The organism is Escherichia sp. E10V10 (genome assembly GCF_004211985.1).
In the GTDB taxonomy this organism is placed as follows: domain Bacteria; phylum Pseudomonadota; class Gammaproteobacteria; order Enterobacterales; family Enterobacteriaceae; genus Escherichia.
In genome coordinates this window covers 403,450-460,021 of record NZ_RHJO01000003.1, presented here as the reverse complement: position 1 = coordinate 460,021, position 56,572 = coordinate 403,450, and the positions used below count along the sequence as shown (strand labels likewise).

Here is a 56,572-nt window from a genome sequence, read left to right as displayed (position 1 = left end):
GCTGATCCCGGCGATTATCGGCGGATCGATGGTCAAACTGCTGGCGATGATCCTCGAGATGAGCGGCGTGCTGACAAAAGGATCGCCGACCTTAACCATTCTGAATGTGATTGGTGACGGTGCTTTCTTCTTCCTGCCGCTAATGGTCGCGGCATCTGCCGCCATCAAATTTAAAACCAATATGTCGCTGGCGATTGCCATCGCGGGTGTGCTGGTACATCCGAGTTTTATTGAACTGATGGCGAAAGCGGCCCAAGGGGAACATGTCGAATTTGCCCTGATCCCGGTCACCGCGGTGAAATACAGCTACACGGTGATCCCGGCGCTGGTGATGACCTGGTGCCTGTCATATATCGAACGCTGGGTGGATCGCATTACACCGGCGGTGACCAAAAACTTCCTCAAGCCAATGCTGATTGTGTTGATTGCCGCACCGCTGGCAATCCTGCTGATTGGCCCGATTGGTATCTGGATCGGTAGCGCCATTTCGGCGCTGGTTTACACCATTCATGGTTATCTGGGCTGGCTTTCAGTCGCCATTATGGGCGCGCTGTGGCCTCTGCTGGTAATGACCGGGATGCACCGCGTCTTTACGCCAACCATCATTCAGACCATTGCCGAAACCGGCAAAGAAGGGATGGTCATGCCGTCAGAGATCGGCGCTAACCTGTCGCTGGGCGGTTCATCACTGGCGGTGGCGTGGAAAACGAAAAACCCGGAACTGCGCCAGACGGCTCTGGCTGCGGCGGCATCAGCCATTATGGCGGGGATTTCCGAACCGGCGTTATACGGCGTGGCTCTTCGCCTGAAACGTCCGCTTATCGCCAGTCTTATCAGCGGTTTTATTTGCGGCGCGGTTGCCGGTATGGCGGGGCTTGCCAGCCACTCAATGGCAGCGCCGGGGTTATTTACCAGCGTGCAGTTCTTCGATCCGGCGAATCCAATGAGCATCGTCTGGGTGTTCGCCGTCATGGCGCTGGCGGTCGTGCTGTCGTTTATCCTCACACTGTTGCTCGGCTTTGAGGATATTCCTGTTGAGGAAGCGGCTGCCGAGGCGCGAAAGCATCAGAGCGCACAAACGACCGTCGCCAAAGAAGTAAGTCTTAATTGAGGATGAAAATGTCAGTATTTCCAGAAGGTTTTTTATGGGGCGGCGCGCTTGCCGCCAACCAGTCTGAAGGTGCGTACCGTGAAGGTGGCAAAGGGCTGACCACGGTCGATATGATCCCACATGGCGAGCATCGAATGGCGGTGAAACTGGGGCTGGAAAAACGTTTTCAGTTGCGCGATGACGAGTTTTATCCCAGCCATGAGGCGACGGATTTTTATCATCGTTATAAAGAAGATATCGCTCTGATGGCAGAGATGGGATTCAAGGTTTTCCGTACTTCGATTGCCTGGAGCCGCCTCTTTCCGCAGGGCGATGAACTGACGCCCAACCAGCAGGGCATTGCTTTTTATCGTTCGGTCTTTGAAGAGTGTAAAAAGTACGGCATCGAACCGCTGGTCACGTTGTGCCACTTCGATGTGCCGATGCATCTGGTCACCGAATATGGCTCCTGGCGTAACCGCAAGCTGGTGGAGTTTTTCAGCCGCTACGCCAGAACCTGCTTTGAAGCATTTGATGGTCTGGTGAAATACTGGCTTACCTTCAATGAAATCAACATTATGTTGCATAGCCCGTTCTCCGGCGCGGGTCTGGTGTTTGAAGAAGGGGAAAATCAGGATCAGGTGAAATATCAGGCTGCGCATCACCAGCTGGTTGCCAGTGCGCTAGCCACCAAAATCGCCCATGAGGTTAACCCGCAAAATCAGGTGGGCTGTATGCTGGCGGGCGGTAACTTCTACCCTTACAGTTGCAAGCCGGAAGATGTCTGGGCGGCGCTGGAGAAAGATCGGGAAAACCTGTTTTTTATCGATGTGCAGGCGCGGGGCGCGTATCCGGCTTACTCTGCCCGCGTATTCCGCGAAAAAGGGGTAACCATCGACAAAGCACCGGGCGATGATGAAATCCTGAAAAACACCGTCGATTTTGTCTCTTTCAGCTATTACGCCTCGCGCTGCGCCTCGGCGGAGATGAACGCCAATAACAGCAGTGCGGCGAACGTGGTGAAATCGCTGCGTAACCCGTATCTACAGGTAAGCGACTGGGGCTGGGGAATTGATCCGCTCGGTCTGCGCATCACCATGAACATGATGTACGACCGTTATCAGAAGCCGCTGTTTCTGGTGGAAAACGGCCTGGGCGCAAAAGATGAATTTGCTGCTAATGGTGAGATTAACGATGACTATCGCATCAGCTATTTACGCGAACATATCCGCGCAATGGGCGAAGCGATTGCAGACGGCATTCCTCTGATGGGCTACACCACCTGGGGCTGTATTGATTTGGTTTCCGCCTCAACGGGTGAAATGAGCAAACGCTACGGTTTTGTCTTTGTTGACCGTGACGACGCAGGAAACGGTACGCTGACGCGCACGCGTAAGAAATCGTTCTGGTGGTATAAAAAAGTGATTGCCAGTAACGGTGAAGATTTAGAGTAAGCAACAGTGCCGGATGCGGCGTGAACGCCTTATCCGGCTTACGTGTCGCACGAACCAGGAAGGCCCGATAAGCGCAGCGCATCGGGCAATCTGGCGTTTGCTATCAGTTCTGATTCCCTCATCAAGAACATCCCTGTCCTGATTCCTTACTGAAAAACTACTCTTCTTCCACCGCTAACTGCGCGAAACCGCCGTTCCCTTCCCAGCCTTCCAGACGTTGATAAACGGTTTCAACCGCATCTTTAATCGGCTGGGTCATCGGGTAGTAAAAGCCGACGATATCCGGCTGGATGCCGAGGAAAATCACTTCGCCAATGTCTTCTTTCAACTGGTCGATAAGATAGTTCAGAGGCATGTTATGGGTAGTCATCATAAACATCTCGGCGATATCATCCGGGTCGATGATGCGGATCTCGCCGGGGTTTAACCCCATATCCGTGGCGTCGACAATCAGTAACCGCGTAGGGCGCAGTTCACGGATGGCGACGATGTCGTTTTCCGGTGCGCTACCGCCGTCAATCACCACCCAGTTACCTTTCGGCGCGGCGGCGCACTTTTCCGTCAGCAGCGGACCTGCGCCATCATCGCCCATCATGCTATTGCCAACACAGAGTAAAACGTCAGTCACGCAATCTCCTCACCATCAAATAGATGGCGTTTTCCTGATGAATATCATGCAGCATACTTAACAGCATTGTACTCCATTCCTGCTGCTGCGAAGTTTGCGCTGCCCGGGCTTTATCGAATGCATTGGCCAGCATCGGCACATGGTTAATGTCGATGACGATCTCACCGTACTTCGGCACGCCCTCCATTTTGCGGCGGGCTTCGCTGCCCGCCTCCAGAGTGGCAATCCATGCCAGATATTCATCCCACGGGCAGGTGAGCGCCGCTTCCAGGCAATCGATAACCCCAAGGTGGTGACCAATCGCCAGGCTGTAATAGACTACCTGCTGCGCCTCGGCGGGCGTGGCATCGTTCTCATCAATAAATTTACGGCTCAGTTGACTGAACACCACCTTTTCACTCATCGGATACGCGCCTCTTCTACAACATGATTCAGATGGCTGACAATCTCGTTCAGACGCGGATCGTTTTCCGCTTCCAGCCAGCGTGCAACCTGCTCTTCACCCTGCCCTAACTGTGTCAGGAAATCATCGGCAATCTGACGACCGTAGCGGTAACCCGCCAGGCGGCGTGCTTCGCGATCCACTTTCACGCGCAGCGGCTGCACCATATCGCCATGCAGGATCTCCGCCGGTTGTTCATCCTGCTCACCCGGCCCACGGGCGTGAATTTTCTGCTCCAGCAGGCCGAGCGCCATTGCAAAGCCGTACAGCGTGGCGGCTGGCGTTGGCGGGCAGCCAGGGATGTAGACATCTACCGGAACGATTTTATCCGTACCGCCCCACACGCAGTAGAGATCGTGGAAGATCCCGCCGCTGTTACCGCAGGCACCGTAGGAGATACAGATTTTCGGGTCCGGCGCGGACTGCCACGCACGCAGCGCAGGGGATCGCATTGCACGGGTGACCGCGCCGGTAAACAGTAAAATATCCGCATGACGCGGTGAAGGAACGACTTTAATGCCGAAGCGTTCTGCATCAAACAGCGGCGAAAGCGTGGCGAAAATTTCGATTTCGCAGCCGTTGCAGCCGCCGCAGTCCACGCGGTAAACATAGGCAGAACGTTTGATTTTTTTCAGTAACGACGCCTTCATGCTGGCGATGGATTCATCCACCGTCATCGGGACCGGAATGCCGTTGGCGTCACGGGGGCCTAATAAATTGCTCATCAGATGGCCTCTTTCATATGGCGAGTCAGTTCAATACGGTCGGACGGCACCAGGCATTTCTGGCGCTTACATTCCGGGCAAGTCTCAAAGCTTTCGCGGTGGTTTTCCGCGCGGCTGTCGCCGTTGTGCTTAAGCAGCGCAATGGCGTAGTCGATCTCATTCTGGACAGCGAAAGGACGATTGCAGACGCGGCAGTTGCACAGCGCAAAGCGGGACTGTTGCAGGAAATCTTCTTTCTTCCACACCGCCAGTTCGTACTCTTGCGACAGTTTGATCGCCGCCGTCGGGCAGACTTCTTCGCAGCGTCCACAGAAGATGCAGCGGCCAAGATTGAACTCCCAGGCCAGCTCACCGGTGGCGAGGTCAGTTTCAACCGTTAAGGCGTTTGACGGGCAGGCATTGACGCAGGCCGCGCAGCCGATGCACTGCTGCGGGTTCTGCTCTGGCTTACCACGGAAGTTTTTATCAACCGCAATCGGCTCCAGCGGATAAGACGAGGTCGCCGTGCCGGTTTTGATGACTTTTTTGATAAAGGTAAACATGGCGATTCCTTATTTCAGCGGCGAGTTTTTACGCTCAATGCTGTAGCGCTCGAGTTCTTTGTACGGCACCACTTTGCTCTTCTTCTTACGCACATCGACCACGGTCATGCGGTCGGTACAGGAGTAGCAAGGGTCCAGGCTACCGATAATCAGCGGCGCATCGGAAACAGTGTTGCCGCGCAGCATGTAACGCAGGGTCGGCCAGTTCGCGTAGGTCGCGGCACGGCAGCGCCAGCGGTACAGCTTCTGGTTGTCGCCGGTCATGCTCCAGTGGATATCGTCGCCGCGCGGCGCTTCGGCAAAGCCCAGCGCGAAACGGTGCGGAATGTAGGTAAAGCCTTCCACCATCAGCGGACCGCCCGGCAGGTTATCCAGACCGTAGTCGATCATGTTCAGCGCGGTATAGACTTCGTTGATACGCACTTTCAGACGGGAAATCACGTCGCAGCCCTGCTCGCTGTGGACTTCCATTGGCAGCAGGCCATAACCAACAAACGGGTGATCGGCACGGGTATCACGGGCGTGACCGCTGGCACGGACCATCGGGCCAACGTTACTGAAGTCGCGAGCGATTTCCGGGTCCAGACGACCAATGCCGACGGTGCGTTGTTCCATGTTCGGTGTGCTCAGCAGCACATCCACCAGCTCCTGCACTTCACGACGCATTTGTTGCGCCAGCTGGCGGGTCTGGATCATGTCGTCTTTCAGCAGATCGCGACGAATCCCGCCGATCAGGTTCAGGCCGTAGGTTTTACGCGCACCGGTAAGGATCTCTGCCATTTTCATGGAGGTTTCACGCACGCGGAAGAACTGCATAAAGCCGGAGTCGAAGCCGGTAAAGTGACAGGCGAGGCCGAGGTTGAGCAGATGCGAGTGCAGGCGCTCCACCTCCAGCAGAATGGCGCGGATCATCTGCGCGCGTTCTGGCACCTGAATACCCATCGCGTTTTCCACCGACGTGGTGTAGGCGGTGCTGTGGGCAAAGCCGCAGATCCCGCACACACGGTCAGAGAGGAACGTCACTTCGTTGTAACCCATGCGGGTTTCCGCCAGTTTTTCCATGCCGCGATGGACGTAGAACAGGCGGTAGTCGGCGTCGATAATGTTTTCGCCATCGACGAACAGACGGAAGTGGCCCGGTTCGTCAGAAGTGACGTGCAGCGGACCAATCGGCACGACGTTGTTTTTCTTGTCGCCCAGTTCGTTGATGAACTCGTAGGTTTCAGCATCGGTGGTCGGCGCCGGACGCTGACGATAATCCATGCTGTCTTTACGCAGCGGATAAAGTTCATCCGGCCAGTCATCTGGCAGCACCAGACGACGTTCATCCGGTAAACCAACCGGAATCAAACCGTACATATCGCGCACTTCGCGCTCGCCCCACACCGCCGCCGGAACGCGCGGCGTCACGGACGGATACTCCGGTTTGTTGGCGTCAACTTCGACGCGAACCGTGATCCAGCACTTAGTCCCCTTCTCCATCGACAGCACGTAGTAAACGGCGTAATGACCGTTCAGTTTGCGTTCGTCGTTACCAAACAGCACCGACAGCCAGCCGCCCTGTTTGTAGTAGAGGAACTCCACCACTTCCGGCAGATAGTTCACCTTCACGGTGACAGTCAGCTGATCTTTGGTCTGCCAGGCGTGGTCCAGCACGACGCCCGGAAATGCCTCATTCAGCGCGGCGAGATAATGTTGACCTAATTTTTCTTCAGACATGCTCAAACTCTCTTTAATCACGCCGCCAGCAAGGAGACGAACGCTAAAAATGCAAAGCCAAACCCAGCCCAGGTAATGCGCGGAGTAATATCAAGACGCAGACGGGCCATGCTGTTTTCGAACAGCGCGATAACCAGGACGCCGACCACCAGTTTGACGATGGCAATCACCAGCGCCAGCAGCAGCCCACCGACGGTAAAGGTTTCCATTTGTCCCCACGGAATAAACACCCCGACGAACATCTGCAACACCACCAGCTGTTTCAGGCTGATACCCCATTTCATGACGCCAAAGCCGCTGCCGCTATACTCAGAGAGCGGACCTTCCTGCAACTCCTGCTCGGCTTCCGCCAGGTCGAACGGCAGTTTGCCCATTTCGATAAAAGTGGCGAACGCACAGGCACAAAGCGCCAGCACCAGCGGAATGCTTTGGCTCAGCGGCCAGTGATAAACGGTGTCGGTGATGTTGCTGATGTTGGTGGAACCGGCAACCTGTGCGGCAACCCACAGACCAAGCAGCAGCATCGGTTCGACCAGCACGCCAAGCATCGCTTCACGACTCGCGCCGATAGCGGTAAACGGGCTACCGGTATCCAGACCGGAAATGGCAAAGAAGAAACGCGCGATGGCAAAGAGATACAGTAAAGTGATCAAATCGCCCAGTTGCGGCAGCGGAGAACCGACGGTCACCACCGGCAGCGCAGTAGCGATAGTCAGCATGACGCCCACCATCACATACGGCGTCAGGCGGAACACCCAGCCGGAGGCATCCGGGCCAACGCTCTGACGCCCCAGCAGTTTGATAATGTCGCGATACTCCTGCAACACGCCCGGCCCGCGACGGTTATGTAAGCGGGCGCGCGCCACGCGGGTTATACCGGAGAGCAGCGGCGCAACGGCAAATAACACCAGCGCCTGAATTAACGGATATAAAACACTCATTCTCAGGCTCCTCGTGAAACAATAATCACCACCAGTACCGCCAGTTCAACCAGCGCCATCCGGCGGAACAGCAACGCACTGCCTTCGCACTGCCAGCCCGGCACCAGCGACACCGGATTCAGCCATTTGCGCAGTTTCAGCACTGGCGCAAACGCCTGTTTAACCGGCATGGCAAAACCGTGAGCGGTAATCACCATTGATTTTTCGTGGTCGTAGCCGCACACCCAGGCCGCACCGCGGGAACGTGACGGCAAACGGTCGCCTTTGCAAATCGCCATAATGATGAATGGCAGCAGCGGGCAGGCAATCAGCAGCAACGTGATCATTGGTTGAGAAACGGTGGTGTTAGCAGGCTCCAGCGGCAGAGGTACAGCAGCAGACAGCATCGGCAGCAGCCACGGCGCAGCAACACCGCCAATTACGCAGCAAATCGCCAGTGCCACTACGCTTACGCTCATCAGGAGCGGCGCACAGGTGGCGTTTTCGGCCTCTTTGGTACGCGGCGCGCCGAGGAAAGTAACGCCATAAACTTTCGCCATACACATCACCGCCAGCGCACCGGTAATTGCCAGACCCACAGCGAGCAGCGGCCCCAGCAGACGGGCAACAAACGCGCCACTATTGCTCAATTTGAAGAAGGATTGATAGATAACCCATTCCCCGGCAAAACCGTTCAGCGGCGGCAGCGCAGCCATTGCCATCAGCCCGACTAACATGGCGATGGAGATAACCGGCATTTTCTTGCCAATACCACCGAGTTTTTCGATATCGCGATGACCGGTACGGAACCAGACGCTCCCCGCCCCGAGGAACAGTACGCTTTTGAACAGGCTATGGTTAAGCAGATGATACAGACCACCGACCAGGCCAAGAGCAATCAGCGCCGGTTGTTCGAGCGCGATACCCGTTACGCCAGCGCCCAGCCCCAGCAGGATAATGCCGATATTCTCCAGGGTGTGGTAAGCCAGCAGACGTTGGATATTGTGTTCCATCAACGCATACAGACCGCCGACGAACGCGGTGATCATGCCGAGCACCAGCAGCGCGATCCCCCACCACAGCGGCGCGTTACCACCCAGCAGCGACAGGGTTAAAATGCCCAGCAGGCCAATTTTCATAACGACCGTGGAAAACAGCGCCGCAGCTGGCGCAGAGGCGTTAGCATGTGCCTGTGGCACCCAGCCGTGCAGCGGGATAATCCCGGCCAGCAGGCCAAAGCCAATCACGCCGAGCAGCCAGATATCGGAACCGAGCGGCAGTTGCTGCACGCGCATATCCAGCAGGCGCAGATCCAGCGTGCCGTAACGCTGCCACAGTAGCCAGCAAGCAATCGCCAGCAGCAGAGTGCCAAGACGTCCCAGCGCAAACCACAGTTTGCCCTCTTTGCTGTTGCTGGTGAGGAACACCGCGCACAGGGCCATGATTTCGGCCATTACCACGAACATGCCGATGTTACTGGCGATGACGGCGCAGACGGCGGCAGCCATCAACATATTGATCTGCAAGCCGTTGCACTTCACCTGTGCGTGGCGATGCCAGTCAATGTTGTAGAGGCTGACAAACAGGCCGCACAGGCCGAGCGTAATCAGCCAAATCGCATTAAGCGGAGAGATTTGCACATCGTAGCTTACCAGCGACAGCGCACCGCTCACGCCGACCGCGCCAGTCAGCACAGTGAAGCCCGCTGCTGCCGTGTACAGGCTACCGACTGCGCCACCAATTCCGGCAATCCAGCCGCTTAGTGCCTTATGAAAAGAAAAGAGAAATGCCAGAACAGCGGCGGCGGCAAACCACGCCACGCCGCTATTGATCAGGGAAATTGCGCTCATTTAGCCTCTCCACTTTGAGCCTGCTGAAACAAGGTGAGATCGCCAAAGTCCGTGTTAAAGGTCAGCTCACGCTTACGTTTGCTAACGCGGGCGATATCGGTGTTATCCACCAGATGCAGGGCTTTAGTCGGGCACATCCGCACGCAGGCCGGACCTTGTTCATCAAAACTGCAAAGGTCACATTTGACGGCGATCGCGCGAATACCCGGCACCCAGTCAAGCAATGTGCTGACACGCGCCGGAGCAGGCGGTGCCGGTGGCGCTTTCGGGGTATTGGCATTTGCAGGAATATCCAGCGGACGGCTGCCGGAAAATTCGATTGCGCCGAACGGACAGGCGATGCCGCACAGTTTGCAGCTTACGCACAGGCTTTCATTCAGCTGCACGGCCCCATCAACACGAGTGATAGCATTAACCGGGCAGACCACCGCACAGGGCGCATCTTCACAGTGGTGACAGAGCTGCGGCGCAGATTCTTTTTCATTTAGCATCACTCTCAGGCGCGGCATAGACTGAAGGCCGTGCTGGCGATGCGTCTCTGAACAGGCGGCCTCACAGGTGTGGCAGCCGATACAGAGCGTGGAGTCAGCAATTACAAAACGATTCACCGGGCATTCCTCAGGTGATTGTCATTTTTGACGAAAACATGCCGATGAAATGTCATTTTCGACACTCATCGACACGCCCATCCCCAAACAGGCATGATGCCTGCAAACCGGACAAAGCCTCAGCTCATGCTGCTGAGCTTTGTCCCTTTACCAGTTGGCTTAAATTCACCGGCGTGTTGTTCTCAATGGCGGTGTATAAGTTGTCGTAAACACCAGCGATTTTTTCGAGATAGTGTTCCAGAACCTGTTCGCGATTGCGGATGTTGACCTTGCCATCAATCATGCCGTCAATGCTTAACTGAGCCTGTGCAATCAGCTGCTTGTCTTCGCCGTCTTTCGTTTCGACGTAGTACTCGATGGTGTGGCTGTTAAAACCATCCGCCAGGGTGACGTAGATGCGAAAATGTTCAAAAAGTACGAAACAGAGTTCTTTATCTGGCGCGCAACTCATGGCGTGGTGCAGACGCGCTTTTGATAACGTGATCCCCTGAACCAGCGAATTGCAGTAGATATGCCACTGGTCCTGTAGGCGACGATGCCGCTGTGCGATGTAATCGGCTTTCTCGCTTATTTCCCAAATAGTCATTGTCAGGTTACCCGTTTAACAGAGATGCCAGCCTTAAGCATTTTTTGTGCCAATTTTTATCTCATTGTTATTTATATACTTTTAATAAGGCAGCCGACTTTCGACGCCATGACGACGTGTCATTTCGACATCATCGACATTGTTCACATCAGGGATAATCAACACTGGCATAATTATTGCTTATCACGGGCAACAGTTAATGGGAGGCGATATGCACGAAATAACCCTCTGCCAGCGGGCACTGGAATTGATCGAACAGCAGGCCATACAGCACGGCGCAAAACGCGTAACTGCGGTCTGGCTCAAAATTGGCGCATTTTCTTGTGTCGAAACCAGCTCTCTTGCCTTTTGTTTTGATCTGGTTTGCCGCGGCAGCGTGGCAGAAGGTTGTAAACTGCACCTCGAAGAACAAGAGGCCGAGTGCTGGTGTGAAACATGCCAGCAGTATGTAACGCTACTGACCCAGCGCGTCCGCCGCTGTCCACAGTGTCATGGCGACATGCTGCGCATTGTGGCAGACGACGGTTTACAGATTCGGCGGATAGAAATAGACCAGGAGTGAGCGATGTGTACAACATGCGGTTGCGGTGAAGGCAACCTGTATATCGAGGGTGATGAACATAACCCTCATTCCGCGTTTCGTAGCGCGCCATTTGCCCCGGCGGCACGGCCGAAGATGAAAATCACCGGCATTAAAGCGCCTGAATTTATCCCGAGCCAGACCGAAGAAGGCGACCTGCATTATGGTCACGGCGAAGCTGGCACTCATGCGCCGGGCATGAGCCAGCGTCGAATGCTGGAAGTCGAAATTGATGTGCTGGACAAAAACAACCGTCTGGCTGAACGCAACCGCGCGCGCTTTGCTGCCCGCAATCAGTTGGTACTCAACCTGGTTTCCAGCCCTGGTTCCGGTAAAACCACCCTGCTGACGGAAACTTTAATGCGCCTGAAAGATAGCGTTCCGTGTGCGGTGATTGAAGGCGACCAGCAAACCGTGAACGATGCCGCCCGCATTCGCGCTACCGGCACACCAGCTATTCAGGTGAATACCGGTAAAGGCTGCCATCTCGATGCCCAGATGATCGCTGATGCCTCACCGCGCCTGCCACTGGCCGATAACGGTATTCTGTTTATCGAAAACGTTGGCAACCTGGTATGCCCGGCCAGCTTCGATCTCGGTGAAAAACACAAAGTGGCGGTGCTTTCCGTTACCGAAGGTGAAGACAAACCGCTGAAATATCCGCATATGTTTGCCGCCGCCTCGCTGATGCTGCTCAACAAAGTTGACTTGCTGCCGTATCTCAATTTCGACGTTGAGAAGTGCATCGCCTGCGCCCGCGAAGTCAATCCAGAAATTGAAATCATCCTTATTTCCGCCACCAGCGGCGAAGGGATGGACCAGTGGCTGAACTGGCTGGAGGCACAGCGATGTGCATAGGCGTTCCTGGCCAGATTCGCACCATTGACGGCAACCTGGCGAAAGTCGACGTCTGCGGCATTCAGCGCGATGTCGATTTAACGCTAGTCGGCAGCTGCGATGAAAACGGTCAGCCACGCGTGGGCCAGTGGGTACTGGTTCACGTTGGCTTTGCCATGAGCGTAATTAATGAAGCCGAAGCGCGCGACACCCTCGACGCCTTACAAAATATGTTTGATGTTGAGCCGGATGTCGGTGCGCTGTTGTATGGCGAGGAAAAATAATGCGTTTTGTTGATGAATACCGCGCGCCGGAACAGGTGATGCAGTTAATTGAGCATCTGCGCGAACGTGCTTCACATCTTTCATACACCGCCGAACGCCCTCTGCGGATTATGGAAGTGTGCGGCGGTCATACCCACGCCATCTTTAAATTCGGCCTCGACCAGTTACTGCCGGAAAACGTTGAGTTTATCCACGGACCTGGTTGTCCGGTGTGCGTTCTGCCGATGGGCAGAATCGACACCTGCGTGGAGATTGCCAGCCATCCGGAAGTCATCTTCTGTACCTTTGGCGACGCCATGCGCGTACCGGGGAAACAGGGGTCGTTGTTGCAGGCAAAAGCACGCGGTGCTGATGTGCGCATCGTCTACTCGCCAATGGATGCGTTGAAACTGGCGCAGGAGAACCCAACTCGTAAAGTGGTGTTTTTCGGCTTAGGGTTTGAAACCACCATGCCGACCACCGCAATCACGCTGCAACAGGCAAAAGCCCGCAATGTGCAGAATTTTTACTTCTTCTGCCAGCACATTACGCTGATCCCCACGCTGCGCAGTTTGCTGGAACAGCCGGACAATGGCATCGACGCGTTCCTCGCGCCGGGCCACGTCAGTATGGTAATTGGCACCGACGCCTATAATTTTATCGCCAGCGATTTTCATCGTCCTCTGGTGGTCGCTGGTTTCGAACCTCTTGATCTACTGCAAGGCGTGGTGATGCTGGTAGAGCAGAAAATAGCGGCCCACAGCAAGGTAGAGAATCAGTACCGGCGAGTGGTGCCAGATGCGGGTAATTTGCTGGCACAACAGGCGATTGCTGACGTCTTCTGCGTCAATGGCGACAGCGAATGGCGCGGCTTAGGCGTGATTGAATCTTCTGGTGTGCACCTGACGCCGGATTATCAACGATTCGATGCCGAAGCACATTTCCGCCCAGCACCGCAGCAGGTTTGCGATGACCCGCGCGCACGTTGTGGTGAAGTATTGACCGGCAAATGTAAGCCGCATCAATGCCCGCTGTTTGGTAACACCTGTAATCCTCAAACCGCGTTCGGCGCACTTATGGTTTCCTCCGAAGGAGCATGTGCCGCATGGTATCAGTATCGTCAGCAGGAGAGTGAAGTGTGAATAATATCCAACTCGCCCACGGCAGCGGCGGCCAGGCGATGCAGCAATTAATCAACAGCCTGTTTATGGAGGCGTTTGCTAATCCGTGGCTGGCAGAACAGGAAGATCAGGCTCGTCTTGACCTGGCGCAATTAATGGCAGAAGGCGATCGTCTGGCCTTCTCCACTGATAGCTACGTCATCGACCCGCTGTTCTTCCCTGGCGGTAATATCGGCAAGCTGGCGATTTGCGGCACGGCCAATGACGTTGCGGTCAGCGGCGCTATCCCACGTTATCTTTCCTGTGGATTTATCCTCGAAGAAGGATTGCCGATGGAGACGCTGAAAGCGGTAGTGACCAGCATGGCAGAAACCGCCCGCGCGGCAGGAATCGCCATCGTCACTGGCGACACTAAAGTGGTACAGCGTGGGGCGGCAGATAAACTGTTTATCAACACCGCAGGCATGGGTGCGATCCCGGCGAATATTCACTGGGGAGCACAAACTCTCACCGCAGGCGATGTTCTGCTGGTTAGCGGTACGCTCGGCGACCACGGAGCAACTATCCTTAACCTGCGCGAGCAGCTGGGGCTGGACGGCGAACTGGTTAGCGACTGCGCGGTACTGACGCCACTGATTCAGACGCTGCGCGACATTCCCGGCGTGAAAGCGCTGCGCGATGCTACCCGTGGTGGAGTGAACGCGGTAGTTCATGAGTTCGCAGCAGCCTGCGGTTGCGGTATTGAACTTTCAGAAGCAGCGCTGCCGGTTAAACCTGCCGTGCGTGGCGTTTGCGAATTGCTGGGCCTGGATGCCCTCAACTTTGCCAACGAAGGTAAGCTGGTGATTGCTGTAGAGCGTAACGCGGCAGAGCAAGTGCTGGCGGCGCTGCGTTCCCACCCACTGGGACAAGATGCGGCATTAATTGGCGAAGTGGTTGAGCGTAAAGGTGTTCGTCTCGCTGGGCTTTATGGCGTGAAACGAACTCTCGATCTACCACACGCCGAACCGCTACCTCGTATATGCTAATAAAAATCTAGCCCCTGGAATTTGTCATTTACCTTTTGCACCGCTTAGCGGTGCTTTCCTGGAAGAACAACATGTCGTATACACCGATGAGTGATCTCGGGCAACAAGGGTTGTTCGACATCACTCGGACACTATTGCAGCAGCCCGATCTGGCCTCGCTGTGTGAGGCTCTTTCGCAACTGGTAAAGCGTTCTGCGCTCGCCGACAACGCAGCTATTGTGTTGTGGCAAGCGCAGACTCAACGTGCGACTTATTACGCGTCGCGTGACAAAGACAATCCCATTAAATACGAAGACGAAACCATTCTGGCACATGGTCCGGTGCGCAGCATTTTATCGCGCCCTGACACACTGCACTGCAGCTACGAAGAATTTTGTGACACCTGGCCGCAACTGGCTACGAGTGGGCTATACCCCAAATTTGGTCACTATTGCCTGATGCCGCAGGCCGCGGAAGGACATATTTTTGGCGGTTGTGAATTTATTCGTTATGACGATCGCCCGTGGAGCGAAAAAGAGTTCAATCGACTGCAAACATTTACGCAGATTGTTTCTGTTGTCAGCGAGCAAATTCAGAGCCGCGTCATCAACAATGTCGACTACGAACTGCTATGCCGGGAACGGGATAACTTCCGCATCCTGGTTGCCATCACCAACGCGGTACTTTCTCGCCTGGACATGGACGAGCTGGTCAGCGAAGTGGCTAAAGAAATCCACTACTACTTCGATATCGACGATATCAGCATCGTTTTACGCAGCCACCGCAAAAACAAACTCAACGTTTACTCTACTCACTATCTCGATAAACAGCATCCCACTCACGAACAGAGTGAAGTTGATGAGGCCGGAACCCTCACCGAGCGCGTATTTAAAAGCAAAGAGATGCTGCTGCTTAATCTCCACGAGCGAGACAATTTAGCCCCCTACGAACGCATGTTGTTCGACACCTGGGGCAACCAGATCCAGACGCTGTGCCTGCTACCGTTGATGTCTGGCAACACCATGCTGGGCGTGCTGAAACTGGCGCAGTGCGAAGAGAAAACCTTTACCACCACTAACCTGAGTTTGCTGCGCCAGATTGCTGAACGTGTGGCAATTGCCGTGGATAACGCCCTCGCCTATCAGGAAATCCACCGTCTGAAAGAGCGCCTGGTTGATGAAAACCTTGCTCTGACTGAACAGCTCAATAATGTGGATAGCGAATTTGGCGAGATTATTGGTCGCAGCGAAGCCATGTATAGCGTGCTCAAGCAGGTTGAGATGGTAGCGCAAAGCGACAGTACCGTACTCATTCTCGGTGAAACGGGGACGGGTAAGGAACTGATTGCCCGCGCGATCCACAATCTTAGCAACCGCAATGGTCGGCGAATGGTGAAGATGAACTGCGCCGCCATGCCTGCCGGATTACTGGAAAGTGACCTGTTTGGTCATGAGCGTGGTGCCTTTACTGGTGCCAGCGCTCAGCGCATTGGTCGTTTTGAACTGGCGGATAAAAGCTCGCTGTTCCTCGATGAAGTGGGCGATATGCCGCTGGAGTTACAGCCGAAGTTGCTGCGCGTATTGCAGGAACAGGAGTTTGAACGCCTCGGCAGCAACAAAATCATTCAGACGGACGTGCGTTTAATCGCCGCGACTAACCGCGATCTGAAAAAAATGGTCGCCGACCGCGAGTTCCGTAGCGATCTCTACTACCGCCTGAACGTCTTCCCGATTCATCTGCCGCCGCTGCGCGAGCGCCCGGAAGATATTCCGCTGCTGGCTAAAGCCTTTACATTTAAAATTGCCCGCCGCCTGGGTCGTAATATTGACAGCATTCCTGCCGAGACTCTGCGCGCATTGAGCAATATGGAATGGCCAGGTAACGTGCGCGAACTGGAAAACGTCATTGAGCGCGCGGTGTTGCTGACTCGCGGTAACGTTCTACAACTCTCTTTACCCGATATCCCTCTGTCAGAACCTGAAACACCACCGGCCGCGACGGTCGTCGCCCAGGAAGGCGAAGATGAATATCAACTGATTGTCCGCGTATTAAAAGAGACTAATGGCGTGGTTGCCGGGCCAAAAGGCGCTGCACAACGTCTGGGATTAAAACGCACCACTCTGCTGTCACGGATGAAGCGGCTGGGGATAGATAAAGCGGCATTGGTTTAACAGATGTGGTTATACTCGATCAACATTCAATGAAAGGAGGCAGTATGGCAGTTTCAGCAAGAAATCAATTAACCGGAACGGTTAGCGCAGTCGCAATGGGCGCGGTGAATGATGAAGTAGAACTGACGCTGGCAGGTGGTGCAAAGCTGGTGGCAATTGTTACACACAGCAGCCAGCAAGCCCTGGGGCTGGCAAAAGGGAAAGAAGCGATTGCCCTGATTAAAGCCCCGTGGGTAACGCTGGCAACGGAAGACTGTGGACTGAAATTCTCCGCTCGCAACCAGTTTGCTGGCAGCGTTTCGAAAATCACCGAAGGCGCAGTGAATGCCACTGTCCATATCAAAACAGATGCGGGTTTTGAAGTTGTGGCAGTGGTAACCAATGAAAGCCAGGATGAAATGAAACTCACCACAGGATCGCGCGTTATTGCGTTGATCAAAGCATCAGCAATCCTGATTGCGACCAAAGCGTAAGCGCCGTATTTGCCGGAGAGAATAAATTCCTCCGGCAAATTTATTTCTTCCGGCGGAATTTTTCTGGCAACTCCGGCACCGGACGTTTGTCATCAATCAGATGACGCACGGTTAAAATCGGATGACGCCACAGCATTCTCGGCCCCGCCCACCGCATAATCTGCTTCATATCTTCACGCTTCGCAGGCTGGTAACAGTGCACCGGACACTGCTTACAGGCCGGTTTCTCTTCGCCAAACACACATTTATCCAGCCGCTTTTGCGCGTAAGCAAACAGCGCATCGTAATGCTCCGGCTCCGCTGACGCCTGCGGGCATTTCGCTTGATAAAGATCGATCATTTTTTTAATCGTCAGTTTTTCACGAGAGATACGCTTGCCGGACATGCTGCCTCCATACTCTTAAGGTGCATTTATATTACAACTTAATTCTAAAGGGGACTATGGCTCTGAAGGAGGAGGTTTCTTCAACCGATGTAATTTTGCGATCTTGTTTCATAGTCATCACGCAAAAGCTGCAAAGCAGCATTTTTCGCGGAACCGGCATCAAGAACTGACCTTTCGCGTCTTCCCCTGAAATGATTAACTCCGGTATCATGTGCGCCTTATGTGATTACAACGAAAATAAAAACCATCACACTACATTTAACATCAGGGAACCGGATCTAATTCCATGAGTGTAATAGAAAATTTCGACGCCCATACACCAATGATGCAGCAGTATCTCAAGCTGAAAGCCCAGCATCCGGAGATCCTGCTGTTTTACCGGATGGGTGACTTTTACGAGCTGTTTTATGACGACGCAAAACGGGCGTCGCAGCTGCTGGATATTTCGCTGACCAAACGCGGCGCGTCTGCGGGCGAGCCGATCCCAATGGCGGGTATTCCCTACCATGCAGTGGAAAACTATCTCGCCAAACTGGTGAATCAAGGTGAGTCGGTTGCGATTTGTGAACAAATCGGTGATCCGGCGACCAGCAAAGGTCCGGTTGAGCGCAAAGTTGTCCGTATCGTTACGCCAGGCACCATCAGCGATGAAGCCCTGTTGCAGGAGCGTCAGGATAACCTGCTGGCGGCTATCTGGCAGGACAGCAAAGGTTTCGGCTACGCGACGCTGGATATCAGCTCCGGTCGTTTTCGTCTGAGCGAACCGGCTGACCGCGAAACGATGGCGGCAGAGCTGCAACGCACCAATCCGGCGGAACTGCTGTATGCAGAAGATTTCGCCGAGATGTCGCTGATTGAAGGTCGTCGCGGCCTGCGTCGTCGCCCGCTGTGGGAGTTTGAAATCGACACCGCGCGCCAGCAGTTGAACCTGCAATTTGGCACTCGTGATCTGATTGGTTTCGGCGTCGAGAATGCGCCACGCGGGCTTTGTGCTGCCGGTTGCCTGTTGCAGTATGCGAAAGATACCCAACGCACGACCCTGCCGCATATTCGTTCTATCACCATGGAACGTGAGCAGGACAGCATCATTATGGATGCCGCGACGCGTCGTAACCTGGAAATCACCCAGAACCTGGCGGGCGGTGCGGAAAATACGCTGGCTTCTGTGCTCGACTGCACTGTAACGCCGATGGGTAGTCGTATGCTGAAACGCTGGCTGCATATGCCAGTACGCGACACCCGCGTGTTGCTTGAGCGCCAGCAAACTATTGGCGCATTGCAGGATTTTACCGCCGAGCTGCAGCCGGTACTGCGGCAGGTGGGCGATCTGGAGCGTATTCTGGCACGTCTGGCGTTGCGTACCGCTCGCCCGCGCGATCTCGCCCGTATGCGTCACGCTTTCCAACAACTGCCGGAACTGCGCGCGCAGTTAGAAACTGTCGATAGTGCACCGGTACAGGCGCTACGTGAAAAGATGGGCGAGTTTGCCGAGCTGCGCGATCTGCTGGAGCGGGCAATCATCGACACACCGCCAGTGCTGGTACGCGACGGTGGTGTTATCGCACCGGGCTATAACGAAGAGCTGGATGAGTGGCGGGCGCTGGCTGACGGCGCGACCGATTATCTGGAGCGTCTGGAAGTCCGCGAGCGTGAACGTACCGGCTTGGACACGCTAAAAGTCGGCTTTAACGCGGTTCATGGTTATTACATTCAGATCAGCCGTGGACAAAGCCATCTGGCACCAATCAACTATATGCGTCGCCAGACGCTGAAAAACGCTGAACGTTACATTATTCCAGAGCTGAAAGAGTACGAAGACAAAGTCCTCACTTCAAAAGGCAAAGCGCTGGCACTGGAAAAACAGCTTTATGAAGAGTTGTTCGACCTGCTGTTGCCGCATCTGGAAGCGCTGCAACAGAGCGCGAGCGCGCTGGCGGAACTCGACGTGCTGGTGAACCTGGCGGAACGGGCCTATACCCTGAACTACACCTGCCCGACCTTCATTGATAAACCTGGCATTCGCATTACCGAAGGCCGCCATCCGGTGGTTGAACAGGTACTGAATGAGCCGTTTATCGCTAACCCGCTGAACCTGTCGCCACAGCGTCGGATGTTGATTATTACCGGTCCGAACATGGGCGGTAAAAGTACCTATATGCGCCAGACCGCACTGATTGCGCTGATGGCCTATATCGGCAGCTATGTACCGGCACAAAAAGTCGAGATTGGCCCGATTGACCGTATCTTTACCCGTGTGGGCGCGGCGGACGATCTGGCATCCGGGCGTTCAACCTTTATGGTGGAGATGACCGAAACCGCTAATATTCTGCATAACGCCACCGAGTACAGTCTGGTGTTGATGGATGAGATCGGGCGCGGGACGTCCACTTACGATGGTCTGTCGCTGGCATGGGCGTGCGCGGAAAATCTGGCGAATAAGATTAAGGCATTGACGCTGTTTGCCACCCACTATTTCGAGCTGACCCAGCTACCGGAGAAAATGGAAGGCGTCGCCAACGTGCATCTCGATGCGCTGGAGCACGGCGACACCATTGCCTTTATGCACAGCGTGCAGGACGGCGCGGCGAGCAAAAGCTACGGCCTGGCGGTTGCTGCTCTGGCGGGCGTGCCGAAAGAGGTGATTAAGCGCGCACGGCAAAAACTGCGTGAGCTGGAAAGCATTTCGCCGAACGCCGCCGCGACGCAGGTGGATGGTACGCAGATGTCTTTGCTATCAGTACCAGAAGAAACTTCGCCTGCGGTCGAAGCTCTGGAAAATCTTGATCCGGATTCACTCACCCCGCGTCAGGCGTTAGAGTGGATTTATCGGTTGAAGAGTCTGGTGTAAAAATAATTCCCGATAGTCTTTTGCTATCGGGAATATTAACGACAACTGACGAATCAAATAAAAATACCCTGTATAATAGGAAAGCTTATTTTACAGGGTAAAACCATGCCATCTACACGCTATCAAAAAATCAATGCCCATCACTATCGCCATATATGGGCCGTTGGTGATATTCATGGGGATTATCAATTATTACAATCCCGTTTACATCAATTATCTTTTTGTCCCGAAACTGACTTGCTTATTTCCACAGGCGATAATATTGATCGTGGGCCGGAGAGTCTTAATGTGCTGCGCCTGTTAAACCAGCCCTGGTTTAACACCGTAAAAGGCAACCACGAAGCGATGGCGCTTGATGCGTTCGCTACTGGTGATGGTAATATGTGGTTAGCCAGCGGCGGTGACTGGTTTTTCGATTTAAATGATACGGAACAACAAGAGGCAATAAATCTGTTACTGAAATTCCATCAGCTCCCGCATATTATTGAAATCACTAACGACATAATAAAATATGTCATCGCACATGCAGATTATCCGGGGAATGAATATCTCTTTGGCAAAGAAATAGCGGAAAGCGAATTACTCTGGCCTGTTGAACGTGTGCAGAAATCGCTTAATGGCGAGTTAGAAGAAATAAACGACGCTGACTATTTTATATTTGGACATATGATGTTTGATAACATTCAGACGTTCGCTAACCAGATTTATATTGATACCGGATCGCCGAAAAGCGGACACCTGTCATTTTATAAAATAAAGTAGTCTCATGCTTCTTCTGTGAAGCATGAGTAACCCGGTGTTATTGCAGGCCATTATTCATTTTTCGCTACCAGCAAAGAGAGATCCTGCTTCGCCAGCGCGCGACTGGCACTCTCCGGCAGACCGTCGTCAGTAATGATCTGATCAAACTCGCTTAATGGTAACGCCAGCCATGTCGCCACCTGACCATATTTCGTCGCATCACAGACCAAAACTCGCTGGCGGCTGGCACTGGCAATCGCCCGTTTCACCGTGACTTTATCTTCTGCTGGCGTAGAGATCCCCCGCACACTCCATGACGATGCAGAAATAAAAGCCTGATCAATCATCAGGCTGCGCAGCATGGTCGCAGCGGCTTCCCCGACACAGGAACGGTTTTCCCGACACACTGCACCGCCAGTGTGAATAATTGTGCAATTACTGTTGTCGAGCAAGTAGTCCGCAATAACGAAGTCGTTAGTAACCACTGTGAGTGGCTCCATGTGAATCAGATGCTGTGCTATCGCTAACGTGGTCGTTCCCGCATCCAGATAGATACAACTTCCCGGCTGAACAAGACTTGCCGCCAGCTTGCCAATCGCCGCTTTTTGCGTCATTGCCAGCGCAGTTTTTACCTGATGAGAAGGTTCATGCGCCACGCGTCCCGGAGACTGAACGCCTCCGGACACCAGCACAACGGCGCCCTGCTGCTCCAGTTTTTGTAAATCCCGACGAATGGTCATATGTGACACATTCATTCTGTCCGTCAGTTCAGCAATACTGACAATGCCTTTTTCAGCTACCATCTCAAGGATGATTTGGCGACGCTCTACGGGTATCAACTTTTGCTCCTTCCTTTGTCCTGCGGACATTCTACGCTATTTGCCTGCGAAACATGCGCAGCGCAACTATCGCTTAGTTCACATAAAATAACACACATTGTTAATTTTTGTGAATCAGCTCACCATATCGTTATCTCCTGGCGCTTATATTCACAACATCAAACAAAATATCACTTAAATTAACAAGGAGAGCAGATGAAGACGGGATCTGAGTTTCATGTCGGAATCGTTGGTTTGGGATCAATGGGAATGGGAGCGGCGCTGTCATGTGTCCGCGCAGGTCTTTCTACCTGGGGCGCAGACCTGAACAGCAATGCCTGCGCTACGTTGAAAGAGGCTGGTGCTTGCGGGGTTTCTGATAACGCCGCGACGTTTGCCGAAAAACTGGACGCTCTTCTGGTGCTGGTGGTCAATGCGGCCCAGGTTAAACAGGTGCTGTTTGGTGAAAAAGGTGTTGCACAACATCTGAAACCCGGTACGGCAGTAATGGTTTCTTCCACTATCGCCAGTGCTGATGCGCAAGAAATTGCTACCGCTTTAGCTGGGTTCAATCTGGAAATGCTGGATGCGCCGGTTTCTGGTGGTGCGGTAAAAGCTGCTAACGGTGAAATGACCGTCATGGCCTCCGGTAGCGATGTTGCCTTTGAACGCCTGGCTCCCGTGCTGGAAGCCGTTGCCGGAAAAGTTTATCGCATTGGCGCAGAACCGGGACTAGGTTCGACCGTAAAAATTATCCACCAGCTGTTAGCGGGCGTGCATATTGCGGCCGGAGCCGAAGCGATGGCGCTTGCTGCCCGTGCGGGAATCCCACTGGATGTCATGTATGACGTCGTGACCAATGCCGCCGGAAATTCCTGGATGTTCGAAAACCGGATGCGTCATGTGGTGGATGGCGATTACACCCCGCATTCAGCCGTCGATATTTTTGTTAAGGATCTTGGTCTGGTTGCCGATACCGCCAAAGCCCTGCACTTCCCGCTGCCATTGGCCTCAACAGCATTGAATATGTTCACCAGCGCCAGCAACGCGGGTTACGGGAAAGAAGACGATAGCGCAGTCATCAAGATTTTCTCTGGCATCACCCTACCGGGAGCGAAATCATGATCAAAATTGGCGTTATCGCCGATGATTTTACCGGCGCAACGGATATCGCCAGTTTTCTGGTGGAAAACGGTCTACCAACGGTACAAATCAACGGTGTTCCAACAGGTGAAATGCCGGAGGCAATCGACGCGCTGGTAATCAGTCTGAAAACGCGCTCCTGCCCGGTGGCTGAAGCCACACAGCAATCGCTGGCGGCTCTTCGCTGGTTGCAACTACACGGTTGCCGCCAGATTTATTTCAAATACTGCTCCACTTTCGACAGTACGGCGAAAGGTAATATCGGCCCGGTTACCGATGCATTAATGGATGCTCTCGACACGCCGTTTACGGTCTTCTCTCCGGCTCTGCCGGTCAACGGACGTACGGTTTATCAGGGGTATCTGTTCGTAATGAATCAACTGCTGGCCGAATCCGGGATGCGCCATCACCCGGTAAATCCCATGACCGACAGCTATCTTCCCCGTCTGGTTGAAGCGCAATCCACAGGGCGCTGCGGCGTCGTTTCGGCGCATGTTTTCGAACAAGGTGTGGAAGCCGTTCGTCAAGAGCTGGCTCGCTTACAGCAAGAGGGCTATCGCTACGCGGTGCTTGATGCGCTGACCGAACGCCATTTGGAAATTCAGGGAGAAGCTTTACGCGATGCCGCACTGGTAACGGGCGGTTCTGGCCTGGCGATTGGCCTCGCCCGGCAGTGGGCGCAAGGAAACGGTAGCCAGGCGCGCGAAGCAGGGCGCCCGCTCGCAGGGCGCGGCGTAGTGCTCTCCGGTTCATGCTCACAAATGACTAACCGCCAGGTGGCACATTACCGTCAAATTGCACCAGCTCATGAAGTTGATGTGGCACGTTGTCTCTCAACAGAAACTCTGGCTGCTTATGCACACGAACTGGCGGAATGGGTTCTGAGCCAGGAAAGTGAACTTGCTCCTCTGGTTTTTGCCACCGCCAGCACTGACGCACTGGCAGCAATTCAACAGCAATACGGTGCACAAAAAGCCAGTCAGGCAGTGGAGGCTCTGTTTTCTCAACTAGCGACGCGGTTAGCAGCGGAAGGCGTGACACGTTTTATTGTCGCAGGCGGTGAGACCTCCGGCGTAGTAACACAGAGCCTGGGCATAAAAGGGTTTCATATTGGCCCAACCATTTCCCCCGGCGTGCCGTGGGTAAACGCACTGGATAAGCCTGTCTCACTCGCCCTTAAATCCGGCAACTTCGGCGATGAGGTCTTTTTTTCACGAGCCCAAAGAGAGTTTTTACCATGAGCGATTTCGCAAAAGCAGAGCAGTCTTTGCGAGAGGAGATGACGCGGATTGCCAGTTCATTCTTTCAGCGCGGCTATGCCACCGGTTCGGCTGGCAATCTGTCTCTGCTTTTACCTGACGGGAATTTACTGGCGACGCCAACAGGCTCTTGCCTGGGCAATCTCGATCCGCAGCGACTTTCCAAAGTTACCGCTGATGGTGAATGGCTAAGTGGTGACAAACCCTCGAAAGAAGTGCTCTTTCATCTGGCGCTGTATCGCAACAATCCGCGCTGTAAAGCGGTGGTGCATTTGCACAGCACATGGTCGACGGCGCTTTCCTGCCTGCAAGGGCTGGACAGCAGCAACGTTATTCGTCCGTTCACACCATACGTGGTGATGCGGATGGGAAATGTCCCGCTGGTGCCCTATTACCGCCCGGGCGATAAACGCATCGCGCAGGATCTGGCGGAACTAGCAGCAGATAATCAGGCTTTTTTACTGGCAAATCATGGCCCAGTGGTTTGCGGTGAAAGCCTGCAAGAAGCCGCCAACAATATGGAAGAACTGGAGGAAACGGCAAAGCTGATTTTTATTCTCGGTGACCGCCCGATCCGTTATCTGACCGCAGGTGAAATTGCGGAATTAAGGAGTTAATGCAATGCCTCGTTTTGCAGCTAATTTATCCATGATGTTCACCGAAGTGCCTTTTATTGAACGCTTCGCCGCAGCGCGAAAAGCCGGGTTTGATGCTGTGGAATTTCTGTTTCCCTATGACTACTCCACCCAGCAAATCCAGCAGCAACTGGCGCAAAATCATCTGACGCTGGCGCTGTTCAATACCGCTCCCGGAGATGTTAATGCGGGGGAATGGGGATTATCCGCCCTTCCCGGACGTGAGCACGAAGCACGCGCAGACATCGACCTGGCACTGGAATATGCATTGGCGCTCAATTGTGAACAAGTCCATGTGATGGCAGGCGTCGTGCCCGCAGGCGAAGACGCTGAACGGTATCGGGCTGTTTTTATCGATAATCTCCGCTACGCTGCCGACCGCTTTGCGCCGCACGGCAAGCGAGTTTTGGTTGAAGCACTCAGCCCCGGCGTTAAACCTCATTATCTCTTCTCCAGCCAGTATCAGGCACTGGCTATTGTTGAAGAGGTTGCGCGAGATAACGTGTTTATTCAACTAGATACTTTCCATGCGCAAAAAGTGGATGGCGACCTGACGCATTTAATCCGTGATTACGCCGGGAAATATGCCCACGTACAAATTGCCGGACTGCCCGATCGACATGAACCGGACGATGGTGAGATCAACTATCCGTGGCTGTTCCGCCTGTTCGATGAAGTGGGATATCAGGGCTGGATCGGTTGTGAATACAAACCTCGTGGCCTCACCGAAGAAGGACTTGGCTGGTTTGACGCCTGGCGCTAATTCGCTCAATCCCTAATTACAACGTACCCATACATCCCCCCATCTACGGATGGGGTAGGTTAACTATAACTTTCAGACAGGGTTTCCCATGTCCACAATTACATTGTTATGCATTGCGTTAGCTGGCGTAATCATGCTGTTGCTGCTGGTCATCAAGGCAAAGGTACAACCATTCGTTGCTCTGCTCCTCGTCAGCCTGTTAGTCGCACTTGCGGCGGGTATCCCGGCGGGCGAAGTGGGTAAAGTGATGATCGCCGGGATGGGCGGTGTGCTTGGTTCCGTCACTATTATTATTGGTCTGGGCGCTATGCTGGGGCGTATGATCGAACACTCTGGTGGTGCAGAGTCACTGGCTAATTATTTCAGTCGCAAGTTAGGTGACAAACGAACTATCGCTGCGCTGACTCTGGCTGCGTTCTTCCTCGGTATTCCCGTCTTCTTTGATGTCGGCTTTATTATTCTTGCGCCAATCATTTACGGCTTTGCCAAGGTCGCCAAAATATCGCCGCTTAAATTTGGCCTGCCGGTCGCCGGGATCATGCTCACTGTTCACGTGGCAGTACCGCCGCATCCAGGCCCCGTTGCCGCTGCCGGGCTACTCCACGCAGACATCGGCTGGCTGACCATAATCGGTATCGCAATTTCTATTCCTGTAGGCATTGTCGGCTATTTTGCAGCGAAAATAATCAATAAGCGCCAATATGCGATGTCGGTGGAAGTACTGGAACAGATGCAGCTGGCACCAGCCAGTGAGGAAGGCGAGACAAAATTAAGCGATAAAATAAATCCGCCGGGCGTCGCGCTGGTCACCTCATTAATTGTTATTCCTATCGCGATTATTATGGCGGGTACGGTTTCCGCAACGCTAATGCCAGCCTCGCATCCCCTGCTTGGTACGCTGCAACTGCTCGGCTCACCGATGGTGGCTCTGATGATTGCGCTGGTGCTGGCATTCTGGTTACTGGCCTTACGTCGCGGCTGGAGCTTACAACACACCAGCGACATTATGGGCTCAGCCCTTCCCACTGCGGCGGTAGTGATTCTGGTTACTGGTGCCGGTGGGGTATTTGGCAAAGTGCTGGTGGAGTCTGGCGTCGGTAAAGCCCTTGCCAATATGTTACAAATGATTGACCTGCCTCTGTTGCCTGCGGCATTTATTATTTCTCTGGCGCTGCGCGCATCGCAGGGTTCAGCCACCGTAGCAATCCTGACAACCGGTGGATTACTCTCGGAAGCGGTGATGGGATTGAATCCGATTCAGTGCGTACTGGTGACACTGGCGGCCTGCTTTGGTGGGCTTGGCGCGTCACATATTAATGACTCAGGGTTCTGGATTGTGACCAAATATCTTGGCTTGTCGGTAGCAGACGGTCTGAAAACCTGGACAGTGTTAACGACCATTCTCGGTTTTACCGGATTCTTAATTACCTGGTGCGTATGGGCGGTAATTTGACCTTAATAAAAAGGTCCGATGGGCATCGGACCTTTTTATTTAGCGCTTATCTTCCGCCAGCAGCGGCGGAATGCTCGGCACCATCGGCGCGTCATCAATATCTTTTTGCGTCATACGAAACGCTTCCGGGTAATGTTCGCGGCTGGTGCGGCGTAGCGGTTCGGTATCGCGCCAGGTATAAAGGCAATGCTGGCACTGGTAAACCGTCCAGACATCTTTCACCGGCGATTTCGCCATCACTTCAATCTGTTCATCGGCACAACGTGGACAAATCATCTTGTTCTCCTTATTTACGTGCGGCCAGCATAGCAGTCAGTTTTTCAGCCCAGGCTTTGGTTTCCGGTAAATCCACCACCGGCTGGCTGTAGTGACCACGGTTGTCCGGGGCGACAGGCGTGGTGGCGTCGATAATCAGCTTGTCGGTGATCCCCGCCGGGCTTGAGCCTGGGTCGAGTTCCAGCACGGACATATTCGGCAACTGCACCAGGTCGCCCGCCGGGTTCACTTTCGACGAGAGCGCCCACATCACCTGCGGCAGGTTGAACGGGTCAACGTCTTCATCGACCATAATCACCATCTTCACATAGCCCAGACCGTGCGGCGTGGTCATCGCACGCAGGCCCACCGCGCGGGCAAAGCCGCCGTAGCGTTTTTTGGTGGAGATAATCGCCAGCAGGCCGTGGGTGTACATGGCGTTTACCGCCTGCACTTCCGGGAACTCAGCTTTCAGTTGCTGATACAGCGGCACACAGGTAGCTGGCCCCATCAGGTAGTCGATTTCGGTCCACGGCATACCGAGATAGAGCGATTCGAAAATCGGTTTCGTGCGGTAAGAGACTTTATCGATGCGCACCACGGTCATGTTGCGCCCGCCGGAGTAGTGGCCGGTAAACTCACCGAACGGCCCTTCAATCTCGCGTTTGCGGCTTTCGATAACCCCTTCGAGGATTACTTCCGAGCCCCACGGCACATCAAAACCGGTCAGCGGGGCGGTAGCGATCGGGTATGGGCTTTCGCGCAGTGCGCCCGCCATTTCGTACTCAGACTGATCGTATTTCAGCGGTGTAGCGCCCATCAGCGTGATGATCGGATCGTTACCAAGGGTGATGGCTATCGGCAAATCTTCGCCACGCTCTTCCGCTTTATGCAGATGCAGGGCGATATCGTGCATTGGCACCGGTTGCAGGCCGAGCTTACGCTTGCCCTTCACTTCCATACGGTAGATGCCGACATTCTGCTTGCCGAAGTTATCCGGGTCGAGCGGATCGCGGGAAACCACGCAGGCTTTATCGAGATAGAAACCGCCATCGCCATCGTTCAGGCGAAACAGCGGCAGAATATCGAACAGGTTGATCTCGTCGCCATCGACGGTGTTCTGCGCCCAGGCAGGATTGGCGCGGCGTTCCGGGGCAATCGGGAAGTTATCCCAGCGGCGGATAAACTCATCTATCTGCTTTTTGACCGGGGTGTTTGGCGGCAGGCCGAGGGAAATCGCGTGGTTCTGCCAGGAACCGATGGTGTTCATCGCCACTCGCGCATCGGTAAAGCCGCGAATATTATCAAACCACAGCGCGGGTGCGCCGTCGCCGATACGCCCGGTGGCGTTGGCAGCAGCGGCCAGATCTGGCTCGGCGTTAACCTCTTCACTGATTTTCAGCAATTGCCCCTGGTCGTCGAGCGCCTGTAAAAAGCTGCGTAAATCATCAAAAGCCATTATTCATTCTCCAGAGAAAAACTCCCGGACTGCGGCAATCCTTGCCAGCGCCTGGCTTGAGGATGTTCGAGGCCAAACTGATCCATCACGCGGGCAACCACGTGGTGGACAATGTCATCTACCGTTTCGGGATGGTTATAGAAGGCAGGCATGGGCGGTATCATCGCCACGCCCATACGGGAAAGCGCGAGCATATTTTCAAGGTGGATAGTACTGAGCGGCATTTCACGCGGCACCAGCACCAGCTTGCGCCCTTCTTTGAGAACAACATCAGCTGCGCGCCCCACCAGCCCATCGGCATAGCCAGCACGAATACCAGCCAGCGTCTTCATGCTGCACGGAATAACGATCATGCCATCGGTACGAAAGGAACCTGAGGAGATAGTCGCCGCCTGATCCGCCGGGTTATGGCAATGGTCTGCCAGGGCAGCGACATCGCGGACGCTGTAGGGCGTTTCCAGTTCAATGGTAGTTTTCGCCCACTTCGACATCACGAGATGTGTTTCAACACCGGGCATCTTCTTTAGTGCTTGCAGTAATGCCACACCAAGAGGCGCACCTGTAGCCCCAGTCATCCCGACGATCAGTCTCATTTTTTATTCCCTTAATTGTTCGTACACGAACGTTATTATTAACATACCCTTCTATTCACGTAGCGGCAAGTGCGGAAAAGTAACAACATCTTCTTCGTCACTAAAAAACCGCTATGATAACGGCAGAGAATTAGCCCGGAGTTTACATGGCGTTACGAAATAAAGCGTTCCATCAGTTACGACAGCTTTTTCAGCAGCACACGTCTCGCTGGCAGCATGAGTTACCTGATCTGACCAAACCGCAGTATGCGGTGATGCGCGCTATTGCTGAACACCCCGGTATAGAGCAGGTTGCGCTGATAGAAGCAGCTGTCAGCACGAAGGCAACGCTGGCGGAAATGTTGGCAAGAATGGAAAATCGTGGCCTGGTCAGACGAGAGCATGACACCGTCGATAAGCGACGGCGCTTTGTCTGGCTGACTGCGGAAGGAGAAAAGGTACTTGCAGCGGCGATCCCCATTGGTGACGGCGTGGATGAAGAATTTTTGGGGCGTTTGAGTGGAGAAGAGCAGGAGCTGTTTATGCAGCTGGTGCGAAAAATGATGAACACATAACGCTGTCGCATCTTATCCAGGCGACAAAACACACCGACTCACCAACCAAAAGAAAAAGGCCAGCCTCATATGAGACTGGCCTTTCTGACAGATGCTTGCTTATTCGCGGAACAGCGCTTCGATATTCAGCCCCTGAGTCTGCAAAATCTCACGCAGACGGCGCAGGCCTTCAACCTGAATCTGGCGAACACGTTCACGGGTGAGGCCAATTTCACGACCTACATCTTCCAGTGTTGCCGCTTCGTACCCCAGCAAACCGAATCGACGAGCCAGCACTTCACGCTGCTTGGCGTTCAGTTCGAACAGCCATTTGACGATGCTTTGTTTCATATCGTCATCTTGCGTGGTGTCTTCCGGACCGTTCTCTTTTTCATCGGCCAGGATATCCAGCAACGCTTTTTCGGAATCACCACCCAGCGGGGTGTCTACCGAGGTAATGCGCTCGTTAAGACGAAGCATACGGCTGACGTCATCAACTGGCTTATCCAGTTGCTCTGCGATCTCTTCCGCACTCGGTTCGTGGTCCAGCTTATGGGACAACTCACGTGCAGTTCGCAGGTAAACGTTCAGCTCCTTTACGATGTGAATCGGCAAACGAATAGTACGGGTTTGGTTCATAATGGCCCGTTCGATCGTCTGGCGAATCCACCAGGTTGCGTAAGTTGAGAAGCGGAAACCACGTTCCGGGTCAAACTTCTCAACCGCGCGGATCAGCCCCAGGTTACCCTCTTCGATAAGGTCCAGCAGCGCCAGACCACGATTGCCATAACGGCGGGCAATTTTTACCACCAGACGCAAGTTACTCTCGATCATCCGGCGGCGAGAGGCGACATCACCACGCAGTGCGCGACGCGCAAAATAAACTTCTTCTTCGGCCGTTAACAGTGGCGAATAACCAATCTCACCAAGATAAAGCTGAGTCGCGTCCAGCACACGCTGTGTTGCGCCCTGCGATAACAGCTCCTCTTCGGCCAAATCGTTATCACTGGGTTCCTCTTCAACTAAGGCCTTTTCGTCAAAAACCTCAACTCCATTCTCATCAAATTCCGCGTCTTCATTTAAATCATGAACTTTCAGCGTATTCTGACTCATAAGGTGGCTCCTACCCGTGATCCCTTGACGGAACATTCAAGCAAAAGCCTGGTTCCGCCGATTTATCGCTGCGGCAAATAACGCAGCGGGTTTACGGATTTCCCCTTGTAACGAATTTCAAAATGCAAGCGTGTTGAACTGGTTCCGGTGCTACCCATGGTCGCTATTTTTTGCCCCGCCTTAACTTCTTGTTGTTCCCGGACCAGCATTGTGTCGTTATGGGCGTAGGCACTCAGGTAATCATCATTATGTTTGATGATAATCAGATTACCGTAGCCGCGCAGCGCATTACCGGCATAAACAACGCGGCCATCTGCGGTCGCGATAATTGCCTGTCCTTTGCTACCTGCGATATCAATCCCCTTGTTGCCTCCCTCAGAAGCACCAAAGGTTTCAATCACTTTGCCCTCAGTCGGCCAGCGCCAGGTGGAGATCGGCGTACTGGTTGTTGTACTGCTGACAGTTGGCTCGGTTGTGCTTGCTGTTGGTACCGTTACAGGCGCTGTGACCGTGGTCGCAGTTGGCTTGTTGTTCGGCAACATTTTGTTAGCACTCTGTTCACCCGAAGATTCAGAATACGTAATTGTCGGTTGCGACGCAACAGCAACGGTGGAATTTTGTGCAGGCTTGATCACAACTCCTTGCTCTGCTGCGTCGGCCTGGGTAATGGCATTTCCGCCAGTGATTGGCGTACCGGAAGCATTCCCCACCTGTAAGGTCTGACCTACGTTCAGAGCGTAAGGCGCCTGAATATTGTTGCGTTGGGCAAGGTCACGGAAATCGTTGCCAGTAATCCAGGCGATATAGAAAAGTGTGTCGCCTTTTTTCACGGTGTAAGTACTGCCGCTATAACTGCCTTTCGGAATATTCCCGTACTGACGGTTATAGACGATGCGTCCGTTTTCCATTTGCACAGGTTGTTGGGCAACAGGCTGTACCGGTTGGATTTGCGGCTGTTGAGCCGATTGAATTTGTGGCTGTTGTACCGGCTGAATTTGCGGTTGCTGCGTTGTAGACGTCGTCCCCATTTTCGGTGGCGGCGTAATCAACATACCAGAATTGGTATTTGCAGGCGCATTGCCATTGACGGAGCTGACCGGTGCCGGTGGATTTGAAGTGTCAGAACAGCCAGCCAACCATAGCGAAACCAGTGACAAAGCCGCAATACGGCGAACGGTGAATTTTGGGCTTCCCGCGCTCATTTATCCCCCAGGAAAAAATTGGTTAATAACCAGTGACATAATTACCGTGCAAGGCACTCTACTGAACACTGGAAAAGATGTTCACGATACGCTGACCTGCTGCAAAATAACCAGGAAAATTCCAGGTATTTTCCTCACGCGCTAAGCCAGCTCCCCCTTTACTAAGGGAACAAAGCGCACAGCCTCCACGGTGTCGATAATAAATTCGCCTCCCCGACGACGCACCCGCTTTAAATACTGGTGCTCTTCCCCTACGGGTAAGACGAGAATGCCGCCTTCATCCAGTTGCGTCATTAACGCTGTCGGGATTTCGGGCGGTGCAGCCGTTACAATGATAGCGTCAAACGGCGCACGTGCTTGCCAACCTTGCCATCCATCACCGTGACGGGTTGAAACATTGTGTAAATCAAGATTTTTCAGACGTCTGCGCGCCTGCCACTGCAATCCTTTAATCCGCTCGACCGAGCATACATGCTGGACAAGATGTGCCAGAATTGCTGTTTGATATCCTGAACCAGTGCCGATCTCCAGCACTCGCGACTGCGGCGTCAGTTCGAGTAATTCAGTCATTCGCGCCACCATATACGGCTGCGAAATTGTCTGCCCCTGACCTATCGGCAACGCGATATTGTCCCAGGCTTTTTGTTCAAACGCTTCATCGATGAATTTTTCACGCGGCACGGCAGCAAGTGCATTAAGCACCTGCTCATCCTGAATACCTTGCGCACGTAATTGATCCAGAAGTGCTTGTACGCGTCTGCTTACCATTGCGTGCCAACTCCCACGCTGTTTAACCAGTCTGAAACCACATCTTGCGCGTTGTGCGCGGTTAAATCTACATGCAGCGGCGTGATGGAGACGTAGCCTTCATCTACCGCAGCAAAATCGGTCCCCGGACCGGCATCACACTTACCGCCCGGCGGGCCAATCCAGTACAGCGTATTACCGCGCGGATCCTGCTGCGGAATCACTTGATCTGCCGGATGCCGTGTACCGCAGCGAGTCACGCGGATACCTTTAATCTGATCCAGCGGTAAATCAGGTACGTTGATATTGAGAATACGTCCGGTACGCAGCGGCTCTTTACACAGTGCGCGCAAAATGGAGCAGGTGACTGCTGCAGCAGTGTCGTAATGTTTATGCCCGTCAAGTGAAACGGCCAGCGCCGGAAAGCCTAAATGACGGCCTTCCATCGCGGCGGCTACCGTGCCGGAATAAATAACATCATCACCCAGATTCGGCCCGGCGTTAATACCCGAAACCACAATATCCGGGCGCGGACGCATCAGAGCATTCACGCCAAGATAGACACAATCGGTCGGGGTTCCCATTTGCACGGCAATATCACCATTTTCAAAGGTAAACGTGCGCAGGGAGGATTCCAGCGTCAGGGAATTTGAAGCGCCGCTGCGATTACGATCGGGGGCGACCACCTGAACGTCAGCAAACTCACGCAGAGCTTTCGCCAGCGTTTGTATACCGGGCGCATGTACCCCGTCATCATTACTCAGCAATATGCGCATAATCACCTGTTGTGTTGATAAGTTCCCTGACAACGCTGGTTGCAAAGCTTCCTGCCGGAAGCCAGAAACGGATTTCGACGGTGACGTCATCCCACCAGTTCCAGCTTAATTGTTGCGGATATAACAGCATCGCTCTGCGCGCCGCCTCAACTTTTTCGCGCACCAGTAAGGCTTGTAATTCAGTTTCTTCGGCGACAGCTGCTTGTTCGAATGCCAGCGCCTCACGCTGGGTTCCCCATTCGCCGCTACCCGGCATTGCAGCTGTAATTAACAGCTCTTTATCGTTCACGCGACGCTGTAATTCCGCCAGTTCTTCGTTAGTGGCAACAAACCAGCTGCCGCGCCCGGCTAATTGTAGCGCATCACCGTCAACAACCTGATTAACTTCTGCTTTTTTGAGACGCTCAGCAACAATCTGATTAAACAACGCACTACGAGCTGCCGACAACCAAAAACTACGCTTATTGCGATCGCGCACCGGAGTATTGGTTTGCGCCCAGCGCAACGCGCCCTGCAAATTACTACCACCAATACCAAAACGTTGCGCGCCAAAGTAATTCGGTACACCTTTCACGCAAATATCGATCAATCGCTGTTCAACGTCATCACGATTGCTCACTTCTCGCAGCACCAGGGTAAAGGCATTACCTTTCAGCGCCCCTAAACGCAGTTTACGTTTGTGGCGCGCATACTCCAGTACCTGGCAGCCTTCCAGTTGAAACGCGCTCAGATCAGGCATCTCTTTACCCGGTACCCGAGCGCATAACCACTGTTCCGTAACGGCATGTTTGTCTTTCTGCCCAGCGAAGCTGACTTCACGGGCATGAATTTTCAGGAATTTCGCCAGTGCGTCGGCCACAAAACGGGTATTGCAACCGTTTTTGAGGATTCGCACCAGGATATGCTCACCTTCACCATCAGGCTCAAAGCCTAAATCTTCCACCACCACAAAGTCTTCCGGGTTGGCTTTCAGCAGCCCGGTTCCTTGCGGTTTGCCGTGGAGGTAAGTGAGATTATCAAATTCAATCATTTTGTTGCCTTAATGAGTAGCGCCACCGCTTCACAGGCAATCCCTTCCCCACGTCCGGTAAATCCGAGTTTTTCCGTAGTAGTGGCTTTCACGTTAACATCATCCATATGGCAGCCGAGATCTTCGGCAATAAACACGCGCATTTGTGGAATATGTGGCAGCATCTTCGGTGCCTGAGCGATGATAGTGACATCGACGTTGCCGAGGGTATAGCCCTTCGCCTGAATGCGTCGCCAGGCTTCGCGTAGCAGCTCGCGGCTGTCAGCGCCTTTAAATGCCGGATCTGTATCCGGGAATAGCTTGCCAATATCCCCCAGCGCCGCTGCACCAAGTAATGCATCGGTCAGCGCGTGCAGCGCCACGTCGCCATCAGAATGTGCCAGCAGCCCTTTTTCATAAGGGATGCGCACGCCACCAATGATAATTGGGCCTTCGCCGCCAAAGGCGTGAACATCAAAACCGTGTCCAATTCGCATTATGTATTCTCCTGATGGATGGTTCGGGTGAGGTAAAATTCGGCAAGCGCCAAATCTTCCGGGCGCGTGACTTTAATGTTATCCGCTCGGCCTTCGACAAGCTGCGGATGAAAACCGCAGTATTCCAGCGCTGAGGCTTCGTCAGTAATGGTAGCGCCTTCATTTAAAGCGCGTGTCAGGCAGTCATGTAACAGCTCACGAGGGAAAAATTGCGGCGTAAGCGCGTGCCATAAGCCGTTGCGATCAACGGTATGAGCAATGGCATTTTTGCCTGGCTCGGCGCGTTTCATCGTATCGCGCACCGGCGCGGCGAGGATCCCTCCCGTGCGGCTGGTTTCGCTCAACGCCAACAGACGCGCGAGGTCATCCTGATGCAGACAAGGGCGAGCGGCGTCATGCACCAGTACCCACTGCACATCGCCAGCGGCTTTCAGACCTGCCAGCACGGAATTAGCACGCTCTTCACCACCATCAACAACGGTGATTTGCGGATGATTCGCCAGAGGAAGTTGAGCAAAGCGGTTATCGCCAGGGCTTATTGCAATGACGACACGCGTCACCCGGGGATGCGCCAGCAGCGCATGCACCGAGTGTTCAAGAATGGATTGATTACCGATTGAGAGATATTGCTTAGGACATTCCGTTTGCATTCGGCGGCCAAATCCGGCCGCCGGAACCACGGCGCAAACATCCAAATGAGTGGTTGCCATGTTAATTCCTGGGCTGATTTATCGATTGTTTTGCCCCGCAGACTGCGCGCGCTTCGACGCGTCAGGCACCAGACGATAAAAAGTTTCGCCCGGCCTGGTCATGCTGAGTTCATTACGCGCACGCTCTTCGAGCGCCTCCTGGCCGCCATTGAGATCGTCAATTTCGGCAAAAAGCTGATCGTTTCGCGCTTTAAGTTTCGCGTTTGTAGCTTGCTGTGCCGCCACATCATCATTGACGCGGGTATAGTCATGTATACCGTTCTTACCGAACCACAGCGAATACTGTAGCCAGACCAGAATAGCCAGCAACAGCAGCGTTAGTTTACCCATCCTGCCCCCTGAAAAACGGCATCCTCATCCCATGCATCCGAAGACGACTCTACATCCTCTGTTGGGGATACCGCGACAACGCGGGCAAATGTACCACATTTGTCCACTGTTACGTATACCCAGGGCGCGCAGAACATAATCTCATTATTGGTTACGGTTTGAATTATGGACAGAATGAACAGGAAAGAACAGATTAGCCCAACAACCACATAAACAGTGCACCAAACATAATGCCAACGGTGATAAAAGTGAAAACAATACTGTAGCGTAATTTCCCGTCCATCAAGGAATGCAGCGCAATACCTACCACCACCGCAACAGGCATCAGCGCCAGAAAGAAAGGCCAGGTGTAGATAAAGAAAAACAGCGTGTTAGAGCCATAAATCAACATCGGAATCGCCAGTGCACACAGCCAGGACACAAAACCGACCACGGCCCCTGGTAGCGACCATGTGGTTTCTTCATCCTCGGTAAGGCTATCACTATTTGTTAGTGTAATGTTATGGCTATTACGCATATCAGATCCTGTTACTTTGACGAACCGGGCATGAAAACCCGGTGGTGTCTCAGGATCTGATAATATCGTTCTGTCTCAGTAGATCTAATAATTGCTGAACCAAATTTGTTACTAATTGTTCACCATTGAGATGAATTTCTGCCGATTCAGGCGCTTCGTAAACGGAATCTATTCCGGTAAAGTTACGCAGTTCACCAGCGCGTGCTTTTTTATATAAGCCTTTTGGATCGCGAGACTCACAAATCGCCAGCGGCGTATCGACAAACACTTCGATAAACCGCCCTTCTCCTACGCGTTCGCGAACCATCTGCCGTTCGGCGCGGTGTGGTGAGATAAACGCCGTCAGCACCACCAGTCCGGCTTCGACCATTAAATTCGCCACCTCACCGACCCGACGGATATTTTCTTTGCGATCGGCATCGCTAAAACCGAGATCGCTGCATAAACCGTGGCGGACATTGTCGCCATCCAGTAAATATGTACTGACGCCAAGTTTATGTAACGCCTCCTCCAGCGCCCCCGCGACCGTTGATTTACCGGAACCAGAGAGGCCGGTAAACCACAGCACAACACCTCGATGACCGTGGTGGTGCTCGCGTTGTTGTGCAGTAACCGGATGGCTATGCCAGACGACGTTTTCGTCATGCAGCGCCATCATTTACCTCCCAGTAAATCGCGCGCTCCCCAGTGAGGGAAGTGGCGGCGTACTAACGCATTCAGCTCCAGCTCGAATGCGCTAAATTCCGACGGCGCAACGGCGGCCTCGTTTTTCGGCTCATGCACCATACCGGCACCAACAGTCACGTTGCTCAGGCGATCGATAAAAATCAGCCCACCCGTCACCGGATTTTGTTGATAACGATCTAACACCAGCGGCTCGTCAAAGGTGAGATCCACGAGGCCGATCCCATTCAGTGGCAGGTTTTCAACTTCGCGTTGGGTAAGGTTATTAATATCAACCTGATAGTGAATACCATCAACGCGGGCGCGCGTCTTCTTACCGGCGATTTTGATGTCGTAACTCTGCCCAGGGGAAAGCGGTTGCTCCGCCATCCATACCACATCAACTGACGCGCTCTGCACTGCCGGTAACGCTTCATCTGCTGTCAGCAGCAGATCGCCACGGCTGATATCGATCTCGTCCGTCAGCACCAGGGTGATCGCTTCTCCAGCAAAAGCTTCTTCGCGATCGCCATCAAAAGTGACGATCCGCGCGATGCTTGACTCCACACCAGAGGGCAGCACTTTGACACGTTGCCCGACTTGCACGCTGCCGGAAGCCAGCGTTCCGGCGTAGCCACGAAAATCGAGATTAGGGCGGTTAACGTACTGAACCGGGAAGCGCATCGGCTGGGCATCAACCACTCGCTGAATCTCCACGGTTTCCAGCACTTCAAGTAATGTTGGGCCGCTGTACCACGGCATTCTTTCACTTTGCGAAGCTACATTGTCGCCTTCCAGCGCAGAGAGCGGCACAAAGCGAATATCCAGATTGCCCGGCAATTGTTCGGCAAAAGTCAGGTAGTCTTCACGAATGCGGGTGAATGTCTCTTCACTGTAATCCACCAGATCCATTTTGTTGATCGCTACGACCAGATGTTTGATCCCCAACAGCGTGGAGATAAAACTGTGACGACGGGTTTGATCGAGCACGCCTTTACGGGCGTCGATCAATAAGATCGCCAGCTCACACGTTGACGCGCCAGTCGCCATATTGCGGGTGTACTGCTCGTGCCCAGGGGTATCGGCGATAATAAATTTACGCTTCTCGGTGGAGAAATAGCGATAAGCCACATCGATTGTGATGCCCTGTTCGCGTTCCGCTTGCAGGCCGTCCACCAGCAGCGCCAGATCCAGTTTTTCGCCCTGGGTGCCGTGACGTTTACTGTCGTTATGCAGCGATGAGAGCTGATCTTCGTAGATTTGGCGGGTATCGTGCAGCAGGCGACCAATCAGGGTACTTTTGCCGTCATCGACGCTACCACAGGTCAGAAAACGCAGCAGGCTTTTATGTTGTTGCGCAATCATCCAGGCTTCGACGCCGCCTTCATTGGCGATTTGTTGTGCAAGTGCGGTGTTCATCTTAAAAATACCCCTGACGTTTTTTCAGCTCCATAGAGCCTGCCTGGTCGCGGTCAATCACGCGCCCCTGACGTTCACTGGTGGTGGAAACCAGCATCTCTTCGATGATCTCCGGCAGCGTTTGTGCATTTGACTCCACCGCACCGGTCAGCGGCCAGCAGCCCAGCGTGCGGAAGCGAACCATCCGTTTTTTAATCACTTCACCCGGTTGCAGGTCGATACGGTCGTCATCAATCATCATCAACATACCGTCGCGTTCCAGAACCGGACGTTCCGCAGCGAGATACAGCGGAACAATGTCGATATTTTCCAGCCAGATGTATTGCCAGATATCCTGCTCGGTCCAGTTAGAGAGCGGGAAGACGCGGATACTTTCGCCTTTGTTGATCTGCCCGTTATAGTTGTGCCACAACTCCGGACGCTGGTTTTTCGGATCCCAGCGATGAAATCGGTCACGGAAAGAGTAGATTCGTTCTTTGGCGCGGGACTTCTCTTCATCGCGACGTGCGCCACCGAAAGCGGCATCAAAACCGTATTTATTCAGTGCCTGTTTCAAACCTTCGGTTTTCATAATGTCGGTATGTTTGGCGCTGCCGTGCACGAATGGATTAATCCCCATCGCCACGCCTTCCGGGTTTTTATGCACCAGCAGCTCGCAGCCGTAAGCTTTAGCCGTACGATCGCGGAACTCATACATCTCGCGGAATTTCCAGCCGGTATCGACATGCAGCAGCGGGAACGGCAGCGTACCTGGATAAAACGCCTTGCGCGCCAGATGCAGCATGACGCTGGAATCTTTACCGATGGAGTAAAGCATCACCGGATTTGAGAATTCTGCCGCCACCTCGCGAATGATGTGGATGCTTTCCGCCTCCAGTTGCCGCAGGTGGGTAAGTCGTTTTTGATCCATAACCGTTCCTTTGCAATACCGCTATTTTCTTGCCATCAGATGTTTCGACTATAGGGAGCGCAGGAGAACGAATGAAATTACCAATTGGAATGAGTAGTTCCTTAACGGAATAACGCTTTGGCAAAGCAAATATCAAAAAGTGCTTAAGCTACCGAATTTCGGGCGTTTAGGAAGATTTGAAATTGTTTTAGCGCAGCGGCAGTTTCATACTATGGCGGTAAAAATTTTGCATGGTATTTAAGGACTCACTATGTTTTCCGCATTGCGCCACCGTACCGCTGCCCTGGCGCTCGGCGTATGCTTTATTCTCCCCGTTCACGCCTCATCACCTAAACCTGGTGATTTTGCCAATACACAGGCGCGACATATTGCCACTTTCTTTCCGGGACGAATGACCGGAACACCCGCAGAAATGTTATCTGCCGATTATATTCGGCAACAGTTTCAGCAAATGGGTTACCGCAGTGATATTCGAACATTTAATAGCCGATATATTTATACCGCACGCGATAACCGTAAAAACTGGCACAACGTGACGGGAAGTACGGTGATTGCCGCTCATGAAGGCAAAGCGCCGCAGCAGATCATCATTATGGCGCATCTGGATACCTATGCCCCGCAGAGCGACGCAGATGCAGATGCCAATCTCGGCGGGCTGACGTTACAAGGAATGGATGATAATGCCGCAGGTTTAGGTGTCATGCTGGAGCTGGCTGAACGCCTGAAAGATATTCCGACTGAGTATGGGATTCGTTTTATTGCCACCAGTGGTGAAGAGGAAGGGAAATTAGGCGCTGAGAATTTACTCAAGCGCATGAGTGATACCGAAAAGAAAAATACTTTATTGGTGATTAACCTCGATAATCTGATTGTTGGCGATAAGCTGTATTTCAACAGTGGCGTAAAAACACCTGAAGCAGTAAGGAAATTAACGCGCGACCGGGCGCTGGCAATTGCCCGCAGTCATGGAATTGCCGCCACCACAAATCCAGGTTTGAATAAAAACTATCCGAAAGGCACTGGGTGTTGTAATGACGCAGAAATATTCGACAAAGCGGGCATTGCTGTACTTTCGGTGGAAGCGACAAACTGGAATCTTGGGAATAAGGATGGTTATCAGCAACGAGCAAAAACAGCCGCATTCCCTGCAGGAAATAGCTGGCATGACGTAAGACTGGATAATCAACAGCATATAGATAAGGCACTTCCTGGAAGAATAGAACGCCGCTGCCGTGATGTTATGCGGATAATGCTACCGTTGGTGAAGGAGCTGGCGAAGGCGTCTTGATGGGGTTGAAAATGGGGGTTGGGAGTTCCCCAATGAACGTTGGCGCGTTCGGTTTATTCCTGCTGACGCGGGGAACACTGATTGTGTACACAGTGACCAGCAGAGGTATCCGGTTTATCCCCGCTGGCGCGGGGAACACTTTACCCGCAGCCATCAACCTGTGCGCCAGGATAAGCGCCGCTTCCGTTTTACCTGCACCAGTTACATCTTCCAGAATAAATAATTGCGGCCCGGGCTGGCTGATATCCAGATCCAGCACCTTTTGCTGTAACGGTGTCGGGTGCTCAATAAAAGGAAACAGCGTATTAATTCCGGTGAAAGGTGCAGTTTCCGCTTTTGGAGGAAAGACGGTTAATGCGTTTTGAGCCTGAACTAAAGTTTTCTGCCAGTAATCTTCAATATCCATAGCACGTGCGACGCGTGGAAAAAACCGCGTTGACGATCCCGTCCAGTCTGCGAGTACGACGGTTGCAGAGATATACCAGGAAATGTGTTTTATAAGTTCAATGCCCTCGTCATCATCCCAGAATTCTGGGATCTCGATGAGCGGAAACAGTGCCTTGATTTCAAGGAAAAAATCTCGTGCGGCAGCTTTGTCTTCAGGCAGAAAATTATCGAGTTCATCAATACGATCAGGGGGCCGACCATGATGCCCTGTCGTCACGGGCATCCACATTTCTATCACTCGCCTAAGTTTGCGCGGAGAGAGTGAAGAGGCAGGAAGCAACTCCTGACATTCACTTAAATAATAATTCCACAACCAGTAGCCCAGCGTTGAATGAGAGCTCTTTTCGTAATTCTTTCTTGCGCCTTCCGGAACCTTGAGTTGTGGGTGCAGGTAAAGTTGCTGAAATGAGCGGGCAAATTTTCCAGTATCGTGCCAGCACAACAACCAGGCGAAAAATTGTGCTGCCTGCTCCGTGTCAGCGAAACCTAATTGACGAAAATAGTCAGCCAGCCCGAAGCAGTTGCTTTTAACCATTAAATAGCCATTGCGGCTACATCCAGCGAATGCCAGCAAAGAAGGTGATAGTCGTCACCACCCTCTTTTTCGCCACGTCGGGTTTTTCCCCAGAAATCAAAGAAAGTCACAATGTTTTTATCCTTCAGTGAAACTTAAAGGATATTTACGCATATATTAAAAATTATCTGTGATATATATCGTTCAATAAAACATTTACATTATGAATAATTAAATGATTTTCATCCGTAATATATATGAATAATAAATACAGGCATAATATTCACATAAACAATATAAATTAAAAAAGGGTGCAGGAGACCAAACCATCACAATTCAATACGCGGGGTTTTACCCCCGCGTGGTGGCTACTTCTTCGATTCGTAAGCGAGAACTGCCTTAAACTCCATACCACGTTCTCTGATGCTCAACTCACACAACGAGTCGCCTACCATCAGCGTGAATCCCAGTACTGTACAACACAGTACGATGATTGCCACAAGGGCATATTTTGTCAGCATGTCTTGCCTCCCTGCAAAGAAGAGACTAACATTCGAATTGTTTGGGTTCGAACGTAAGCCTCAGGTTGATAGAAATATCGCCTGGGGCTTTTGTCCATCTGGAACCTCGCGAATGCTTAACGCCAGACAGCCTCAAGCACCCAACGCCATTCTATACCTGTTAATTCTTCCAGCGGCGTTCACGTTTAAAATCAGGAATGCTGCTCGCAAAATAAAAACGCCCCCATCATTTCTGACAGAGGCGTTTAATTTATCCGGCAATATTTACCCTTCGTGTAACCCACATTCTCTTTTTAAGCCAAAGAAACGCGTTTCTTCTTCCGCCATGCCGGGTTCCCATTTACGGGTTGTATGGGTATCTCCCACCGATAAATATCCTTCGTCCCATAATGGGTGATATTTCAGGCCATGTTTTTGCAGGTACTGATAAATAGTTCGGTTATCCCAGTCGATAATCGGTAGCACTTTAAATACGCCACGCTGAATTGCCAGCACCGGTAAATTGGCGCGGCTGCCGGATTGTTCACGGCGCAGGCCAGCAAACCACGTTTGCGCATTCAGTTCTTTCAGCGCCCGGTTCATCGGTTCGACTTTGTTGATGTCATTGTATTTTTCAATGCCTTCAACGCCCTGCTCCCACAGTTTGCCGTAGCGTGCTTCCTGCCAGGCGGCGCTTTCGGTAGCACGGTACACTTTCAGGTTGAGCTTGAGTTTGTCCGTTAACTCGTCAATAAAGCGGTAAGTTTCCGGGAACAAGTAACCCGTATCAGTGAGGATCACCGGAATATCCGGGCGAATCTGGTTCACCAGATGCAGGCTCACCGCCGCCTGAATGCCAAAGCTGGAAGAAAGCACATATTCACCGGGCAGATTATCCAGCGCCCAGGCAACGCGGCCTTCAGCGTCCAGTTTTTCCAGTTCGGCGTTAGTTTGGGCCAGCGCCAGAATCCGGTCTACCTTTGGCAGTTCGTTCAGGGTGTTTAGATCGAGTTTGGACATAAGTTCCTCACTGTTTGCCTTGCCTGATGCGACGCTGTCGCGTCTTATCAGGCCTACAAGACCGGGCAGAAGCGGCAATTCATGTTAATCCCACAAATCCCGCGCCGGGTCGAGCACCGGGCGAATGATGCCCGCACGCACCGTAAAGTCGCCGAAGCCTTCACCCGCTTCACGCTCTTTCGCCCAGCGCCCTATCAGTTCATCAAGCGACGCCAGGATTTCCGGCTCGGAGATGTTTTCTTTATACATCCGTGGGATACGTGTCCCCATGCGGTTGCCGCCAAGATGCAGGTTGTAGCGACCCGGCGCTTTACCCACTAGGCCCACTTCCGCCAGCATCGCGCGACCACAACCGTTCGGGCAGCCTGTTACACGCATCACGATATGCTCATCGCTGACACCATGTTTCGCCATTAAATTATCGATGTTGTCGATAAAAGACGGCAGGAAACGCTCCGCTTCCGCCATCGCCAGCGGGCAAGTCGGGAATGACACGCAGGCCATCGAGTTTTCACGCTGCGGCGTGACGGCATTCATTAACCCGCTCTCTTTGGCGATCTTCTCGATCTTCGCTTTCTCGCTTTCCGGCACACCGGCGATGATCAGATTCTGGTTCGCCGTAATGCGGAAATCGCCTTTGTGGATCTTCGCGATCTCCAGCAGGCCTGTTTTCAGCGGACGCCCAGGATAATCAAGAATTCGGCCATTTTCGATAAACAGCGTCAGGTGCCATTTGTCGTCAATACCTTTAATCCAGCCAATGCGATCGCCACGTCCGGTGAACTCATACGGACGGATCGGTTCAAACTTGATCCCCGCGCGACGTTCCACTTCCGCTTTAAACGTCTCAACCCCTACGCGCTCCAGCGTGTATTTGGTTTTGGCATTTTTACGATCGGTTCGGTTACCCCAGTCACGCTGAGTTGTCACGACGGCTTCTGCCACCGCCAGCGTATGCTCCAGCGGCAGATAGCCAAACTCGCTCGCCGTGCGGGCGTAGGTTTTCTTGTTACCGTGCTCCATGGAAAGCCCACCGCCCACCAACAGGTTAAAGCCCACCAGCTTGCCGTTTTCCGCGATCGCCACGAAGTTCATGTCGTTGGCATGCAGGTCGATATCGTTCTGAGGCGGGATCACTACCGTGGTTTTGAACTTACGCGGCAGGTAAGTCTGACCGAGGATCGGTTCTTCATCAGTGGTGGCGACTTTCTCCTGATCGAGCCAGATCTCCGCGTAAGCGCGAGTACGCGGCAGCAGATGTTCAGAAATTTTCTTCGCCCATTCATACGCTTCCGCATGCAGTTGCGACTCGAACGGGTTCGAGGTGCACAGCACGTTACGGTTCATGTCGTTGGCGGTGGCTAACGCATCCAGACCGACCGAGTGCAGCATCTGGTGCGCAGGTTTGACGTTCTTTTTCAGAATACCGTGGAACTGGAACGTCTGACGGTTGGTCAGACGGATGCTACCGTAAATGGTGTTTTCCACCGCAAATTTGTCGATCGCCTGCCACTGTTTGGTGGTAATAACGCCTCCCGGCAAGCGACAGCGGAGCATCATGGCGTGACGCGGTTCCAGCTTCTGTTCAGCACGTTCGGCGCGAATGTCACGGTCATCCTGCTGATACATACCGTGGAAACGGATCAGCAGAAAGTTATCGCCCTTAAACCCACCGGTCAGGCCGTCATTTAAATCTTCAGCAATCGTGCCGCGCAGATAGTTGCTTTCAAGCTTCATGCGCTCGGCGTCTGCCAGTTTACCTTCGACCACTAAAGGCCCTGGATGTTTTTCGCTCATTAGTAGACATCTCGCTGATAACGGCGCTCTACGCGCAGCTCACTTAAAAATTCATCCGCCGCTTCGGTGTCCATGCCACCAAATTCGGCAATCACTTCCAGAAGTGCCTGTTCAACGTCTTTCGCCATGCGATTAGCGTCGCCGCAGACATAAATGTGGGCACCGTCATTGATCCAGCGCCACAGTTCTGCGCCCTGTTCGCGCAGTTTGTCTTGTACGTAAACTTTTTCTTTTTGATCGCGCGACCAGGCAAGATCGATACGTGTCAGCACGCCCTCTTTGACGTAGCGCTGCCACTCCACCTGGTAGAGGAAATCTTCCGTAAAGTGCGGGTTGCCAAAGAACAGCCAGTTTTTACCCGGCGCTTCGTCGGCGGCACGTTGCTGCATAAAGGCGCGGAACGGCGCAATACCGGTACCTGGGCCAATCATAATCACCGGGGTTTCCGGGTTAGCGGGCAGGCGGAAGTTGTCGTTATGTTCGATAAAGACGCGAACTTCGCCCTCTTCTTCCACGCGGTCCGCGAGGAAGCTGGAGGCACCACCGGCACGGGCGCGGCCTTCCACGTCGTAACGCACCACGCCAACGGTGACGTGTACCTCGTTCTCGACTTCCGCCTGCGAGGAGGCGATGGAATACAGGCGCGGGGTCAGCGGGCGCAGCAGGTTAATCAGCGCTTCGGCATCCAGCTGTGCCGGAGAGAAACGCACCATGTCGACAATCGGCGTGGTCGCGGCGTAATGCTGCAACTTCGCTTTATCGCCCACCAGCGGCAGCAGCGTTTCGCTGCGCGTTAAGGTAGCGTAGTTCTCAACGATATTGGCGGTGTTGACGGTCAGTTCGAAGTGCCACTGTAGCGCCTCATTCAACGGCAGGGTTTTGCCCTCAACGGTGACAGGTTCATCGCCTTTCAGCCACAGCAGTTCGACAAGTTCTTTCACCAGTGCCGGATCGTTCTGATACCACACACCCAGCGCATCGCCCGGCTGGTAACGCAGGCCCGAGTCACCTAAGTCAATTTCGATATGGCGAACGTCTTTTTCAGAGTTACGCCCGGTAATTTTCTGGTTAACCGAAAGGCTAGCCACCAGCGGCGCGTCTTTGCTGTATGGGCTGGTGTGGATTTCATTTACCGCGCCAGTAGCGACGGATTGTGAAGGTGCTGCGACAGGCGCGCGCGATTTAAGCGCATCAACCACGCGGGCGCGCCACTCGCTGGCAGCGGCCTGGTATTCAACGTCGGCATCGACACGGTCGAGCAGGCGTTCACCGCCCAGTTCCGCCAGCTTGCTGTCAAAATCTTTCCCGGACTGGCAGAAAAATTCATAAGAGCTATCGCCGAGGCTAAACACGGCAAATGCGGTGTTTTCCAGCTTCGGCGCTTTTTTGGAGAACAGAAACTTATGCAGCGCGACGGCTTCTTCCGGCGGTTCCCCTTCTCCTTGCGTTGACGTCACTACGATGAGCAGTTTTTCGCTGGCGATTTGTTTGAATTTATAGTCGCCCGCGTTCACCAGCTTAACGTTCAGTTTTACCGCTAATAAGTCATCGCGTAACGCTTCGGCGACCCGACGCGCATTGCCGGTTTGCGAAGCGGAGATAATAGTAATACCCGGCATTTCTGCGGCGGGCGCTGGCGTCGCTGCAAGCGTAGCAGGCTGCTGATTGAGCACGCCCCAGAAATAGCCAGAAACCCAGGCAAGCTGGGCGGGCGTTAAATCGGTAGTGGCCGCCTGAAGGCGTGCCAGTTGCTCCGGGTTCAACGGAAGCAACGCGGAAGGTGGGACCTGTGTCGTCATGCGTCGTTATGTTCCAGTAAGCAAAGCTGTTTATCGGCCCTGTCAGCGCCCATAAAACAGAAGAGAAGGTAAGGTTAACGGCGCGAAGGGGGTGGATTAAAGACGGGATAGCGATAACTAATAACCAAATCGACTAACCTGTTTTAGCAATAGTCTTTAACAACAAAATAGATTTATTAACTCAATGAAAAATAAATAAATATCGACCGCAATTAAGTTAAATCGGTCATTTTGCGCAACAAACCCGTTTTTAGTAATGCGAAAAAACAGGCTTTCCGGTACTCTACGGCGGTTTTATCGTCCTGTAGAGAAATTATGATGTCCACCACGTTATTTAAAGATTTCACCTTCGAAGCCGCTCACCGTCTGCCGCACGTCCCACAGGGACATAAGTGCGGGCGCTTACACGGGCATTCTTTTATGGTGCGCCTGGAAATCACAGGGGAAGTCGATCCGCATACGGGCTGGATTATCGATTTCGCTGAACTGAAAGCGGCGTTTAAACCGACCTACGATCGCCTCGACCACTATTACCTCAATGATATACCCGGTCTGGAAAACCCAACCAGCGAAGTTTTAGCAAAATGGATTTGGGATCAAGTTAAACCCGTTGTGCCGCTATTAAGTGCGGTGATGGTGAAAGAAACCTGCACTGCAGGCTGTATCTATCGCGGCGAATGATAAGAGTGTGTCGGCGGTCAATTTCCCTTAAGTAACGCTATGTTAGGGTGTTGCGCTCAGGATATCTGGAGCACACCATGGAAGATGACTGCGACATTATTATCATCGGTGCGGGTATAGCAGGCACCGCTTGTGCTTTACGCTGCGCGCGGGCAGGTTTGTCCGTTCTGTTACTGGAACGCGCTGAAATTCCCGGCAGTAAAAACCTTTCCGGCGGGCGTTTATATACCCATGCGCTCGCGGAACTCCTCCCGCAATTTCATCTGACCGCGCCCCTTGAGCGTCGCATCACCCACGAAAGTCTTTCTTTATTAACACCAGATGGCGCAACGACATTTTCCAGCTTACAGCCCGTCGGTGAATCCTGGAGCGTGTTACGCCCGCGATTCGATCCGTGGCTGGTTGCTGAAGCCGAAAAAGAAGGTGTCGAGTGTATCCCCGGTGCGACGGTGGATGCACTGTATGAAGAAAACGGCAGAGTGTGTGGTGTCATTTGTGGTGACGATATTCTCCGCGCCCGTTATGTGGTGCTGGCAGAAGGTGCCAATAGCGTCCTGGCGGAGCGTCACGGGTTAGTGACCCGCCCTGCTGGCGAATCAATGGCGTTAGGAATCAAAGAAGTGCTGTCGCTGGAAACATCCGCTATTGAAGAACGTTTTCATCTGGAGAATAACGAAGGCGCAGCGTTGCTGTTCAGCGGCGGAATCTGTGATGACTTTCCCGGCGGCGCATTTCTTTATACTAATCAACAAACGCTCTCGTTAGGGATTGTTTGCCCGCTCTCTTCCCTTACGCAAAGTCGTGTTCCGGCAAGTGAGCTGCTGGCTCGCTTTAAAACGCATCCGGCAGTGCGCCCGCTTATCAAAAACACGGAATCGCTGGAGTATGGCGCGCATCTGGTGCCAGAAGGTGGCCTGCACAGTATGCCGGTGCAATACGCCGGTAACGGCTGGCTGCTGGTGGGCGATGCGTTACGCAGTTGCGTCAATACCGGAATTTCCGTACGCGGCATGGATATGGCGCTGACTGGCGCACAGGCGGCGGCACAAACGCTGATAAGCGCCTGCCAGCACCGCGAGCCGCAAAATCTGTTTCCGCTTTATCATCAAAACATAGAACGCAGTCAGCTGTGGGATGTTCTACAACGTTATCAGCATGTTCCGGCGCTTTTGCAACGCCCAGGATGGTACCGTGCGTGGCCTGCGTTAATGCAGGATATTTCCCGTGATTTATGGGATCAGGGTGATAAACCTGTTCCGCCGCTGCGCCAGTTACTCTGGCGTCATTTACGTCGTCACGGCTTGTGGCATCTGGCGGGCGATGTTATCAGGAGTCTGCGATGTCTGTAGCCCGTAATCTCTGGCGCGTTGCTGATGCGCCGCACATTGTTCCGGCTGACTCCGTTGAGCGTCAGACGGCAGAACGGTTGATTAACGCCTGTCCGGCTGGTCTTTTTTCGCTCACACCAGAAGGTGACTTATGTATTGATTATCGCAGTTGCCTTGAGTGCGGAACCTGCCGTTTGCTGTGCGACGAAAAAACACTACAACAGTGGCGCTATCCACCTTCCGGATTCGGCATCACCTACCGCTTTGGATAAATAACAAGGATAATTTATGTCCCTCTTACACCTGCTCCGCCAGAATCCGGTGATTGCTGCCGTTAAAGACAATGCCAGCCTGCAACTGGCAATCGACTCTGAATGCCGGTTTATTTCCGTGTTGTACGGCAATATCTGCACCATCAGTCATATCGTCAAAAAGATTAAAAATGCCGGGAAATATGCTTTTATTCATGTTGATTTGCTGGAAGGCGCATCGAACAAAGAAGTGGTGATTCAGTTTCTGAAACTGGTGACCGAAGCGGACGGCATTATCAGCACGAAAGCATCGATGCTGAAAGCGGCAAGAGCGGAAGGTTTTTTCTGTATTCATCGCCTGTTTATTGTCGATTCGATTTCGTTTCACAACATTGATAAGCAGGTTGCGCAATCGAACCCAGATTGTATTGAGATCCTCCCAGGCTGCATGCCCAAAGTGCTGGGCTGGGTGACGGAGAAAATCCGCCAACCGCTGATTGCTGGTGGGTTGGTGTGCGATGAAGAAGATGCGCGTAATGCGATTAACGCGGGTGTCGTGGCGCTTTCCACCACGAATACCGGGGTCTGGACGTTAGCGAAAAAATTGCTTTGACGGGATAACCGTAACGAATTGAATTTGTGTGATTTGTAGGCTGCACGCCAAATCTGGCATTCAGCGCCTGATGCGACGCTTGACGCGTCTTATCAGGCCTACAAGCCCGAAACCCGTCTACGCCGCATCCGGCTGTACGTTATTGGCAATCTGCGTGAATGTTTGTCACCAGTGCCTCCAGCACGGCTTTCCAGTCATCTACCACGCCAACATCTGCCTGCGAAAATACCGCCGCGCTGGCGTCATGATTAATCGCCACCACAAACTTACTATTACGTACGCCCGCCATTAACGCTGCCGCACCGGATGCGCCCGCCACAATGCAAACATCTGGCGCCAACAAATGCCCGGAAATACCAATGACCTTTTCGGCTTCAAAGCCACCGTTCATCACTCGCGCCCGACTGTAGCCCACTTCTGCCCCCAGCTTTTCAGCCAGCGTAGCGATTTCCTGGTTATCTGCCTCGCCGCCCTGCCCCACTACCAGTACTCGTCTGGCCTCAGCTAATGGGTCACGGGTAACATTTTTCAGGTTTTCTATGTTAACCAGCCACTCGGGAAGCGCTCCGGGAACAATATTCAGTTGTTGCATACCAGAGGGCAACGTGACGTTTTTCGCCGCTCCAACCTGGCGCGCCAGGGAAAGACATAGCGGGCGTTTTTCTGTTTGCAGCGTCGCCGTTAGCGCATTTCCCCAGTGGGATTTGCGCACGCTTGCGGTCGGTATATCTAATGAAATCACCTGGCAGACACAGGCTCCATGTAAACGCCAGGCCAGCCGGGTCGGCAGTTCATCACCAAACGTTCCCGGCGGAAAGAGAACAACGTCCACAGGCGTTCGCTGCCACTGTTCTACCAGCGCATCCAGCACCTGTTCTGCGACCATCGGCTGCGGCTCGATTTGCCAGTGCGTTAGTGTGCTGCCGCTGAAATCCTGCACCGCCAGCCAGCCCGCCATTGCGGCATGTTCCTGATTGATTGTCACAATTGCGATATTCATGGCTGCATCCTTTGGCGTAAATAGTCCTGCCATAGCTTTTGTGCTTTTTCTGCTACCGTTTGCCCATCAATCAGCGTCGCTCTGCGTCGTTGCTCTGGCCTTGCCAGTTGCAGGCACTGCATCGCTGGCGATTCAGCAGCAACAGTTTTGCGGATAATTTCCGCTTTCCCCGCCGCCATTCGCTGGCGCATTCCCGGTACTGGCAAGGCCACTTCGCCACACTGGCGCACAGCAATCACCGCGGGCAAGCGGACACGACAACAGCGCAGCCCATTTTCAGTACGCTGTTCGAAGGTGATAAACGGCGCGTCGAGTGTGAAACGCTCCACCTGGGTGAAACAGGGCCAGCACAGCATTTCCGCCAGCAAAAATGGCGTTTGTCCATTCTGCCCTTCGCTGCTTTGGCAGCCGGTAATGATCAGATCCAGCGGATTCTGGTACTGCCATTCGGCAATATGCCGGGCGACAAATTCCGGCGCAAAGCGCAGATCTGCCGCCGTCTCCAGCAATATAGCTTCCTCAAACCCAAGAGCCATGAGATAGCGCAGCCAGTGCAACGCCCGTTCATCGCCTATGCTCAACGCGGTTAAAGTCATCGGCGTGCCATTTTTTCTCTGCGCCAACAGCAGCGCGGCAGCGGCCTGTTCATCAGCACCGAGTAAACTTCGCAGTAGCGAAACATCCGGTCCGCTATTACCCTGAGCCGCCGCCTGCCACTCTTTTTCCGCCAGCATTCCGGCATCCGGTTCGGCTTTAAACGCTAACAGTATGTTCATTCGCACCTCCTACATTTCCCGCCGCCACCAGCGGGAGGGCTTTAGTTTCTGGTGCCCATAGCCAGGTCACGACAAAACCAACTAACAACACTGCCGCCAGGATCAATAAGGTAACTTGCATTCCCCACTGCGCCAGAATCCACGGTAGCAGACCAGTACTTACCGCCGCCCCCAACCGACTCATGGCGGTGGCAAAACCGACGCCCAGCGAGCGAATGTCAGTAGGAAAACTTTCCGCAGGCAAAATGCCCACCAGATTACTGACCGCCGAAATGGTGGTGCTGAAGAGAACAAAAAGCAGTAGCGTTAATGAACTGCCGGAAGGCAAACAGGCCATCACTACCAGCGTTGCCGCCAGCAGCAAAAAACTTCCCAGCAAAAATTTGCGATGTGCCAGCAGGTGCGTCAGAACTAATCCCAGCAGCGCGCCAACAATTAACAACGCATTAAGCATCAGACTGGCGGTCAGCGCATCTTCCAGACCAATAGTCTGGGCAATGGTCGGCAGCCAGGTATAAATCACAAACCATGGGATTACGAGGCAGACAAAGAAGACGCTGTTAAACGCCGTGCGCCGCCAGTAGCGCGAAGAGAACAAGGTTTTGATGTGTTTATGGGTCGCCGCTGCCACTTCATCGCCCAATAAAACCTGGGGACCAAAATAGCGATGCACGATAGCGTGAGCTTCTGCAAAACGCCCCTGGCGCAGTAGCCAGCGTGGCGATTCTGGCGTTCCCCAGCGTAATAACGTAATCAACAACGCGGGCAGAGCTGCCGATGCCAGCAGCCAGCGCCAGGCTTCCGGGTTTTCGGAAATAAAGTGATGTCCGGCAATACTTGCCAGCACATAGCCTACGGTCCACACCACGCTGAACGCGCCCAGCAAAATACCGCGATGGCGGCGCGGGGAAAATTCAGCCAGCAAGGTGTGACCGACTGAGTAATCGCCTCCCAGACCAATGCCGATCAAAATGCGCAGTCCAATAAGATGCTCTGGCGTGGTGGCAAAAAATTGTAAAAACGAAGCAAGCGTAATCAGCAAAAAGCTGAAGGTGAAGATTTTTTGTCGCCCAATATGGTCGGAGATCCAGCCCAGAACCAGGCTGCCAAGAAACAAACCAAGGAGTGCTGAGCCACCAATCATTCCCGCCATAAACGGCGTCAGTTGCATGGCTGGAGTAAGCTGAATAATGGCGTAACCAATGACGCCGAGGACATAACCGTCAGTCAGGTGCGCACCGAAAGTGAGCGCAGCAATGCGGCAGTGAAAACGGTTAAGTGGTAAATCATCCATTCGCACCGGTGAAGTGTTCATCTTTACCCCTTCATTGTCCGGTAATAAGAACGGCTTCTCGCCTGAGAAGCCGAAAAGGCAACGCCCCGTCATCGCGGAACGCTGCCTGACACATTATTTTTCAATCGGATAGATAGTACCCGTATTCATAATGCCGTTAGGATCAAACTGCTTTTTCAGCCCTTCCAGCAACGCCCATGCACTGCCGTGTTCCAGCTTGCTCCAGTGAACGCGATGTTTACCAATACCGTGGTGGTGCACCATCGAACCGCCGAGGCGAATGGTTTCTTCGCAGATGATTTTGTTGAGCGGATTGTGGTACTTGTCGATTTCCTCTTCCGGCTTACAGTCAACGACGTTGTAGTCGTAGACGAAGTACATGTTGGTGCCGTTCTGGTAGCTATGAGAGGAGTGACCGCCCAGCATGGTGATGTCGTCGGCGTGTGGGAACTCGGTACGAATACGGTTAATAACGCTTTCGTAGATTTCGTGGATGCAGCTCCAGCAGCCGGACACTTCAGTGGTAAAGCCCATGTTGCCGGTTTTGAGGATCTGCACACGTTCGGCAGCCACTTTATCCGGTCCCCAGTTCAGGTTGTTAAACCAGGTTTCGATCAGTTTGCTGTCCACGCGCTGGCATTGCGGGTAGCGGGCAACGATTTCCGCAATCCCTTCGCCCGTCGCCTTCGCAATGCGAGGGTTACCTTCAGCCATAAAGATCAGCACGCATTTTCCGTCGGCAAAATGGGTGAAGTGTTGGGTGCCATCTTCGGCGTCATACAAACGAGCGATCGACGGACGATACCCTTCCACCATGATTTCACGCAGGATGTTGAAGCCGGTTTTCATGTCTTCCAGGATATAGCCGTAGAAGAGGTTGTTTTCTGGGGTGAATTTAAAGATTTTCACTGTTACTTCAGTGATATAGCACAATGCACCTTCGTTGCCGATGATGATGTGACGAATGTCCGGGCCAGCCGCGCGACGTGGCACGTTTTTAATGCGTGTCACGGTACCATCTGCCAGTACTGCTTCCAGACCAACGACCATATCTTCGATTGCGCCGTAGAGTGTGGAGAACTGCCCAATACTGCGGGTTGCTACCAGGCCGCCCATCTGCGCCAGCGGTTTTGATTGCGGAGAATGCCCTGTGGTGTAACCTTTTTCACGCAACGCGTTTTCCAGCACTTCCAGCGGAACACCACATTGTGCCGTGGCCTGCATATTCTCAATATCAATATTAATGATTTGATTCATGGCGGAGCCGTCGAGCACCACCGAGTTTTCCACAACGGTTTCCAACCCACCTTCAGTGGCGGAAGCGCCGGTACGCGGCACACCGTTAATTTTGTGCGCATTCATAAAATTCAGCACACGGGAGACTTGTTCTGTGGAACCGAGTTTTACGACCGCTGCCGGAATCGGCAAAGTATAAATGCCATGAATATCCGGAAATTTACGAAAACGGTCAATACTGTTTTTCTTTAATACTGTTTCATCGGTAATTACGCGATCTGCACCAACAATTTCCTTTAGCTGGTCGACAATCGCTGCGCGAGATAAAGACATAGTAATTCCTTCCTGATAATAAAAATGGAATAATCATTAATAAGAGAAAACAGAAACCACCGTTATGGATTAGCGCACTAAATAACCGCCATCAACCACTAATAAATGTCCGTTGACATAATTCGATGCCGGACTTGCGAGGAATACGGCTGCGCCCATTAAATCCTGAGTATCGCCCCAACGGTTTGCCGGAATATGATCAAGAACGCGCTGGTTAGTTTCTGGATTACTACGGGTCGCCAGAGTGATATCGGTAGCGTAATATCCCGGGGCAATACCATTCACCTGAATATTATATTGACCTAATTCATCGCAATAGGCTTTGGTGAATCCGGCAAGAGCATGTTTAGTGGCAGAATAAGCAGGTGACCATTGTCCACCTAAGTAAGAGAACAATGAACAGATATTAATAATTTTACCGCTTTTCTGCGGGATCATAATTTTTGCCGCTTCGTAGCTTAACTCGAATGCGGCGGTCAGGTTCACATCAATCATTGGATCCCAGTCGGCACGACCGAAGTCCAGCACCTTATTCAGCTTACAAATACCGGCATTGTTAACCAGAATATCGACGGTACCGAAGCGCTCACAGCAGGCAGCGATAATCTTCTGCGGTGCGCCTTCTGCGGTAATATCCACCTGCATGAAGTCCACTTCAACACCCTGTTTTTCAATCATTTCCTTTGTTTCGCCGTTATCTTTGACAAAACTTGGAATAAAAATATTTGCGCCAGCTTTGGCCAACGCCATTGCAAATGCCTGACCTAAACCGCTATTCCCGCCGGTAACAATTGCTGTTTTACCTTTCAGGGAGAAAAAATCCATTGAGAACGCATTGAGAGATTCGATTGACATAGTTAGCTCCAATTTCCGTAAGGCAAAAAAAAAGAAAGGTAACTTCCCCCGCGAGAGGGAAGTTACCTTTCTCATTATCTCTGGTAACTGGAGATAATTTTTAGCATAAGGGCATAACTGCTAATGTGATCGTAATCACAGAGTGATGTTCGTATTATCAAATAGTTTTAAAAAGCAGAAGCGTGATTACTCTCACACAACATCTTTTCTTTCCATGTTATTTCTTATTGCAATTACTAGAGAGCTGAGAAAAGTAATCCACCTGAAAGGGCGGCTTACTTTTCTCTTTTTTTTGTCTATTACAAATGGGAATACGATATGCAACACAACTCATATCGCCGTTGGATAACCCTCGCGATAATTAGTTTTAGCGGCGGCGTTAGTTTTGACCTGGCTTATTTACGTTATATTTATCAAATTCCCATGGCGAAATTTATGGGATTCAGCAATACCGAGATAGGTTTAATAATGAGTACATTTGGTATTGCGGCCATTATTCTTTATGCCCCCAGCGGGGTTATTGCCGATAAATTTTCACACCGCAAAATGATTACTTCCGCGATGATCATTACCGGATTGCTGGGCCTGATAATGGCAACGTATCCACCACTGTGGGTAATGCTCTGTATTCAGGTCGCCTTTGCGATAACCACTATTTTAATGCTGTGGTCGGTGTCGATTAAAGCCGCCTCATTGCTGGGCGATCATAGTGAGCAAGGGAAAATTATGGGCTGGATGGAAGGGCTGCGCGGCGTCGGTGTAATGTCGCTGGCGGTGTTTACCATGTGGGTCTTTTCTCGCTTTGCACCGGATGACAGCGCCAGCCTGAAAACGGTCATTATCATCTATAGTGTGGTTTACATCTTGTTGGGGATTCTGTGCTGGTTTTTTGTTAGCGATAACAACAACCTGTGCAGTGCCAATAACGAAGAAAAACAATCATTCCAGCTTAGCGACATCCTGGCCGTTTTGCGTATCAGCACCACCTGGTATTGCAGCATGGTGATTTTTGGTGTCTTCACCATCTACGCCATTCTGAGTTACTC

At 52.9% G+C, this 56,572-nt stretch carries 58 protein-coding genes and 1 pseudogene (2 of these 59 running past the window's edge); 23 read left to right on the top strand and 36 right to left on the bottom strand.

Features of this window, described 5'->3' with window-relative positions; all coding sequences use genetic code 11:
- Positions 1–1,111, top strand: partial view of a PTS cellobiose/arbutin/salicin transporter subunit IIBC gene (ascF, locus tag D9736_RS08610; RefSeq protein ID WP_130258121.1) — the 3' portion only. It extends 347 nt beyond the left edge of the window; only the last 1,111 of its 1,458 coding nucleotides appear in the window; its start codon lies beyond the left edge, outside the window; its stop codon occupies positions 1,109–1,111.
- Positions 1,112–1,119: 8 nt separating this feature from the next.
- Positions 1,120–2,544 carry a 6-phospho-beta-glucosidase AscB gene (ascB, locus tag D9736_RS08605; protein WP_130258120.1) on the top strand — a complete coding sequence of 475 codons (1,425 nt, stop codon included), beginning with the start codon at positions 1,120–1,122 and terminating at the stop codon, positions 2,542–2,544.
- Positions 2,545–2,701: 157 nt separating this feature from the next.
- Here ascB and hycI read toward each other — a convergent pair whose 3' ends face one another.
- The 9 genes from hycI to hycA all read right to left on the bottom strand — a co-directional run bounded on the left by hycI (position 2,702) and on the right by hycA (position 10,564).
- Positions 2,702–3,172: a hydrogenase maturation peptidase HycI gene (hycI, locus tag D9736_RS08600; RefSeq protein ID WP_130258119.1), complete on the bottom strand. Its 471-nt coding sequence runs from the start codon at positions 3,170–3,172 to the stop codon at positions 2,702–2,704.
- The gene (gene hycH, locus D9736_RS08595; protein WP_001291921.1) at positions 3,165–3,575 is read right to left on the bottom strand and encodes a formate hydrogenlyase assembly protein HycH; all 411 of its coding nucleotides are present in this window, start codon (positions 3,573–3,575) and stop codon (positions 3,165–3,167) included. The genes hycI and hycH overlap by 8 nt, the downstream gene beginning before the upstream one ends.
- Positions 3,572–4,339: a formate hydrogenlyase subunit HycG gene (gene hycG / locus D9736_RS08590; RefSeq protein ID WP_000067399.1), complete on the bottom strand. Its 768-nt coding sequence runs from the start codon at positions 4,337–4,339 to the stop codon at positions 3,572–3,574. Before hycG ends, hycH begins: the two co-directional genes overlap by 4 nt.
- Positions 4,339–4,881, bottom strand: coding sequence for a formate hydrogenlyase subunit HycF (gene hycF, locus D9736_RS08585; RefSeq protein ID WP_130258118.1), 543 nt, complete (start codon positions 4,879–4,881; stop codon positions 4,339–4,341). The genes hycG and hycF overlap by 1 nt, the downstream gene beginning before the upstream one ends.
- A gap of 9 nt (positions 4,882–4,890) precedes the next feature.
- On the bottom strand, positions 4,891–6,600 hold the full coding sequence (gene hycE, locus D9736_RS08580; protein ID WP_001288122.1) for a formate hydrogenlyase subunit HycE: 1,710 nt from the start codon (positions 6,598–6,600) through the stop codon (positions 4,891–4,893).
- A gap of 17 nt (positions 6,601–6,617) precedes the next feature.
- Complete coding sequence (gene hycD / locus D9736_RS08575) at positions 6,618–7,541, bottom strand: formate hydrogenlyase subunit HycD (protein WP_000115226.1); 924 nt, start codon at positions 7,539–7,541, stop codon at positions 6,618–6,620.
- Positions 7,542–7,543: 2 nt separating this feature from the next.
- Complete coding sequence (gene hycC, locus D9736_RS08570; protein ID WP_130258117.1) at positions 7,544–9,370, bottom strand: formate hydrogenlyase subunit 3; 1,827 nt, start codon at positions 9,368–9,370, stop codon at positions 7,544–7,546.
- Complete coding sequence (hycB, locus tag D9736_RS08565; RefSeq protein WP_001079186.1) at positions 9,367–9,978, bottom strand: formate hydrogenlyase subunit HycB; 612 nt, start codon at positions 9,976–9,978, stop codon at positions 9,367–9,369. The genes hycC and hycB overlap by 4 nt, the downstream gene beginning before the upstream one ends.
- Positions 9,979–10,102: 124 nt before the next feature.
- Complete coding sequence (gene hycA, locus D9736_RS08560) at positions 10,103–10,564, bottom strand: formate hydrogenlyase regulator HycA (RefSeq protein WP_130207632.1); 462 nt, start codon at positions 10,562–10,564, stop codon at positions 10,103–10,105.
- 211 nt (positions 10,565–10,775) lie between these two features.
- Here hycA and hypA point away from each other — a divergent pair, with 211 nt between their 5' ends.
- From hypA to D9736_RS08525, 7 genes are all read left to right on the top strand, one after another.
- On the top strand, positions 10,776–11,126 hold the full coding sequence (gene hypA, locus D9736_RS08555; RefSeq protein ID WP_130207634.1) for a hydrogenase maturation nickel metallochaperone HypA: 351 nt from the start codon (positions 10,776–10,778) through the stop codon (positions 11,124–11,126).
- Positions 11,127–11,129: 3 nt separating this feature from the next.
- Entirely contained in the window at positions 11,130–12,002 is an 873-nt protein-coding gene (hypB, locus tag D9736_RS08550) for a hydrogenase nickel incorporation protein HypB (RefSeq protein ID WP_130258116.1), read from the top strand.
- Positions 11,993–12,265, top strand: coding sequence for a hydrogenase 3 maturation protein HypC (gene hypC, locus D9736_RS08545; protein WP_000334874.1), 273 nt, complete (start codon positions 11,993–11,995; stop codon positions 12,263–12,265). The genes hypB and hypC overlap by 10 nt, the downstream gene beginning before the upstream one ends.
- Positions 12,265–13,386 (top strand): hydrogenase formation protein HypD, encoded by a 1,122-nt coding sequence (gene hypD, locus D9736_RS08540; RefSeq protein ID WP_130214459.1) that lies wholly within the window; start codon positions 12,265–12,267, stop codon positions 13,384–13,386. Before hypC ends, hypD begins: the two co-directional genes overlap by 1 nt.
- Positions 13,383–14,393 carry a hydrogenase maturation carbamoyl dehydratase HypE gene (gene hypE, locus D9736_RS08535; protein WP_130207638.1) on the top strand — a complete coding sequence of 337 codons (1,011 nt, stop codon included), beginning with the start codon at positions 13,383–13,385 and terminating at the stop codon, positions 14,391–14,393. The genes hypD and hypE overlap by 4 nt, the downstream gene beginning before the upstream one ends.
- Before the next feature lie 71 nt (positions 14,394–14,464).
- Complete coding sequence (flhA, locus tag D9736_RS08530; RefSeq protein WP_130207640.1) at positions 14,465–16,543, top strand: formate hydrogenlyase transcriptional activator FlhA; 2,079 nt, start codon at positions 14,465–14,467, stop codon at positions 16,541–16,543.
- A 44-nt stretch (positions 16,544–16,587) separates the two neighbouring features.
- The gene (locus tag D9736_RS08525) at positions 16,588–17,016 is read left to right on the top strand and encodes a TOBE domain-containing protein (protein WP_130207642.1); all 429 of its coding nucleotides are present in this window, start codon (positions 16,588–16,590) and stop codon (positions 17,014–17,016) included.
- A gap of 40 nt (positions 17,017–17,056) precedes the next feature.
- On the opposite strand, the gene D9736_RS08520 is transcribed toward D9736_RS08525, so the two are convergent.
- On the bottom strand, positions 17,057–17,401 hold the full coding sequence (locus tag D9736_RS08520) for a nitrous oxide-stimulated promoter family protein (protein ID WP_130258115.1): 345 nt from the start codon (positions 17,399–17,401) through the stop codon (positions 17,057–17,059).
- Positions 17,402–17,687: 286 nt separating this feature from the next.
- Between D9736_RS08520 and mutS the strand changes: the two genes are divergently transcribed.
- Both mutS and pphB read left to right on the top strand, forming a co-directional pair.
- The gene (mutS, locus tag D9736_RS08510) at positions 17,688–20,249 is read left to right on the top strand and encodes a DNA mismatch repair protein MutS (protein ID WP_130221540.1); all 2,562 of its coding nucleotides are present in this window, start codon (positions 17,688–17,690) and stop codon (positions 20,247–20,249) included.
- Between the two features lie 105 nt (positions 20,250–20,354).
- Complete coding sequence (gene pphB, locus D9736_RS08505; protein WP_130258114.1) at positions 20,355–21,011, top strand: protein-serine/threonine phosphatase; 657 nt, start codon at positions 20,355–20,357, stop codon at positions 21,009–21,011.
- A 50-nt stretch (positions 21,012–21,061) separates the two neighbouring features.
- Here the strand turns inward: pphB and ygbI are convergent, their stop codons facing one another.
- Entirely contained in the window at positions 21,062–21,829 is a 768-nt protein-coding gene (gene ygbI, locus D9736_RS08500) for a DNA-binding transcriptional repressor YgbI (protein WP_130214467.1), read from the bottom strand.
- A 195-nt stretch (positions 21,830–22,024) separates the two neighbouring features.
- Here ygbI and ltnD point away from each other — a divergent pair, with 195 nt between their 5' ends.
- From ltnD to D9736_RS08475, 5 genes are all read left to right on the top strand, one after another.
- The gene (gene ltnD, locus D9736_RS08495) at positions 22,025–22,933 is read left to right on the top strand and encodes an L-threonate dehydrogenase (RefSeq protein ID WP_130214469.1); all 909 of its coding nucleotides are present in this window, start codon (positions 22,025–22,027) and stop codon (positions 22,931–22,933) included.
- Positions 22,930–24,192: a 3-oxo-tetronate kinase gene (gene otnK / locus D9736_RS08490; protein WP_130258113.1), complete on the top strand. Its 1,263-nt coding sequence runs from the start codon at positions 22,930–22,932 to the stop codon at positions 24,190–24,192. The genes ltnD and otnK overlap by 4 nt, the downstream gene beginning before the upstream one ends.
- Positions 24,189–24,827, top strand: coding sequence for an aldolase (locus D9736_RS08485; RefSeq protein WP_130214473.1), 639 nt, complete (start codon positions 24,189–24,191; stop codon positions 24,825–24,827). Before otnK ends, D9736_RS08485 begins: the two co-directional genes overlap by 4 nt.
- 4 nt (positions 24,828–24,831) lie before the next feature.
- Positions 24,832–25,608, top strand: a complete 777-nt coding sequence (locus D9736_RS08480; protein ID WP_130258112.1) for an HPr family phosphocarrier protein — start codon at positions 24,832–24,834, stop codon at positions 25,606–25,608.
- An 88-nt stretch (positions 25,609–25,696) separates the two neighbouring features.
- A complete protein-coding gene (locus tag D9736_RS08475) occupies positions 25,697–27,061 on the top strand; it encodes a GntP family transporter (RefSeq protein ID WP_130221535.1) in 1,365 nt (454 codons plus the stop codon).
- 39 nt (positions 27,062–27,100) lie between these two features.
- On the opposite strand, the gene D9736_RS08470 is transcribed toward D9736_RS08475, so the two are convergent.
- The 3 genes from D9736_RS08470 to D9736_RS08460 are packed head-to-tail and all read right to left on the bottom strand — an operon-like array spanning position 27,101 to position 29,368.
- A complete protein-coding gene (locus D9736_RS08470) occupies positions 27,101–27,337 on the bottom strand; it encodes a non-oxidative hydroxyarylic acid decarboxylases subunit D (protein WP_015963262.1) in 237 nt (78 codons plus the stop codon).
- A 10-nt stretch (positions 27,338–27,347) separates the two neighbouring features.
- Positions 27,348–28,775: a non-oxidative hydroxyarylic acid decarboxylases subunit C gene (locus D9736_RS08465; RefSeq protein ID WP_130258111.1), complete on the bottom strand. Its 1,428-nt coding sequence runs from the start codon at positions 28,773–28,775 to the stop codon at positions 27,348–27,350.
- Positions 28,775–29,368, bottom strand: a complete 594-nt coding sequence (locus D9736_RS08460) for a non-oxidative hydroxyarylic acid decarboxylases subunit B (protein ID WP_130258110.1) — start codon at positions 29,366–29,368, stop codon at positions 28,775–28,777. The genes D9736_RS08465 and D9736_RS08460 overlap by 1 nt, the downstream gene beginning before the upstream one ends.
- A gap of 146 nt (positions 29,369–29,514) precedes the next feature.
- Here D9736_RS08460 and D9736_RS08455 point away from each other — a divergent pair, with 146 nt between their 5' ends.
- Positions 29,515–29,922 carry a MarR family transcriptional regulator gene (locus tag D9736_RS08455; protein WP_130258109.1) on the top strand — a complete coding sequence of 136 codons (408 nt, stop codon included), beginning with the start codon at positions 29,515–29,517 and terminating at the stop codon, positions 29,920–29,922.
- Positions 29,923–30,021: 99 nt separating this feature from the next.
- On the opposite strand, the gene rpoS is transcribed toward D9736_RS08455, so the two are convergent.
- From rpoS to cysD, 12 genes are all read right to left on the bottom strand, one after another.
- Positions 30,022–31,014, bottom strand: a complete 993-nt coding sequence (rpoS, locus tag D9736_RS08450) for an RNA polymerase sigma factor RpoS (RefSeq protein WP_000081550.1) — start codon at positions 31,012–31,014, stop codon at positions 30,022–30,024.
- A 62-nt stretch (positions 31,015–31,076) separates the two neighbouring features.
- Positions 31,077–32,216 (bottom strand): murein hydrolase activator NlpD, encoded by a 1,140-nt coding sequence (nlpD, locus tag D9736_RS08445; protein WP_130214482.1) that lies wholly within the window; start codon positions 32,214–32,216, stop codon positions 31,077–31,079.
- A 141-nt stretch (positions 32,217–32,357) separates the two neighbouring features.
- On the bottom strand, positions 32,358–32,984 hold the full coding sequence (gene pcm, locus D9736_RS08440) for a protein-L-isoaspartate O-methyltransferase (protein WP_000254703.1): 627 nt from the start codon (positions 32,982–32,984) through the stop codon (positions 32,358–32,360).
- Positions 32,978–33,739 (bottom strand): 5'/3'-nucleotidase SurE, encoded by a 762-nt coding sequence (surE, locus tag D9736_RS08435; protein WP_001516955.1) that lies wholly within the window; start codon positions 33,737–33,739, stop codon positions 32,978–32,980. Before surE ends, pcm begins: the two co-directional genes overlap by 7 nt.
- Positions 33,720–34,769, bottom strand: coding sequence for a tRNA pseudouridine(13) synthase TruD (gene truD / locus D9736_RS08430; protein WP_130214484.1), 1,050 nt, complete (start codon positions 34,767–34,769; stop codon positions 33,720–33,722). The genes surE and truD overlap by 20 nt, the downstream gene beginning before the upstream one ends.
- The gene (ispF, locus tag D9736_RS08425; RefSeq protein WP_001219242.1) at positions 34,766–35,245 is read right to left on the bottom strand and encodes a 2-C-methyl-D-erythritol 2,4-cyclodiphosphate synthase; all 480 of its coding nucleotides are present in this window, start codon (positions 35,243–35,245) and stop codon (positions 34,766–34,768) included. The genes truD and ispF overlap by 4 nt, the downstream gene beginning before the upstream one ends.
- On the bottom strand, positions 35,245–35,955 hold the full coding sequence (ispD, locus tag D9736_RS08420; protein ID WP_130214486.1) for a 2-C-methyl-D-erythritol 4-phosphate cytidylyltransferase: 711 nt from the start codon (positions 35,953–35,955) through the stop codon (positions 35,245–35,247). The genes ispF and ispD overlap by 1 nt, the downstream gene beginning before the upstream one ends.
- A gap of 18 nt (positions 35,956–35,973) precedes the next feature.
- Complete coding sequence (gene ftsB / locus D9736_RS08415) at positions 35,974–36,285, bottom strand: cell division protein FtsB (protein WP_000517476.1); 312 nt, start codon at positions 36,283–36,285, stop codon at positions 35,974–35,976.
- Between the two features lie 193 nt (positions 36,286–36,478).
- On the bottom strand, positions 36,479–36,802 hold the full coding sequence (locus D9736_RS08410) for a DUF3561 family protein (protein ID WP_064528120.1): 324 nt from the start codon (positions 36,800–36,802) through the stop codon (positions 36,479–36,481).
- A gap of 49 nt (positions 36,803–36,851) precedes the next feature.
- Complete coding sequence (gene cysC / locus D9736_RS08405) at positions 36,852–37,457, bottom strand: adenylyl-sulfate kinase (protein WP_130208047.1); 606 nt, start codon at positions 37,455–37,457, stop codon at positions 36,852–36,854.
- The gene (gene cysN, locus D9736_RS08400) at positions 37,457–38,884 is read right to left on the bottom strand and encodes a sulfate adenylyltransferase subunit CysN (RefSeq protein ID WP_130214488.1); all 1,428 of its coding nucleotides are present in this window, start codon (positions 38,882–38,884) and stop codon (positions 37,457–37,459) included. The genes cysC and cysN overlap by 1 nt, the downstream gene beginning before the upstream one ends.
- Before the next feature lies 1 nt (position 38,885).
- Positions 38,886–39,794 (bottom strand): sulfate adenylyltransferase subunit CysD, encoded by a 909-nt coding sequence (gene cysD / locus D9736_RS08395; protein WP_130214490.1) that lies wholly within the window; start codon positions 39,792–39,794, stop codon positions 38,886–38,888.
- Positions 39,795–40,044: 250 nt separating this feature from the next.
- Between cysD and iap the strand changes: the two genes are divergently transcribed.
- A complete protein-coding gene (gene iap, locus D9736_RS08390; RefSeq protein WP_130214491.1) occupies positions 40,045–41,082 on the top strand; it encodes an alkaline phosphatase isozyme conversion aminopeptidase in 1,038 nt (345 codons plus the stop codon).
- 145 nt (positions 41,083–41,227) lie between these two features.
- On the opposite strand, the pseudogene D9736_RS08385 reads toward iap, so the two are convergent.
- From D9736_RS08385 to cysJ, 5 genes and pseudogenes are all read right to left on the bottom strand, one after another.
- A pseudogene (locus tag D9736_RS08385) lies at positions 41,228–42,217 on the bottom strand (CRISPR-associated endonuclease Cas3''); the annotation flags it as partial.
- A gap of 194 nt (positions 42,218–42,411) precedes the next feature.
- Positions 42,412–42,564, bottom strand: coding sequence for a Hok/Gef family protein (locus D9736_RS08380; RefSeq protein ID WP_000956458.1), 153 nt, complete (start codon positions 42,562–42,564; stop codon positions 42,412–42,414).
- A gap of 264 nt (positions 42,565–42,828) precedes the next feature.
- Positions 42,829–43,563 (bottom strand): phosphoadenosine phosphosulfate reductase, encoded by a 735-nt coding sequence (gene cysH, locus D9736_RS08370; protein WP_032222508.1) that lies wholly within the window; start codon positions 43,561–43,563, stop codon positions 42,829–42,831.
- A gap of 84 nt (positions 43,564–43,647) precedes the next feature.
- Complete coding sequence (gene cysI / locus D9736_RS08360; protein ID WP_130258108.1) at positions 43,648–45,360, bottom strand: assimilatory sulfite reductase (NADPH) hemoprotein subunit; 1,713 nt, start codon at positions 45,358–45,360, stop codon at positions 43,648–43,650.
- On the bottom strand, positions 45,360–47,159 hold the full coding sequence (gene cysJ / locus D9736_RS08355; protein WP_130258107.1) for an NADPH-dependent assimilatory sulfite reductase flavoprotein subunit: 1,800 nt from the start codon (positions 47,157–47,159) through the stop codon (positions 45,360–45,362). Before cysJ ends, cysI begins: the two co-directional genes overlap by 1 nt.
- A 315-nt stretch (positions 47,160–47,474) precedes the next feature.
- Here cysJ and queD point away from each other — a divergent pair, with 315 nt between their 5' ends.
- The 4 genes from queD to D9736_RS08335 all read left to right on the top strand — a co-directional run bounded on the left by queD (position 47,475) and on the right by D9736_RS08335 (position 50,032).
- Positions 47,475–47,840, top strand: coding sequence for a 6-carboxytetrahydropterin synthase QueD (gene queD / locus D9736_RS08350; protein ID WP_016159619.1), 366 nt, complete (start codon positions 47,475–47,477; stop codon positions 47,838–47,840).
- A 77-nt stretch (positions 47,841–47,917) separates the two neighbouring features.
- A complete protein-coding gene (locus D9736_RS08345; protein WP_130258106.1) occupies positions 47,918–49,189 on the top strand; it encodes an FAD-dependent oxidoreductase in 1,272 nt (423 codons plus the stop codon).
- Positions 49,180–49,440, top strand: a complete 261-nt coding sequence (locus D9736_RS08340) for a ferredoxin family protein (RefSeq protein WP_130258105.1) — start codon at positions 49,180–49,182, stop codon at positions 49,438–49,440. Before D9736_RS08345 ends, D9736_RS08340 begins: the two co-directional genes overlap by 10 nt.
- Before the next feature lie 16 nt (positions 49,441–49,456).
- Complete coding sequence (locus tag D9736_RS08335; protein ID WP_130214505.1) at positions 49,457–50,032, top strand: glycerol-3-phosphate responsive antiterminator; 576 nt, start codon at positions 49,457–49,459, stop codon at positions 50,030–50,032.
- A 139-nt stretch (positions 50,033–50,171) separates the two neighbouring features.
- On the opposite strand, the gene D9736_RS08330 is transcribed toward D9736_RS08335, so the two are convergent.
- From D9736_RS08330 to D9736_RS08310, 5 genes are all read right to left on the bottom strand, one after another.
- Complete coding sequence (locus D9736_RS08330; protein WP_130258104.1) at positions 50,172–51,032, bottom strand: electron transfer flavoprotein subunit alpha/FixB family protein; 861 nt, start codon at positions 51,030–51,032, stop codon at positions 50,172–50,174.
- Complete coding sequence (locus tag D9736_RS08325) at positions 51,029–51,808, bottom strand: electron transfer flavoprotein subunit beta/FixA family protein (protein WP_130258103.1); 780 nt, start codon at positions 51,806–51,808, stop codon at positions 51,029–51,031. Before D9736_RS08325 ends, D9736_RS08330 begins: the two co-directional genes overlap by 4 nt.
- A complete protein-coding gene (locus D9736_RS08320; protein WP_165383149.1) occupies positions 51,786–53,195 on the bottom strand; it encodes an MFS transporter in 1,410 nt (469 codons plus the stop codon). Before D9736_RS08320 ends, D9736_RS08325 begins: the two co-directional genes overlap by 23 nt.
- A 21-nt stretch (positions 53,196–53,216) precedes the next feature.
- On the bottom strand, positions 53,217–54,671 hold the full coding sequence (locus D9736_RS08315; protein ID WP_000059300.1) for an FAD-binding oxidoreductase: 1,455 nt from the start codon (positions 54,669–54,671) through the stop codon (positions 53,217–53,219).
- Between the two features lie 69 nt (positions 54,672–54,740).
- On the bottom strand, positions 54,741–55,526 hold the full coding sequence (locus D9736_RS08310) for an SDR family oxidoreductase (RefSeq protein ID WP_000021321.1): 786 nt from the start codon (positions 55,524–55,526) through the stop codon (positions 54,741–54,743).
- Between the two features lie 318 nt (positions 55,527–55,844).
- Between D9736_RS08310 and D9736_RS08305 the strand changes: the two genes are divergently transcribed.
- Positions 55,845–56,572: the 5' portion of an MFS transporter gene (locus D9736_RS08305; RefSeq protein ID WP_130258101.1), read on the top strand. It continues 550 nt past the right edge of the window; 728 of the gene's 1,278 nt are visible here — the first part of the coding sequence; it begins with the start codon at positions 55,845–55,847; its stop codon lies beyond the right edge, outside the window.

What these genes read in the sequence shown, in the direction of transcription:
- D9736_RS08525 (WP_130207642.1), top strand. Translation starts at nt 16,588, where the DNA reads ATGGCAGTTTCAGCAAGAAATCAATTAACCGGAACGGTTAGCGCAGTC.
- truD (WP_130214484.1), bottom strand. Translation starts at nt 34,769, where the DNA reads ATGATTGAATTTGATAATCTCACTTACCTCCACGGCAAACCGCAAGGA.
- hypA (WP_130207634.1), top strand. Translation starts at nt 10,776, where the DNA reads ATGCACGAAATAACCCTCTGCCAGCGGGCACTGGAATTGATCGAACAG.
- hypC (WP_000334874.1), top strand. Translation starts at nt 11,993, where the DNA reads ATGTGCATAGGCGTTCCTGGCCAGATTCGCACCATTGACGGCAACCTG.
- cysC (WP_130208047.1), bottom strand. Translation starts at nt 37,457, where the DNA reads ATGGCGCTGCATGACGAAAACGTCGTCTGGCATAGCCATCCGGTTACT.
- D9736_RS08410 (WP_064528120.1), bottom strand. Translation starts at nt 36,802, where the DNA reads ATGCGTAATAGCCATAACATTACACTAACAAATAGTGATAGCCTTACC.
- hycC (WP_130258117.1), bottom strand. Translation starts at nt 9,370, where the DNA reads ATGAGCGCAATTTCCCTGATCAATAGCGGCGTGGCGTGGTTTGCCGCC.
- D9736_RS08340 (WP_130258105.1), top strand. Translation starts at nt 49,180, where the DNA reads ATGTCTGTAGCCCGTAATCTCTGGCGCGTTGCTGATGCGCCGCACATT.
- hypD (WP_130214459.1), top strand. Translation starts at nt 12,265, where the DNA reads ATGCGTTTTGTTGATGAATACCGCGCGCCGGAACAGGTGATGCAGTTA.
- cysN (WP_130214488.1), bottom strand. Translation starts at nt 38,884, where the DNA reads ATGAACACCGCACTTGCACAACAAATCGCCAATGAAGGCGGCGTCGAA.
- pphB (WP_130258114.1), top strand. Translation starts at nt 20,355, where the DNA reads ATGCCATCTACACGCTATCAAAAAATCAATGCCCATCACTATCGCCAT.
- D9736_RS08320 (WP_165383149.1), bottom strand. Translation starts at nt 53,195, where the DNA reads ATGACGGGGCGTTGCCTTTTCGGCTTCTCAGGCGAGAAGCCGTTCTTA.
- otnK (WP_130258113.1), top strand. Translation starts at nt 22,930, where the DNA reads ATGATCAAAATTGGCGTTATCGCCGATGATTTTACCGGCGCAACGGAT.
- D9736_RS08315 (WP_000059300.1), bottom strand. Translation starts at nt 54,671, where the DNA reads ATGTCTTTATCTCGCGCAGCGATTGTCGACCAGCTAAAGGAAATTGTT.
- D9736_RS08345 (WP_130258106.1), top strand. Translation starts at nt 47,918, where the DNA reads ATGGAAGATGACTGCGACATTATTATCATCGGTGCGGGTATAGCAGGC.
- mutS (WP_130221540.1), top strand. Translation starts at nt 17,688, where the DNA reads ATGAGTGTAATAGAAAATTTCGACGCCCATACACCAATGATGCAGCAG.
- ispF (WP_001219242.1), bottom strand. Translation starts at nt 35,245, where the DNA reads ATGCGAATTGGACACGGTTTTGATGTTCACGCCTTTGGCGGCGAAGGC.
- D9736_RS08460 (WP_130258110.1), bottom strand. Translation starts at nt 29,368, where the DNA reads ATGAGACTGATCGTCGGGATGACTGGGGCTACAGGTGCGCCTCTTGGT.
- D9736_RS08330 (WP_130258104.1), bottom strand. Translation starts at nt 51,032, where the DNA reads ATGAATATCGCAATTGTGACAATCAATCAGGAACATGCCGCAATGGCG.
- ascB (WP_130258120.1), top strand. Translation starts at nt 1,120, where the DNA reads ATGTCAGTATTTCCAGAAGGTTTTTTATGGGGCGGCGCGCTTGCCGCC.
- hycG (WP_000067399.1), bottom strand. Translation starts at nt 4,339, where the DNA reads ATGAGCAATTTATTAGGCCCCCGTGACGCCAACGGCATTCCGGTCCCG.
- ltnD (WP_130214469.1), top strand. Translation starts at nt 22,025, where the DNA reads ATGAAGACGGGATCTGAGTTTCATGTCGGAATCGTTGGTTTGGGATCA.
- D9736_RS08520 (WP_130258115.1), bottom strand. Translation starts at nt 17,401, where the DNA reads ATGTCCGGCAAGCGTATCTCTCGTGAAAAACTGACGATTAAAAAAATG.
- ispD (WP_130214486.1), bottom strand. Translation starts at nt 35,955, where the DNA reads ATGGCAACCACTCATTTGGATGTTTGCGCCGTGGTTCCGGCGGCCGGA.
- queD (WP_016159619.1), top strand. Translation starts at nt 47,475, where the DNA reads ATGATGTCCACCACGTTATTTAAAGATTTCACCTTCGAAGCCGCTCAC.
- hycA (WP_130207632.1), bottom strand. Translation starts at nt 10,564, where the DNA reads ATGACTATTTGGGAAATAAGCGAGAAAGCCGATTACATCGCACAGCGG.
- hycF (WP_130258118.1), bottom strand. Translation starts at nt 4,881, where the DNA reads ATGTTTACCTTTATCAAAAAAGTCATCAAAACCGGCACGGCGACCTCG.
- D9736_RS08380 (WP_000956458.1), bottom strand. Translation starts at nt 42,564, where the DNA reads ATGCTGACAAAATATGCCCTTGTGGCAATCATCGTACTGTGTTGTACA.
- surE (WP_001516955.1), bottom strand. Translation starts at nt 33,739, where the DNA reads ATGCGCATATTGCTGAGTAATGATGACGGGGTACATGCGCCCGGTATA.
- nlpD (WP_130214482.1), bottom strand. Translation starts at nt 32,216, where the DNA reads ATGAGCGCGGGAAGCCCAAAATTCACCGTTCGCCGTATTGCGGCTTTG.
- D9736_RS08485 (WP_130214473.1), top strand. Translation starts at nt 24,189, where the DNA reads ATGAGCGATTTCGCAAAAGCAGAGCAGTCTTTGCGAGAGGAGATGACG.
- D9736_RS08325 (WP_130258103.1), bottom strand. Translation starts at nt 51,808, where the DNA reads ATGAACATACTGTTAGCGTTTAAAGCCGAACCGGATGCCGGAATGCTG.
- pcm (WP_000254703.1), bottom strand. Translation starts at nt 32,984, where the DNA reads ATGGTAAGCAGACGCGTACAAGCACTTCTGGATCAATTACGTGCGCAA.
- D9736_RS08335 (WP_130214505.1), top strand. Translation starts at nt 49,457, where the DNA reads ATGTCCCTCTTACACCTGCTCCGCCAGAATCCGGTGATTGCTGCCGTT.
- hycD (WP_000115226.1), bottom strand. Translation starts at nt 7,541, where the DNA reads ATGAGTGTTTTATATCCGTTAATTCAGGCGCTGGTGTTATTTGCCGTT.
- rpoS (WP_000081550.1), bottom strand. Translation starts at nt 31,014, where the DNA reads ATGAGTCAGAATACGCTGAAAGTTCATGATTTAAATGAAGACGCGGAA.
- hycH (WP_001291921.1), bottom strand. Translation starts at nt 3,575, where the DNA reads ATGAGTGAAAAGGTGGTGTTCAGTCAACTGAGCCGTAAATTTATTGAT.
- cysI (WP_130258108.1), bottom strand. Translation starts at nt 45,360, where the DNA reads ATGAGCGAAAAACATCCAGGGCCTTTAGTGGTCGAAGGTAAACTGGCA.
- iap (WP_130214491.1), top strand. Translation starts at nt 40,045, where the DNA reads ATGTTTTCCGCATTGCGCCACCGTACCGCTGCCCTGGCGCTCGGCGTA.
- cysJ (WP_130258107.1), bottom strand. Translation starts at nt 47,159, where the DNA reads ATGACGACACAGGTCCCACCTTCCGCGTTGCTTCCGTTGAACCCGGAG.
- D9736_RS08475 (WP_130221535.1), top strand. Translation starts at nt 25,697, where the DNA reads ATGTCCACAATTACATTGTTATGCATTGCGTTAGCTGGCGTAATCATG.
- cysH (WP_032222508.1), bottom strand. Translation starts at nt 43,563, where the DNA reads ATGTCCAAACTCGATCTAAACACCCTGAACGAACTGCCAAAGGTAGAC.
- hycE (WP_001288122.1), bottom strand. Translation starts at nt 6,600, where the DNA reads ATGTCTGAAGAAAAATTAGGTCAACATTATCTCGCCGCGCTGAATGAG.
- flhA (WP_130207640.1), top strand. Translation starts at nt 14,465, where the DNA reads ATGTCGTATACACCGATGAGTGATCTCGGGCAACAAGGGTTGTTCGAC.
- D9736_RS08465 (WP_130258111.1), bottom strand. Translation starts at nt 28,775, where the DNA reads ATGGCTTTTGATGATTTACGCAGCTTTTTACAGGCGCTCGACGACCAG.
- ftsB (WP_000517476.1), bottom strand. Translation starts at nt 36,285, where the DNA reads ATGGGTAAACTAACGCTGCTGTTGCTGGCTATTCTGGTCTGGCTACAG.
- cysD (WP_130214490.1), bottom strand. Translation starts at nt 39,794, where the DNA reads ATGGATCAAAAACGACTTACCCACCTGCGGCAACTGGAGGCGGAAAGC.
- D9736_RS08310 (WP_000021321.1), bottom strand. Translation starts at nt 55,526, where the DNA reads ATGTCAATCGAATCTCTCAATGCGTTCTCAATGGATTTTTTCTCCCTG.
- D9736_RS08470 (WP_015963262.1), bottom strand. Translation starts at nt 27,337, where the DNA reads ATGATTTGTCCACGTTGTGCCGATGAACAGATTGAAGTGATGGCGAAA.
- hypB (WP_130258116.1), top strand. Translation starts at nt 11,130, where the DNA reads ATGTGTACAACATGCGGTTGCGGTGAAGGCAACCTGTATATCGAGGGT.
- D9736_RS08455 (WP_130258109.1), top strand. Translation starts at nt 29,515, where the DNA reads ATGGCGTTACGAAATAAAGCGTTCCATCAGTTACGACAGCTTTTTCAG.
- D9736_RS08480 (WP_130258112.1), top strand. Translation starts at nt 24,832, where the DNA reads ATGCCTCGTTTTGCAGCTAATTTATCCATGATGTTCACCGAAGTGCCT.